The organism is Phyllobacterium lublinensis (assembly GCF_020164435.1).
In the GTDB taxonomy this organism is placed as follows: domain Bacteria; phylum Pseudomonadota; class Alphaproteobacteria; order Rhizobiales; family Rhizobiaceae; genus Phyllobacterium; species Phyllobacterium lublinensis.
The window spans coordinates 1-57,671 of record NZ_JAIUDQ010000010.1; the positions used below are offsets into that span (position 1 = coordinate 1).

General features: G+C 57.1%; 53 protein-coding genes and 1 pseudogene (1 of these 54 running past the window's edge). 38 read left to right on the forward strand and 16 right to left on the reverse strand.

The features are described from left to right. Positions 1 to 602: 602 nt before the first annotated feature. A complete protein-coding gene (locus tag K9U38_RS13450; RefSeq protein ID WP_224494850.1) occupies positions 603 to 1,781 on the forward strand; it encodes an alpha/beta hydrolase in 1,179 nt (392 codons plus the stop codon). A gap of 274 nt (positions 1,782 to 2,055) precedes the next feature. Here K9U38_RS13450 and K9U38_RS13455 read toward each other — a convergent pair whose 3' ends face one another. The 3 genes from K9U38_RS13455 to K9U38_RS13465 all read right to left on the reverse strand — a co-directional run bounded on the left by K9U38_RS13455 (position 2,056) and on the right by K9U38_RS13465 (position 5,007). Next, the gene (locus K9U38_RS13455; protein WP_224494851.1) at positions 2,056 to 2,538 is read right to left on the reverse strand and encodes a MaoC family dehydratase; all 483 of its coding nucleotides are present in this window, start codon (positions 2,536 to 2,538) and stop codon (positions 2,056 to 2,058) included. 142 nt (positions 2,539 to 2,680) lie between these two features. After that, positions 2,681 to 3,970 (reverse strand): Hsp70 family protein, encoded by a 1,290-nt coding sequence (locus K9U38_RS13460; protein ID WP_224494852.1) that lies wholly within the window; start codon positions 3,968 to 3,970, stop codon positions 2,681 to 2,683. A gap of 122 nt (positions 3,971 to 4,092) precedes the next feature. Next, the gene (locus K9U38_RS13465; RefSeq protein WP_224494853.1) at positions 4,093 to 5,007 is read right to left on the reverse strand and encodes a LysR family transcriptional regulator; all 915 of its coding nucleotides are present in this window, start codon (positions 5,005 to 5,007) and stop codon (positions 4,093 to 4,095) included. A 109-nt stretch (positions 5,008 to 5,116) separates the two neighbouring features. Here K9U38_RS13465 and K9U38_RS13470 point away from each other — a divergent pair, with 109 nt between their 5' ends. Next, the gene (locus tag K9U38_RS13470) at positions 5,117 to 6,121 is read left to right on the forward strand and encodes an aldo/keto reductase (protein WP_224494854.1); all 1,005 of its coding nucleotides are present in this window, start codon (positions 5,117 to 5,119) and stop codon (positions 6,119 to 6,121) included. A 44-nt stretch (positions 6,122 to 6,165) separates the two neighbouring features. On the opposite strand, the gene gnd is transcribed toward K9U38_RS13470, so the two are convergent. Then, the gene (gnd, locus tag K9U38_RS13475; protein WP_224494855.1) at positions 6,166 to 7,197 is read right to left on the reverse strand and encodes a phosphogluconate dehydrogenase (NAD(+)-dependent, decarboxylating); all 1,032 of its coding nucleotides are present in this window, start codon (positions 7,195 to 7,197) and stop codon (positions 6,166 to 6,168) included. Positions 7,198 to 7,585: 388 nt separating this feature from the next. Between gnd and K9U38_RS13480 the strand changes: the two genes are divergently transcribed. The 15 genes from K9U38_RS13480 to K9U38_RS13550 all read left to right on the forward strand — a co-directional run bounded on the left by K9U38_RS13480 (position 7,586) and on the right by K9U38_RS13550 (position 26,158). Beyond that, a complete protein-coding gene (locus K9U38_RS13480; RefSeq protein WP_224494856.1) occupies positions 7,586 to 8,296 on the forward strand; it encodes a GntR family transcriptional regulator in 711 nt (236 codons plus the stop codon). After that, on the forward strand, positions 8,293 to 9,204 hold the full coding sequence (locus tag K9U38_RS13485) for a dihydrodipicolinate synthase family protein (RefSeq protein WP_224494857.1): 912 nt from the start codon (positions 8,293 to 8,295) through the stop codon (positions 9,202 to 9,204). The genes K9U38_RS13480 and K9U38_RS13485 overlap by 4 nt, the downstream gene beginning before the upstream one ends. Next, positions 9,197 to 10,714, forward strand: a complete 1,518-nt coding sequence (locus K9U38_RS13490) for an aldehyde dehydrogenase (protein ID WP_224494858.1) — start codon at positions 9,197 to 9,199, stop codon at positions 10,712 to 10,714. The genes K9U38_RS13485 and K9U38_RS13490 overlap by 8 nt, the downstream gene beginning before the upstream one ends. After that, positions 10,711 to 12,057: an NAD(P)/FAD-dependent oxidoreductase gene (locus tag K9U38_RS13495; protein ID WP_224494859.1), complete on the forward strand. Its 1,347-nt coding sequence runs from the start codon at positions 10,711 to 10,713 to the stop codon at positions 12,055 to 12,057. Before K9U38_RS13490 ends, K9U38_RS13495 begins: the two co-directional genes overlap by 4 nt. Positions 12,058 to 12,132: 75 nt before the next feature. Next, positions 12,133 to 12,984 (forward strand): glycine betaine ABC transporter substrate-binding protein, encoded by an 852-nt coding sequence (locus K9U38_RS13500; RefSeq protein WP_224494860.1) that lies wholly within the window; start codon positions 12,133 to 12,135, stop codon positions 12,982 to 12,984. 84 nt (positions 12,985 to 13,068) lie between these two features. After that, positions 13,069 to 14,166, forward strand: coding sequence for a quaternary amine ABC transporter ATP-binding protein (locus K9U38_RS13505; RefSeq protein ID WP_370631929.1), 1,098 nt, complete (start codon positions 13,069 to 13,071; stop codon positions 14,164 to 14,166). A 12-nt stretch (positions 14,167 to 14,178) separates the two neighbouring features. Further along, positions 14,179 to 15,027, forward strand: a complete 849-nt coding sequence (locus K9U38_RS13510) for an ABC transporter permease (protein WP_224494861.1) — start codon at positions 14,179 to 14,181, stop codon at positions 15,025 to 15,027. Then, positions 15,024 to 15,881 (forward strand): ABC transporter permease, encoded by an 858-nt coding sequence (locus K9U38_RS13515; RefSeq protein ID WP_224494862.1) that lies wholly within the window; start codon positions 15,024 to 15,026, stop codon positions 15,879 to 15,881. The genes K9U38_RS13510 and K9U38_RS13515 overlap by 4 nt, the downstream gene beginning before the upstream one ends. A 13-nt stretch (positions 15,882 to 15,894) precedes the next feature. Next, positions 15,895 to 16,893: a 4-hydroxyproline epimerase gene (locus K9U38_RS13520; RefSeq protein ID WP_224494863.1), complete on the forward strand. Its 999-nt coding sequence runs from the start codon at positions 15,895 to 15,897 to the stop codon at positions 16,891 to 16,893. Between the two features lie 12 nt (positions 16,894 to 16,905). Further along, the gene (locus K9U38_RS13525) at positions 16,906 to 17,712 is read left to right on the forward strand and encodes a pyrroline-5-carboxylate reductase family protein (RefSeq protein WP_224494864.1); all 807 of its coding nucleotides are present in this window, start codon (positions 16,906 to 16,908) and stop codon (positions 17,710 to 17,712) included. Then, the gene (locus K9U38_RS13530; RefSeq protein ID WP_224494865.1) at positions 17,709 to 18,695 is read left to right on the forward strand and encodes a GlxA family transcriptional regulator; all 987 of its coding nucleotides are present in this window, start codon (positions 17,709 to 17,711) and stop codon (positions 18,693 to 18,695) included. Before K9U38_RS13525 ends, K9U38_RS13530 begins: the two co-directional genes overlap by 4 nt. Before the next feature lie 379 nt (positions 18,696 to 19,074). After that, a complete protein-coding gene (locus K9U38_RS13535; RefSeq protein ID WP_224494866.1) occupies positions 19,075 to 20,949 on the forward strand; it encodes an autotransporter outer membrane beta-barrel domain-containing protein in 1,875 nt (624 codons plus the stop codon). A gap of 468 nt (positions 20,950 to 21,417) precedes the next feature. Further along, the gene (locus K9U38_RS13540; RefSeq protein ID WP_224494867.1) at positions 21,418 to 22,959 is read left to right on the forward strand and encodes an HlyD family secretion protein; all 1,542 of its coding nucleotides are present in this window, start codon (positions 21,418 to 21,420) and stop codon (positions 22,957 to 22,959) included. Between the two features lies 1 nt (position 22,960). Beyond that, on the forward strand, positions 22,961 to 24,184 hold the full coding sequence (locus K9U38_RS13545; RefSeq protein ID WP_224494868.1) for a hypothetical protein: 1,224 nt from the start codon (positions 22,961 to 22,963) through the stop codon (positions 24,182 to 24,184). 6 nt (positions 24,185 to 24,190) lie between these two features. Then, the gene (locus K9U38_RS13550; protein WP_224494869.1) at positions 24,191 to 26,158 is read left to right on the forward strand and encodes a glycosyltransferase family 2 protein; all 1,968 of its coding nucleotides are present in this window, start codon (positions 24,191 to 24,193) and stop codon (positions 26,156 to 26,158) included. 187 nt (positions 26,159 to 26,345) lie between these two features. On the opposite strand, the gene K9U38_RS13555 is transcribed toward K9U38_RS13550, so the two are convergent. Beyond that, complete coding sequence (locus K9U38_RS13555; RefSeq protein WP_370631930.1) at positions 26,346 to 27,062, reverse strand: GntR family transcriptional regulator; 717 nt, start codon at positions 27,060 to 27,062, stop codon at positions 26,346 to 26,348. 110 nt (positions 27,063 to 27,172) lie between these two features. Between K9U38_RS13555 and K9U38_RS13560 the strand changes: the two genes are divergently transcribed. The 6 genes from K9U38_RS13560 to K9U38_RS13585 all read left to right on the forward strand — a co-directional run bounded on the left by K9U38_RS13560 (position 27,173) and on the right by K9U38_RS13585 (position 32,880). Next, positions 27,173 to 28,687, forward strand: coding sequence for an aldehyde dehydrogenase family protein (locus tag K9U38_RS13560; RefSeq protein WP_224494990.1), 1,515 nt, complete (start codon positions 27,173 to 27,175; stop codon positions 28,685 to 28,687). A gap of 122 nt (positions 28,688 to 28,809) precedes the next feature. After that, complete coding sequence (locus K9U38_RS13565) at positions 28,810 to 29,760, forward strand: sugar ABC transporter substrate-binding protein (protein ID WP_224494871.1); 951 nt, start codon at positions 28,810 to 28,812, stop codon at positions 29,758 to 29,760. 84 nt (positions 29,761 to 29,844) lie between these two features. Beyond that, positions 29,845 to 30,852: an ABC transporter permease gene (locus K9U38_RS13570; RefSeq protein WP_255607207.1), complete on the forward strand. Its 1,008-nt coding sequence runs from the start codon at positions 29,845 to 29,847 to the stop codon at positions 30,850 to 30,852. Beyond that, complete coding sequence (locus K9U38_RS13575; protein WP_224494991.1) at positions 30,852 to 31,589, forward strand: ATP-binding cassette domain-containing protein; 738 nt, start codon at positions 30,852 to 30,854, stop codon at positions 31,587 to 31,589. The genes K9U38_RS13570 and K9U38_RS13575 overlap by 1 nt, the downstream gene beginning before the upstream one ends. 30 nt (positions 31,590 to 31,619) lie before the next feature. After that, entirely contained in the window at positions 31,620 to 32,462 is an 843-nt protein-coding gene (gene kduI / locus K9U38_RS13580; protein ID WP_224494873.1) for a 5-dehydro-4-deoxy-D-glucuronate isomerase, read from the forward strand. A 208-nt stretch (positions 32,463 to 32,670) separates the two neighbouring features. Continuing rightward, the gene (locus tag K9U38_RS13585) at positions 32,671 to 32,880 is read left to right on the forward strand and encodes a cold-shock protein (protein WP_224494874.1); all 210 of its coding nucleotides are present in this window, start codon (positions 32,671 to 32,673) and stop codon (positions 32,878 to 32,880) included. A gap of 399 nt (positions 32,881 to 33,279) precedes the next feature. Here the strand turns inward: K9U38_RS13585 and K9U38_RS13590 are convergent, their stop codons facing one another. The 5 genes from K9U38_RS13590 to K9U38_RS13610 all read right to left on the reverse strand — a co-directional run bounded on the left by K9U38_RS13590 (position 33,280) and on the right by K9U38_RS13610 (position 40,726). Then, positions 33,280 to 35,133, reverse strand: a complete 1,854-nt coding sequence (locus tag K9U38_RS13590) for a TPR end-of-group domain-containing protein (RefSeq protein WP_224494875.1) — start codon at positions 35,131 to 35,133, stop codon at positions 33,280 to 33,282. Between the two features lie 312 nt (positions 35,134 to 35,445). Further along, the gene (locus tag K9U38_RS13595) at positions 35,446 to 36,981 is read right to left on the reverse strand and encodes a DUF6212 domain-containing protein (protein WP_224494876.1); all 1,536 of its coding nucleotides are present in this window, start codon (positions 36,979 to 36,981) and stop codon (positions 35,446 to 35,448) included. Continuing rightward, a complete protein-coding gene (locus tag K9U38_RS13600) occupies positions 36,981 to 38,984 on the reverse strand; it encodes a glycosyltransferase family 2 protein (RefSeq protein WP_224494877.1) in 2,004 nt (667 codons plus the stop codon). The genes K9U38_RS13595 and K9U38_RS13600 overlap by 1 nt, the downstream gene beginning before the upstream one ends. A gap of 52 nt (positions 38,985 to 39,036) precedes the next feature. Then, the gene (locus K9U38_RS13605; RefSeq protein WP_224494878.1) at positions 39,037 to 40,050 is read right to left on the reverse strand and encodes an NAD-dependent epimerase/dehydratase family protein; all 1,014 of its coding nucleotides are present in this window, start codon (positions 40,048 to 40,050) and stop codon (positions 39,037 to 39,039) included. A 298-nt stretch (positions 40,051 to 40,348) separates the two neighbouring features. Beyond that, positions 40,349 to 40,726, reverse strand: coding sequence for a hypothetical protein (locus tag K9U38_RS13610; RefSeq protein WP_224494879.1), 378 nt, complete (start codon positions 40,724 to 40,726; stop codon positions 40,349 to 40,351). Positions 40,727 to 41,637: 911 nt separating this feature from the next. Between K9U38_RS13610 and K9U38_RS13615 the strand changes: the two genes are divergently transcribed. Together K9U38_RS13615 and K9U38_RS13620 are read left to right on the forward strand one after the other, a co-directional pair. Continuing rightward, positions 41,638 to 42,648, forward strand: coding sequence for an AraC family transcriptional regulator (locus tag K9U38_RS13615; protein ID WP_224494880.1), 1,011 nt, complete (start codon positions 41,638 to 41,640; stop codon positions 42,646 to 42,648). A 356-nt stretch (positions 42,649 to 43,004) separates the two neighbouring features. Then, positions 43,005 to 43,298, forward strand: a complete 294-nt coding sequence (locus K9U38_RS13620; RefSeq protein WP_224494881.1) for a hypothetical protein — start codon at positions 43,005 to 43,007, stop codon at positions 43,296 to 43,298. A 513-nt stretch (positions 43,299 to 43,811) separates the two neighbouring features. On the opposite strand, the gene K9U38_RS13625 is transcribed toward K9U38_RS13620, so the two are convergent. After that, positions 43,812 to 44,084 (reverse strand): hypothetical protein, encoded by a 273-nt coding sequence (locus tag K9U38_RS13625; protein ID WP_224494882.1) that lies wholly within the window; start codon positions 44,082 to 44,084, stop codon positions 43,812 to 43,814. 42 nt (positions 44,085 to 44,126) lie between these two features. Further along, positions 44,127 to 44,384 (reverse strand): tetratricopeptide repeat protein, encoded by a 258-nt coding sequence (locus K9U38_RS13630; protein ID WP_224494883.1) that lies wholly within the window; start codon positions 44,382 to 44,384, stop codon positions 44,127 to 44,129. 116 nt (positions 44,385 to 44,500) lie between these two features. On the opposite strand from K9U38_RS13630, the gene K9U38_RS13635 reads away from it, so the two are divergent. Then, positions 44,501 to 44,914, forward strand: a complete 414-nt coding sequence (locus K9U38_RS13635) for a hypothetical protein (protein ID WP_224494884.1) — start codon at positions 44,501 to 44,503, stop codon at positions 44,912 to 44,914. Positions 44,915 to 44,946: 32 nt separating this feature from the next. Here the strand turns inward: K9U38_RS13635 and K9U38_RS13640 are convergent, their stop codons facing one another. Both K9U38_RS13640 and K9U38_RS13645 read right to left on the reverse strand, forming a co-directional pair. Then, positions 44,947 to 45,132 (reverse strand): DUF5131 family protein, encoded by a 186-nt coding sequence (locus K9U38_RS13640; RefSeq protein WP_224494885.1) that lies wholly within the window; start codon positions 45,130 to 45,132, stop codon positions 44,947 to 44,949. Between the two features lie 341 nt (positions 45,133 to 45,473). Beyond that, positions 45,474 to 46,964 carry an FG-GAP-like repeat-containing protein gene (locus K9U38_RS13645; RefSeq protein ID WP_224494886.1) on the reverse strand — a complete coding sequence of 497 codons (1,491 nt, stop codon included), beginning with the start codon at positions 46,962 to 46,964 and terminating at the stop codon, positions 45,474 to 45,476. Between the two features lie 406 nt (positions 46,965 to 47,370). Here K9U38_RS13645 and K9U38_RS13650 point away from each other — a divergent pair, with 406 nt between their 5' ends. From K9U38_RS13650 to K9U38_RS13670, 5 genes and pseudogenes are all read left to right on the forward strand, one after another. Continuing rightward, the gene (locus K9U38_RS13650) at positions 47,371 to 47,601 is read left to right on the forward strand and encodes a hypothetical protein (protein ID WP_224494887.1); all 231 of its coding nucleotides are present in this window, start codon (positions 47,371 to 47,373) and stop codon (positions 47,599 to 47,601) included. A gap of 639 nt (positions 47,602 to 48,240) precedes the next feature. Beyond that, complete coding sequence (locus K9U38_RS13655) at positions 48,241 to 50,013, forward strand: type I secretion system permease/ATPase (RefSeq protein ID WP_224494888.1); 1,773 nt, start codon at positions 48,241 to 48,243, stop codon at positions 50,011 to 50,013. An 8-nt stretch (positions 50,014 to 50,021) separates the two neighbouring features. Beyond that, the gene (locus K9U38_RS13660) at positions 50,022 to 51,335 is read left to right on the forward strand and encodes an HlyD family type I secretion periplasmic adaptor subunit (protein WP_224494889.1); all 1,314 of its coding nucleotides are present in this window, start codon (positions 50,022 to 50,024) and stop codon (positions 51,333 to 51,335) included. Positions 51,336 to 51,428: 93 nt separating this feature from the next. Next, on the forward strand, positions 51,429 to 51,875 hold the full coding sequence (locus tag K9U38_RS13665) for a hypothetical protein (protein WP_224494890.1): 447 nt from the start codon (positions 51,429 to 51,431) through the stop codon (positions 51,873 to 51,875). A 15-nt stretch (positions 51,876 to 51,890) separates the two neighbouring features. Then, a pseudogene (locus K9U38_RS13670) lies at positions 51,891 to 52,217 on the forward strand (Ig-like domain-containing protein); the annotation flags it as partial. 17 nt (positions 52,218 to 52,234) lie between these two features. On the opposite strand, the gene K9U38_RS13675 reads toward K9U38_RS13670, so the two are convergent. Both K9U38_RS13675 and K9U38_RS13680 read right to left on the reverse strand, forming a co-directional pair. Then, complete coding sequence (locus K9U38_RS13675) at positions 52,235 to 52,687, reverse strand: site-specific integrase (protein ID WP_224494892.1); 453 nt, start codon at positions 52,685 to 52,687, stop codon at positions 52,235 to 52,237. A 30-nt stretch (positions 52,688 to 52,717) separates the two neighbouring features. Then, positions 52,718 to 53,320, reverse strand: a complete 603-nt coding sequence (locus tag K9U38_RS13680; protein WP_224494893.1) for a site-specific integrase — start codon at positions 53,318 to 53,320, stop codon at positions 52,718 to 52,720. 81 nt (positions 53,321 to 53,401) lie between these two features. On the opposite strand from K9U38_RS13680, the gene K9U38_RS13685 reads away from it, so the two are divergent. From K9U38_RS13685 to K9U38_RS13715, 7 genes are all read left to right on the forward strand, one after another. Further along, positions 53,402 to 53,917: a hypothetical protein gene (locus tag K9U38_RS13685; protein WP_224494894.1), complete on the forward strand. Its 516-nt coding sequence runs from the start codon at positions 53,402 to 53,404 to the stop codon at positions 53,915 to 53,917. Further along, complete coding sequence (locus K9U38_RS13690; protein WP_224494895.1) at positions 53,910 to 54,098, forward strand: hypothetical protein; 189 nt, start codon at positions 53,910 to 53,912, stop codon at positions 54,096 to 54,098. Before K9U38_RS13685 ends, K9U38_RS13690 begins: the two co-directional genes overlap by 8 nt. 191 nt (positions 54,099 to 54,289) lie before the next feature. Further along, positions 54,290 to 54,574 (forward strand): hypothetical protein, encoded by a 285-nt coding sequence (locus K9U38_RS13695; protein ID WP_224494896.1) that lies wholly within the window; start codon positions 54,290 to 54,292, stop codon positions 54,572 to 54,574. A gap of 1,244 nt (positions 54,575 to 55,818) precedes the next feature. After that, a complete protein-coding gene (locus K9U38_RS13700) occupies positions 55,819 to 56,481 on the forward strand; it encodes a TetR family transcriptional regulator (protein ID WP_224494897.1) in 663 nt (220 codons plus the stop codon). Positions 56,482 to 56,795: 314 nt separating this feature from the next. Then, entirely contained in the window at positions 56,796 to 57,122 is a 327-nt protein-coding gene (locus K9U38_RS13705; protein WP_224494898.1) for a hypothetical protein, read from the forward strand. A 91-nt stretch (positions 57,123 to 57,213) separates the two neighbouring features. Beyond that, a complete protein-coding gene (locus tag K9U38_RS13710; protein WP_224494899.1) occupies positions 57,214 to 57,570 on the forward strand; it encodes an ArsR/SmtB family transcription factor in 357 nt (118 codons plus the stop codon). Then, a protein-coding gene (locus tag K9U38_RS13715; protein WP_224494900.1) for an SRPBCC family protein crosses the window boundary here: on the forward strand, positions 57,554 to 57,671 show its beginning. It continues 362 nt past the right edge of the window; 118 of the gene's 480 nt are visible here — the first part of the coding sequence; its start codon is at positions 57,554 to 57,556; its stop codon lies beyond the right edge, outside the window. The genes K9U38_RS13710 and K9U38_RS13715 overlap by 17 nt, the downstream gene beginning before the upstream one ends.

A 57,671-nucleotide genomic window follows, 5' to 3' on the forward strand; every position in this document is an offset into this window, starting at 1 on the left:
GGAGGCGCCGGTCCTTCTCCCACTTCGAACGGCTCCGGAAGCAGTTCCCACGGGAAGGACGGGAAGGAGCATAAGCGAGGTTCGGAGGGCGTGGATAAGTTTTTTGCAAAGGCGCTGTGCGGGATGACCAGCCGTTATCCTGACACCGCCCTCTCCGTCATCCTCGGTCCTCGGGTTTAACCCGAGGACCCATTTCAACTCCGGAAGGCCAAGGGCCTTCTTGCATAAGCGGCAAAGCATTTTGGATGCTCGGGTCAAGCCCGAGGATGACGGCGGTGGGGGATTCCGGGGAGCATTATCCTGCATCGCCGTTGCAACCGAACGATGCCAACGCAGCACAGCCCACTTCCCACATGGTGAGCTTGTCGAACCACGCACAGCGCCAAGGCAAGCCGTTATGTTGAGTTGGCAGGATGTCCGTAAACCCACGCACCGACAGGCCATCGCACCAATGGACGTTGCTATACCTTGGTCTGATATCGATTATTCTCTATTCCATGATAGATGCGCTCCGAGAGAGGGGTCGCAATTGCTTCGCCCTCTACCATATAGAGCGCCAGTGGCTGCCGATTCCGTGTGGTCTCTTCGCGCAGAGAAACGAAATGGCCGTCAAGAAGCGTCTGATCATCAATTTTACCGGCTATGAGGGGTTGCACCCCGATGCGGTGCGGGGACGCTACATGAACAGCGCTGCTGACTTCAATCGCCTCTGGCGCGCCAAGACGCAAGCGAGCCGCATGCTTGAGGAAGGGCAGAATATCGCCAGCATGCAGATCATGACCAGTGGCATCAACTGGAGCACGGAAACGGAATTCTGTCAGTACGGCACCGCCGATATCTTTGATGCCTATGCGGCCCGGAACGTTGCCACGCGGTTTGCAACTGGATTGATGGCATTTCTTGATATCCTGCTGACGGGGACCTTCTGGCGATACGTGCGCACCAGCTGGCGTTTCGGCATTTTCTTCATGTGGCCCTTTGCCCTTGCCTGCTTCATCACGCTCGTGACGGTTGGCGTGGCGCTGGCGCCGCTGTCGGCGGGCCATAGCGGGCTTCATCTCTTCTGGTCGATCCCGGTCGCCTTGGCTGTTGGCCGCGTGCTCATCCGCTGGCCCGGCGAGAAGTTCTTCTTTTCCTATCTGCTTGATGACTGGGCCGCCGCGTCGGACCGGATCTACGGACGAAACGCGCGCATTCTGCAGCGGCGCCAGGCATTCGCGGATCATCTGGTGGCAAAGCTGCGGGCGAGTGATGCGGATGAGGTGGTGATCATCGGGCATAGTCTCGGCACCGTTCCTGCCATTGAGGCAATCGCCGACGTTTGGCGCAGCAATCCGGAACTGCTCAAGCGGAAGCCGGTGTCGCTGCTTGCGGCGGGTTCATGCCTCTTGATGATTGCCTTTCATCCGCGTGCCACTGGCTTGCGGGAGGATATGCGTATCGTTCTCCAGGAGACGCCCGTATTGTGGGCGGAGTTCCAGACGATCTCCGACATTGTGCATTTCTACAAATCTGATCCGGCGGCGGCCATTGGCATAACACCGCGCAAAGCGCCGATTATCCGCCGCATCCGCTTCAAGCACATTCACAGCGCCAAACGCTATGCACGCGCAAAGCAGAATTTCTTCAAGATGCATCTGCTGTTTCTAAAGGGTGCACAGATCCGCAATCCCTATGACATCGGGATGTTCGTTCAGGGCCCGGTTGCATTCAGGGATTTGGTCACAACCTATCGTGAAAGTGCGCCCCCACTCGACGAGCTTGGCAAGCTCGCGGCTTAGGCCGTAAAATCATAAATGTAGCGGAAATGGCGCTTGGAACGGCAAGAAGATGCGAGGAGAGTTGCGAAGGGCGGGGTCTTTCCCCCGGCCGAGCAACTCGACACTGCAGCTTGAAGCCGTTTCAGCGTCCGAAGGATATGGTTCATCTGCCCGGCTACTGTGTCGCAAAGGGCTCGGCAATGGATAAACATTGCCATCGCCTTTGCTCCTCGTATCCGAACAGATGACCTCATACCATTTCTCACCAGATTTATGAGTTTACGGCCTAGGGGACTCAATCCATTTCCGGCGGATGTTCCAGCACGGCTATGGTGAGCCAATTGGCAACCAGCGCAGGTTTCAGTGATCCCTCGATCTCGAGTGTCACTTCATAATTGTTGAGAACGCGACCGGACGGACGAATATCCGCATCAACCAGCTTGAAGTGAGCCCGCACCCGTTTGCCGGATTTGACCGGCGCCATGAAGCGCACCTTGTCGAAACCGTAGTTGATGCCCATTGTCGCGCCTTCTATCATTGGCAGCGCTTCGTAAGCCAGTGTGGACAGCAGCGAAATCGTCAGGAAGCCGTGGGCGATTGTACCGCCGAAAGGCGTTTCCTTTTCGGCGCGCTCCGGATCCGTGTGGATGAACTGATGGTCATCGGTTGCATCAGCAAACTGGTCGATCATTTGCTGACTGACGACCCGCCACTCGGAACAGCCGACCTCCGTGCCAACCGCTTCCTTCAACTGCTTGAGCGTAATCGCTTCTTTCATGACTTCCAGCTTTCTGGCCGCTGCCTTGACCTCTTCGGCTGTTCGATAGCTGGTTATGCTTCTGTTGTCATCCCTAGAGCAAGTTTTGTCTATTTGAAGTCGACTTCAAATAGACAAAACTTGCCCTAGACGCACCAGCCAATCATGCGGTCCATTGCAGGATGTCTTCGCGCTCGCCGATAAGTGCCAGTCCATGGGCGATGGAGAGAAGTTCGCCACCACTTTCGATGCGGCCCCGATCAAACCGCTCGGTGAAGATCCGCCTCACGGCTGGAACAAAAGATGTCCCGCCGGTCAGGAATATCTTGTCGATCTGCCCCGGCAGGGTTTTGGTCTTCTCAAGGACATCGTCTAGCGAAGCTTCAATGCGTGCCAGATCGCCCTCGATCCAGCTTTCGAACTCGGAACGTCGTATCGTCTTGCGGCCTCCGCGGCCCAGGGGCGCAAAGTTGAACTCCGCCTCGTCCTGCGCCGACAAGGCGATCTTGGTGGCAGAAACCGCCTGATACAGCGGATAACCCTCATCATGATCAACAAGATCGACGAATATCTCGAGTTTTTCCGGTTCGAGGCTGTCGCGAACCAGTTTCTTCAGGGCAGTGAACTCTTTCGATGTCTTGAAGATCGAGAGCTGGTTCCAGCGGCCGAAATTGGCGTACCATGATGCGGGAACCTCGAGGGTCTTGTCGAAGCTTCTGAACAGACTGCCTTTGCCGATCTGAGGCGCCACGATCTGATCGATCATGCGATAGTCGAAATGATCGCCCGCGACACCAACGCCGGAGTGGCCAATCGGCGTGGCGCTGAGCTTGCCTCCGGACGTTTCAAAGCGAATGATGGAGTAATCGGTCGTGCCGCCGCCAAAGTCGGCAACCAGCACCGTGGCATCGGCCTTGAGGTTCTGCGCAAAATAGAATGCGGCAGCGACCGGCTCGTAGACGAAATGGATTTCCGGAAAGCCGAAGCGGCGCAGTGCTGCATTGTAGCGCTCGGTTGCCAGCTGCGGATCCGGATTGGCGCCCGCGAAATGGACCGGCCGACCCGTGACGATGCGGCTGACATCGGATGGCCAGCAGTCGCCCGCATAGGTTCGCAGGCGGCGCAGGAATATTTCCATAAGATCCTCGAAGGTCTGCCGCTTGGCGAAGATCAGGGTGCCCTGGAAGAGTGCACTGGCCGCAAAGGTCTTGATGGATTGGAGAAAACGGCATTCGCCCGGGTGGTCGATGAACTGGCGAATGGCGGCGTGACCCGCTTCCACTTTCAACGCAGAGGCGCCGGCGACGGGGTCCTTCATGAAGGATAGGGCGGTGCGCATGCTGTCCGCTGTTCCGGCGGCGCTGGTGAACGGCATGGAACGCGTCGTAGCCCCGTCGGCCAATGCCATGACGGTGTTGGTGGTGCCAAAGTCGAAACCCAGCGCCTGAGCCATTGCCGCACTCCTGTTTTCCATTGATATCGCGAATTTCGATGCTGCCTGCACGGGCAAGCGATCAGTGCCTTCGGTGAGGGACGCGCGTCATGCCACAGCAAAGTCGTGGATGCAAGGGTCTGCTAGGGACTGGCCAGCGCGCGTTCGTTGCTGCCCTTGATGAAATCCACGAAGGCCCGCAGGGGAACAGGCATGTGCGTGCGGCTCGGATAATAAAGGCGCGGACCGGTAAATTCCTGCCACCAATGCTCCAGCACGGGGACCAGCTCGCCGCCTTGCAAGGCGTCGCGCAGACATTCCTCGAAAGTACAGACCAGCCCCAGCCCGGCGACTGCGGCTCCTACTTCCATTTCGATGGTTGAAGCAATCAATGGCCCGTTCGGCGTTATTCTGACGACCTTCCCGTTACGCTCGAATTCCCAATTCGGGATCACGCCACTGGCAAAGCGATGGCGGATGCAGGCGTGATTGAGCAGATCGCGGGGATGCTGCGGCATTCCATTCACCGCAATATAGGAGGGAGCTGCAGCGACAACGAAGCGCTGGGTCCGCGGCCCGATCGGCACCGCGATCATGTCGCGCTCGATACTTTCATCATAGCGAATGCCAGCATCGAAGCCGGCCGCCAGGACGTCAATGAAGGTATCGCTGGCCGAAATCTCAAGGGTAATACCGGGATGTGCCAGGAGGAAGCGATTGGCGATGGAGGGAAGGATATGCCGTGCCACAATGGTCGGCACATTGAGCTTCAGCGTGCCCGTCGGACTGTCGCGAAAGCTGTTCAGCGCATCCAGCGCCCCGGCAATTTCGCCGAGCGCCGGTCTCAGGCGTTCGAGCAGCTGGTTACCCGCTTCCGTCGGCGTGACGCTGCGCGTGGTGCGGTTGAGCAAGCGAACGCCAACCCGCGCTTCCAGCCTGCGAATGGCGTCACTCAGGGATGAGGCGGAGACGCCGCGAAGGGTCGCCGCAGCGCGAAAGCTACGTGCCCGAGCGACGGCAACAAGTGCTCCGAGGTCCGATAGGTCCGGGTCTGTCATTGTGCATTTATCCGTACAGCCCGTGCACAGTAAGCAGGATTATCGCACAAACCAAGATCTTTTATGGTGAGCCAAACATTTCATCCAAGACAGGGTCAGGAGTTTGAAAATGCAATATCGTCAACTTGGCGCGACAGGACCGCGTGTTTCTCAAATTGGACTGGGCTGCATGGGCATGTCGGGCATGTACGGTCCCTCGGACAGGTCAGAAAGCATTGCCACGGTCCATGCGGCACTCGATGCGGGCATAAACCTGCTGGACACTGGTGACTTTTACGGATCGGGCCACAATGAGCTGCTGATTGCCGAGGCGCTGGGCGGCAGGAAGCGCGACGACACGATCATCAGCGTCAAATTTGGCGGCCTTCGTGATCCGGCGGGTGGCTGGACAGGCATTGATGCCAGGCCACAGGCGGTCAAGAACTTCCTCGCCTATTCGCTGCAGCGGCTGGGCGTCGATCATGTCGATATCTACCGCCCGGCGCGCCTCGACCCCAACGTGCCGATCGAAGACACCGTTGGTGCTGTGGCTGACCTGGTAAAGGCAGGCTTTGTCAGGCATATCGGATTGTCCGAGGTGGGTCCGGAGACGATCAGAAGGGCCGCCGCTGTCCATCCGATCGTCGATCTCCAGATCGAATACTCGCTGGTTTCCCGCGGGATTGAAGATGGCATTCTTGATACATGCCGCGAGCTAGGCATTGGCATCACCGCCTATGGTGTGCTGTCACGGGGTCTGATCAGCGGCCATTGGAGCAAGGACAAGGCTGCTCCCGGAGACTTCCGGGCGTATAGTCCGCGGTTCCAGGGTGAAAATGTCGACAAGAACCTCGCCCTCGTGGACGCTTTGCAGAACGTCGCGGCGGGCAAGGGTGCGACGGTTGCACAAGTCGCCATCGCCTGGGTTGCTGCACAGGGGCAGGATATCATCCCCCTGATCGGCGCCCGTCGCCGTGACAGGCTGGCGGAGGCGCTTGGTGCGTATGAACTGACGCTGACGCCTGACGACATGGCCGCTATCGAAATGGCTGTCCCGAAGGGGGCTGCCGCCGGTACACGCTACGCCGAAGCGCAAATGGCGCATCTCGACAGCGAGGTTGGTCACCGTCATTGAAGCTCAGGTGGCCCATTCCGAAGAACTCCAGGAAGGGCCGGCTTTCACGCCTTCGGTGGCGATTTCTCCACGTGGCCGCCGAATTCGCGGCGCATGGCGGAGAGGATCTTGTTGGCAAAATCGGCATTGCCGCGGGAACTGAAGCGCTCCTGCAGCGCTGCACTCAGCACTGGCGTCGGCACCGCCTCATCGATTGCCGCAATGACGGTCCAGCGCCCTTCACCTGAATCCGAGACATGCCCCTCGTAGCTTGCAAGGCCCGGATCTTCGTAAAGTGCGTCGGCGGTCAGGTCGAGGAGCCATGAACTGATGACGCTGCCGCGTCGCCAGACTTCGGCAATGTCCGGCAGGTTGAAATTGTACTGGTAATGCTCGGGATGCTGCAACGGCGTCGTTTCCGCGTCGGCTTCGTGGGAACGCAGGCCAATATCTGCATTGCGCAAGACGTTGAGGCCTTCGGAGTAGGCTGCCATCAGCCCATACTCGATGCCATTGTGCACCATCTTGACGAAGTGGCCGGCGCCATGCGGTCCGCAGTGCAGAAAGCCTTGATCGGCCGTACTGTCATCATTGGCCTTGTCCGCCCGGCTCTGCGTCACCGGTACGTCGCCTCTGCCGGGCGCCAGGGCGGCGAAGATCGGCGACAGATGTTTGACGATGTCCTTTTCACCGCCGATCATCAGGCAATAGCCGCGCTCCAGACCAAAGATGCCGCCACTCGTGCCGACATCGACGTAATGTATGCCCTTCGCCTTCAATGCGCCGCTGCGCCTGATATCGTCGTGATAATAGGAGTTGCCGCCGTCGATGACGATGTCATCGGCATCGAGAAGCGGGACGAGCTTGGCAAGCACGGTGTCGACAACGGCCGCGGGCAGCATCAGCCAGATGGCGCGGGGCCGTGACAGCAGGCTCACAAACTCCTCGAGGGACGTTGTTCCCCTTGCGCCCTGCCGCTGCAGATCGGTCATGCTTTCGGCGCGGGTGTCGTGCACGATGCACTCGTGCCCATGTTGCATCAGGCGCTGTGTCATATTGCTGCCCATGCGCCCCAGTCCAATCATACCAAGTTGCATTGCCAATCTCCTGTGAAGGTCCATGCCGATAGCCGCACGTTATCGAGGCAGGGGTCAATATCCAAGGTAGATTGGCGCGGTCGAGAGCACAAGCGGGGCCAACCAGACAGGTCAGCACCGAGGTTTGCTGATGTCGAGCATGCTCGCTCGATCGCTGAGTTTCCCATGCCGCTAGAGCCTACCCGTGCCGAATCTGCGGTGGGGATAAGGTTTCATGTCGTCCACATTCCATCGATTTGAAGCGGCTATCCTCTTTGTATTCTTAGATTATTTTAATTGTGTACTTAAAAAATACAATTTTGTTGACTTTGGCCCGTTGGCGTGAGAGTTTTGGGCATGGAAACGGATCGAACGGCCTGTTCCATGGAAATCCAGCGGGAGGTGTCAGGTGAAACGCGGCAAGAACAGCCTTTATGACGATCTCAAACGGCAGATCCTGACAATGGAGCTGGACCCTGATGAGGATCTGGACGAGGTGAGCCTGAGTGAGCGCTACGGCCTTTCCCGCACGCCGGTCCGCGAGATTTTCCGCCGCCTCCAGGGTGAGGGCTACATCGATATCCGCGAGAACCGCGGTGCGCGTGTCATTCCGATGAACCATCAGACGCTACGCCACTTTTTCCTTGTTGCTCCAATGGTTTATGCTGCCATCGGCCGACTGGCCGTCCAGAATTTCAAGCCGCGCCAGTTGTCGGATCTCAAGGACACGCAGGAGCGCTTCCGTGACGCCAGTGATAGTGGCGACACATTGGCCATGGTTCTCGAAAACAACCGTTTTCACGAAATCATCGGGGAAATGTCCTGGAATGCCTACCTGCAGCCGAGCCTCGGCCGGCTGCTCATCGATCACGCCCGGATCGGTCACACATTCTTCCGTCCCCGCAATGACGATATGCGCATGCGTTTGCAGCTCGCGATTGATCACCATGATGGTTTCATTGCCGCGATCGCGTCGCATGACGAGGACACGGTCGTCGATCTGGTTTTCGAACACTGGGAACTGTCGCGCGAGAACATGGAAATGTTCATCGCACCTGAAGGAATGAAGGCGGATGCCCTTGTCGAGCCTCCCATTGCAGCCCTGGAGAAATCGTCGTGAAATTTGAAGGCATCTATACACCAGCGATAACTCCGTTGAGTTCCGACGGCCTGATCGACAAGGCAGCCTTTGCGGCAGTGCTCGAATCGCTCATCGAGGCCCGAGTGCACGGCATTATCGTCGGCGGGTCGACGGGCGAATACTACGCCCAGAGCGCCCAGGAGCGCTTCGACCTTGCAGCCCATGCCAGGGATGTGATTGGCACACGGCTGCCGCTTATTGTCGGAACCGGCGCGATCAGAACCGAAGAGTCGGTCGAATATGCCAAGGCGGCAAAGGAGATCGGCGCAGATGCAATTCTCGTTTCGTCTCCGCCATATGCCTTGCCGACGGAGCGTGAGAATGCGGTCCATGCGCTCACGGTAGACCGTGCGGCCAACCTGCCAATCATGCTCTACAACTATCCTGCCCGCATGGGGGTCATGATGGGAGATGAATATTTCTCACGTGTGGGCAAATCCCGAAACGTCGTCGCGATCAAGGAAAGCTCCGGCGACATGGCCAATCTCCATCTGCTCGCCCGGAAGTTCCCCCATATCGCGCTTTCCTGCGGTTGGGATGACCAGGCACTGGAGTTTTTCGCATGGGGTGCCAGGAGTTGGGTCTGTGCCGGTTCCAATTTTCTCCCGCGCGAACATGTTGCTCTCTACGAAGCTTGCGTGATCGAAAAAAACTTCGCCAAGGGCCGGGCGATCATGACTGCCATGCTGCCCCTGATGGATTTCCTCGAGTGCGGCAAGTTCGTCCAGTCGATCAAACACGGATGCGAAATGATCGGTCTCGAAGCCGGCTCCGTTCGCGCACCGTTGCGTCCACTCGATTCACAGCAAAAGCAAACCCTCCAGACTGTCGTTGCCACGCTGAAGCGCACGGTCGCCCACATCACGTCGGGAGCCAATCATGCATGAACCCCTGAGCGCCGCTGAATACAGGGCGATAGCTGCGAACCTCGAATTTCCGACCAATGCATTCATTAATGGTGCATTCCGTCCGGCGATCGCAGGCAACCGGTTCGATACGACGAATCCCGCGACCGGTGAGACACTTGCCGAAATCGCTGCATGCGACGCCGGCGACGTCGATGTCGCCGTGGCCAAGGCGAGGGAGGCCTTCGACGATGGCCGCTGGCGGCTCCAATCCCCTGCTGAGCGCAAGGCCGTCCTCTTGAAGCTGGCCAAGCTGATCGAGCGCAATCGTCACGAACTCGCGGTCATGGAAAGTCTCGACAGCGGAAAACCTGTGCGCGAATGCCAGACAGTCGACATTCCGGATACGATTCACACCCTGCGTTGGCACGCCGAACTCATCGACAAGCTTTATGATCATACGGCGCCCGTGGGCTCCAATGCGCTCAGCATGGTCGTTCGTGAACCCGTGGGCGTTGTCGGATGCGTCCTGCCATGGAATTTTCCGCTTCTGATGCTGGCCTGGAAAATCGGGCCCGCTCTTGCCGCGGGATGCTCGGTGGTCGTCAAGCCCGCGGAGGATACGACGCTGACCACGCTTCGGGTCGCCGAACTCGCCCACGAGGCAGGTATACCGGCTGGCGTCTTCAACGTCGTTCCAGGAGGTGGCAAGGAAGTCGGAGAACCGCTGGGCCTGCACATGGATGTTGACATGGTCGCGTTCACCGGATCGACACCGACAGGCCGGCGTTTTCTGCGCTATGCGGCAGACTCGAACCTCAAGCGCGTCGTCCTCGAATGCGGCGGCAAGAACCCCGCTGTCGTTCTTGAGGATGCCGAGGACCTCGATCTTGTTGCCGAACAGGTCGTCAACGGCGCTTTCTGGAACATGGGGGAGAACTGCTCAGCGACATCGCGGTTGATTGTTCACGCCAAGGTCAAGGACGAACTGCTTGAGCGGATCGGTGCCTACATGCGCGAATGGAAGACGGGCGATCCGCTCGATCCGGAAAACCGAATCGGCGCGCTCGTGAGCAAAGAACACTTCGACAAGGTGAGCTCCTTTCTCGACAGCGTGAAGAGCGAAAAGCTATCAGTCGCCCATGGCGGCGAAACGCAAAGCGGCATCTACATCGAGCCGACCGTCGTAGACGGGGTTACGCCGGCAAGCCGCCTGTTTCAGGAGGAGATTTTCGGCCCGATCCTTTCGGTCACGACGTTCAATACCCTGGCCGAAGCCGTCGCTCTGGCCAACGACACGAATTATGGTCTGACGGCATCGGTCTTCACCGGAAGTTTGCGCAGGGCGATCAAGCTGTCCCGCGAGATTCGTGCGGGCCTCGTCACGGTAAACTGCTTTGGGGAGGGCGACGCGACAACGCCATTCGGCGGCTACAAGGAATCCGGTTTTGGCGGGCGCGACAAGTCGGTTTTTGCCCACGACAACTACTGCGAACTCAAGACGATCTGGATCGATGTCTCGGACCGTTCGGTGGACGAAACGGTCCGATGATCACGAAGTCCGTCAAGCGTTTGCCGGCAGAAAACGGCATCTCGGGCTGGGAGGCGATCAGTACGCGTTCGTTTCCTGTCCGGAGCCTCGAAGGCAACGTGACCGCGGATTGGCTCATCATTGGCGCCGGCTTTGCCGGGCTTTCCGCCGCTCGCCGTCTGCGTCAGCTGCGCCCGGACGACAAGATCGTCATTCTCGAAGCAAGCGAAGTCGGTAAAGGGACCTCGGGCCGAAACTCGGGATACATGATCGACGTTCCGCACAATCTGTCCTCGGGCGAATACTCGAGCGGCAGCGCCGACGCGACGCTGCTCGAAATGGCTCAAAACCGGCTGGCAATAGCCTTTGCGGCCGAGGCGGCCGCCGAATACGGCATGTCGCGCGAAACATTCGACCGTTCAGGAAAAATCAATGCCGCGGCGACAGTACGTGGCATGAAACTGAACCTGGCTTTTGGCAAATCCCTCAGGAACGCGGGTGAAGAACATTCCTTCCTCGACGCCGCCCAGATGCGCGAACTTACGGGATCGGATTATTATCTGGGCGGGCTCTACACACCCGGCGCGGTCTTGATTCAACCTGCCGACTACATTCGCAGCTTCGCGGCGGGGCTGGCAAAGAATGTTGACCTCTTCGAACGTTCGCCCGTTACATCGTTGAAACGGGACAAGGGCATATGGACCGCGGCCTCGCCAAGGGGCCAAGTCAGCGCGCCCAGCGTGATCGCGGGTGTCAACGGCCACATTGATGATTTCGGATATTTTCGCGGTCGACTGATGCACATCTTCGCTTATGCGTCGATGACTGGCGCTTTCCGTGCCGCTGATCTCGGTCGCCGCGTCTCGGGGCACGACCGATGGGCACTGCTTCCAGCTGATGCCATGGGCGCGACGGTCCGAAAGATCACCCATGCCGGGCAGTCGCGCATCGTGATCCGCACGAAATATACCTACGAGACGAAGATTTCTTTGACGGAACGCAGGCTGGCCAGGATGGCCGAGGAGCATCGCCACTCTCTCGACGCCAGGTTTCCCGGCCTTGCAGGCGTGCCGTTCGAATTCAGTTGGGCGGGACGCCTTTGTCTCAGCCTGAACCATGTACCCGCCTTCGGCGAGGTAGAAGAGGGCCTCTATTCCGCGTGCTGCGAAAATGGCCTCGGTACCGTGAAAAGTACGCTTGCGGGTCTTATGGCCGCCGATCTGGCGACCGCCACCCGCTCAAAAATGCTCGATGAATATTCGGATCAACCGAAGCCTTCGAAGCTTCCGCCCGAGCCATTCGCCTGGCTCGGCGTCAACGCTGTGATCCGCTTGCAGGAATTGCGTGCAGGCCGCGAGGGATAATCCCTTACCGCGCAATGTGGAGGCCGCGTCTCAGGCAGGTCTTCAACGAGAATGGGAACAAGTAGGAGACTGATAATGAAAACTTTGTGGAAAGCGCTCTGCGCCGCGGCGATGGTTGGCATGACCATGCTGTCCGCCCATGCTGAGGAGAAGACAATTACCGTGGGAACGATGTCCTGGGAGGACCTCACGCCTATCACCGGGATCACCAAGAAAGTACTGGAAGACTCCGGCTATACCGTGAAGGTCGTACCGTTCTCCGAGTGGGGCATCGCCTATGCTGCGCTCACCAAGGGCGACATCCAGATCCTCGCCTCACAGACTGACTACGTCGCTCAAGATTACTGGGACAAAAACAAGAAGCGTCTGGAGAAAATCGCTCCGGTCTCTCACGGCCTGTTCCAGGGCGTCGCTGTGCCGAAATACGTGACGATCGACTCCATGGAGCAGCTGAATGAAAATGCCGACAAGTTTGGAGGCAAGATCGTAGGCATCGAACCTGGCTCTGGCCTGATGCGCGACACCAGCAACTCCGTCAAGGATTATGACCTCAAGCTCCAGCTTGTCGAAGGCAGCACGGCCGCCATGACAGCGGCTCTGAAGTCGGCCACCGATCGCAAGGAATGGATTGCCGTAACCATCTGGGAGCCGTCCTGGATGATGCAGAAATATGATGTGAAGTTCCTCAAGGATCCCAAGGGCGTGTTCCCTCCACCCCAGAGTTACTACTGGATCGGCAAGAAGGGCTTCTCAGCTGAAAATCCGCATGCCCGCGAACTTCTCGCCAGTGTGTACGTCCCGCTCGCCGACATAACCGCGATCAATAGCGCAGTGAACGAAGGCAAGACGATGGATGAGGCCGTGAAGGATTGGACAGATAAGCATGCCGACCTTTTGAAGCGCTGGGAGAACATCAAGAGCGAATAGCATCCAAGCTCGGGTCGTCGCTACCGCGGCGGCCCGCAACCGACCACAGTTAGATCGGCTGATAGCCGGCTTGCGGGGAACGCGATGAACACGATGAACACCATCAACAATGCCAATGAAGTGCTCGTGGAGTGCCAGTCCGTCTGGAAGATATTCGGTGCTCGCTCGTCCGCCGCCGCCAAAGCGGTTTCCGAGCGGGGGCTGTCCAAGTCACAGGTCCTCAATGAGTTTAACTGCGTGGTCGGGGTCTCCGGTGCGAGCCTTCAGGTCCGCCGTGGTGAGATTTTCTGCATCATGGGGCTTTCGGGCAGCGGCAAGTCGACACTTATCCGTCTGCTCAACCGGCTGGTCGAGCCGAGCTTCGGCAAGATCACGGTCAAGGGCAAGGACATCGCATCCCTCAATGCCGGCGAACTTCGTGACATGCGGGCGCGCAATATCGGCATGGTGTTCCAGAGTGTCGCACTGCTTCCACACCGGACCGTCCTCGAAAACGCCGCCTTTGGCCTCGAAGTGCGAGGCATCGCAAAGGACAAGCGCAATGAGATCGCCCGTGCCGCGCTGGAAAAGGTCGGGCTTGGGGACTGGACAACGCGTTACCCGGACGAATTGTCCGGTGGCATGCAGCAGCGGGTGGGCCTTGCCCGAGCCCTTGCAGCAGATCCTGAAATCATCCTCATGGATGAACCATTCAGCGCGCTTGACCCGCTGATCCGCCGGCAGCTTCAGGATGAGTTCCGGCAATTGACGAAGTCGCTCGGAAAATCAGCCGTGTTCATCACGCATGACCTTGAAGAGGCCATCCGCATCGGTGACCGGATTGCAATCATGAAGGACGGCATGATCGTCCAGGTGGGCACAGCAGAACAGATCGTTACCAAGCCCGCAGACGGTTACGTCGCCGATTTTGTGGCGGGTATTTCAAAAATCCACTTGGTCAGAGCGCATTCGGTTATGCAGCCCGTCGACGAGTACAAGCGATTGCACCCTGGGGCCAACCTCGGCGTCCTGTTGCACGCATCACCGGAGGCCGACATTGCCGAACTGATCGATCTTACGATGCAGTCGGATCGCGACGCGGTCGCAGTGGTTGAAAACGGCGCCATCATCGGTGTGGTGACTACCCGTTGCCTGCTTCGCGGCGTTGCCGGAACGTCAACTGCCGCAGTGGATGTCGGGTAGAGGAGAAATGACATGGATATCTCAGTCATTACCGATACCTTCGACGAATGGACCGATGTCATACTCAGCTGGATCAGCGACAATGGTGAGGGCCTGTTCGACTTCATCCGCGCGGTTCTGGAGGGCACGTATGACGGCATTCTGTGGCTGCTTCAGCTCGCTCCATTCTACGTAATCGCGATCCTCGCCGCAGCGCTCGGATCGCGGCTGGTCAACATCTGGTTCGGTGCGCTGGCCGGTCTTGCCCTTATCCTATGTGCCTTCATGGGATTGTGGGCGGAGACAATGAGTACGCTCGCCCTCGTGATGACCGCGACGGTGCTGGCCCTTTTTATAGGGATTCCGATTGGTGTCGTTGCAGGATTTTCAAAAGCACTTGACCGTGTCCTCGAGCCTGTCCTGGACCTCATTCAGACGCTTCCACCTTACATCTATCTCCTTCCGGCGATTGCACTCCTTGGTTATGGACCGGCGACGGCACTCATCGCCACTGTTATCGTCGCAATGCCGCCGGCAATCAGACTGACTTCGCTTGGCATTCGCATGACACCGCGTGAGTTCATCGAACTCGGTCAAGCAACCGGTCTGACGCCCTGGCAGATGTTTGCCAAGATCAGGCTTCCATTCGCGATCCCCAGCATAATGGCGGGAATCAATCAAAGCCTCATGATGGCATTTGGCATGGTCGTCATAGCAGGCATCGTTGGCTCGGGTGGGCTCGGCGAGACGATCTATGGCTCCATCAGAACACTGGATATCGCCACTTCGATCAATGCCGCGATTGCCATCGTCATACTCACGATGGTCCTCGATCGGCTCACGCAAAGCGCCGTCGACCGTGCGAAGGAGACAGACCGATGAACCCCGAGTCATTCCAGCTATCGCCCGGCAAGTACCTGGCTCCAACCGTCGATTGGCTCAACACCAATTTCCATCCGTTCTTTGATGGTCTGGCAAGACTGATAGAATCCGTGTTGGGCGGCATCGAATCAGTCCTGTTATTTTTGCCACCCTATGCCGTCATTCTTGTAGCCGTCTTCCTCGCTGCGGCCCTTATCAACGCGCGCGTCGCGGCGATCACGTTGATTTCCTTGTTCTTCTGTTGGCTGGCAGGTTTTTGGGTGGCGTCAATGCAGACCCTGGCCCTCGTGACAGTCGCGGTCAGCATCTCAGTCCTCATCGCGTTCCCCTTGGGCATACTTGCATCGAGGCATAAGAAATTTGAAGCGGCCGTCCGTCCGGTGCTCGATATCATGCAGACCGTTCCACCTTGGGTTTATCTCATTCCCGCCGTCATGATCTTCAGTCTCGGCCGCGTGCCTGCCATCATTGCGACAATCGTTTACGGCATCCCACCGATGCTGCGGTTGACGACGCTGGCATTCAACCAGGTTCCGAAAGACCTGCTCGAGCTTGGACAGGCGACCGGCGCTTCTCCAAAATCCATTCTTCTGAAAATCGAAATCCCATCGGCTATGCCTACGCTTCGCGTGGGGTTGAACCAGTGCATACTCCTGTCGCTGGCAATGGTCGTTCTGGCCGGCCTCGTCGGGGCAGGTGGTCTCGGTGCGGAGGTCACACGCGGCCTGACGCGCATGGAAATGGGGCTGGGCCTGCGGGCAGGTTTGGCTATAGTCGCGATCGCCATTCTTCTCGACAGGCTATCAAAGGGCGCGCTCCAACGCGGTCGAACCACACCTAGCACCGCTGTTTGAGAAGGGGATGAGCATGCGCCGCAGTTTCTTCTGCATTGATTCTCACACGTGTGGAAACCCCGTGAGGTTGGTCGCCGGCGGCGGCCCCCTGCTGCCGCACCTTCCGATCGCTGAACGCCGGGAGCTTTTCATCCGCGATCATGATTGGATCCGTCAATCATTGATGTTCGAACCCCGCGGCCATGACATCATGTCCGGGGCGATCATCTATCCAGCGTACCGCGAGGATTGCGATTTCGCGGTCATCTTCATCGAAGTGAGTGGCTGTCTTCCGATGTGCGGCGCAGGAACCATAGGGCTCGTTACGGCTGCCATCGAGGAAGGGCTTGTGACACCCAGGGTTCCGGGCCGGCTTTCCATCGAGACACCTGCCGGTAAGGTCGACATCGTCTACGACAAGCCCGGCGAATTTGTAGAATCCGTACGCATGTTCAATGTTGCGAGCTATTTGCACGCCGCAGACGTCGAAGTTGACGTTCCTGGTGCGGGACGTCTCGTTGTCGACATCGCTTATGGCGGAAACTACTATGCGGTTGTCGAGCCACAGGATGCATGGTCCGGTCTCGACGGCATGTCGGGTGGCGACATCATCGAGATGAGCCGCAGTTTGCGTGACGCACTCGCCTCGATCTGCGATCCTGTCCATCCCGAGGACGAAAGGATACGGGGCGTGCATCACGCGCTCTGGTGCGACGCGCCGACACGTCCGGATGCCGATGGTCGCGGTGCGGTCTTCTACGGGGACAAGGCGATCGATCGCTCGCCCGGCGGCACGGGGACATCGGCGCGCATGGCACAGCTTCATGGCAAGGGCCGGCTGGGAGTAGGCGAAATGTATCGGCAGGAAAGCCTGATTGGTACGGTGTTCGGAGGCAAGGTTGAAGGTGAGATTGCGGTTGGCCACTTCAAAGGCATCAGGCCAAGCGTCTCTGGTTGGGCGAGAATCATCGGCCACAACACCATCTTCGTCGACGATCGTGATCCGTTGATGCACGGATTCCAGATAAGGTGAGGAGAAGACGCAATGACTGACGTGGGGCGCGTGGGCATCATAGGCGGTGCGGGCTGGCTGGGTTACGCCATTGCCAGGGCGCTGGTTCACTCCGCGGCCGTCGCTCCCCACGACCTCATATGCTCCTATCGGAGCCGGAAGCCGCAGGACGCGATCGGATGCACATGGACCTCCGACAATGGCGAACTCGTTGATCGCTCGGATGTGATCATCCTGTCGGTCAGGCCCGATGACTGGATGTCGGTCGAGGCGGACGCCGCAGGCAAACTCGTCATTTCGGTCATGGCGGGCGTTCCGGTCGCAGACATCGGAAAGCGCCTTGGGACGGCGCGCGTAGCGCGAGCCTTGCCAAATGCTGCCGCAGCAATCGGCTTCTCCTATACGCCTTACTTCATGCATGATGCGCAGCCAGATGACCTCGCCATCGTTGGTGCGATCTTCCGCTCGTGTGGAGCGGTCGACGCAGTCGCCGAAGAGAGCCATATTGACTACTTCACGGCGATGTCCGGGTCGGGCGCGGCGTTTCCGGCCTTGCTCGCAGAAGCCATGATGAATGATGCGATGGGCCGCGGCATTCCCGCCGAGATCGCCCAGCGCGCAGCCGAGCAGGTCATCATTGGAGCTGGCAGGCTTCAGGAGGCGGATAACACGTCTCCGGCGGACACCGTAAAGGCGTTCGTGGACTACAACGGAACGACGGCAGCTGGCATCATTGCCATGAGGAAGATGGGATTTGACAATGCGGTTCGCGCCGGTCTCGATGCCGCATTCCGGAAAGCCCAGTCGTTGTCGATGACGCCCGAGGAGGATGATGCATGAGATACACATCTGCGGATTCCGGAGCGCCGAGATTAAAGATCGGCTTCGTCCTGGCGAGGTCGTTTACGCTTTCGGCTTTCGCCATGTTCGTCGACACGCTGCGACTTGCCAGTGATGAGCTCGATCGTTCTGGCCGCGTGCTTGCCGACTGGCAGGTTCTCGGCAGTACCCGGCATCTGATCAGATCGAGTTGCGGAGTCGAGGTGGCACCGACGTCCGATTTCGTTGACCCCGCTCAGTTCAACTACATTGTCGTCGTCGGAGGTCTCCTCAACGTCGAGCGCCCGGTCGACTACGATACCATCGCGTTCCTGAAGCGCGCGGACGTACAAAAGGTGCCGTTGATCGGGGTGTGTACCGGGTCATTCATTCTGGCTGAGTTGGGCCTGATGAAAAACCATGAGACGTGTGTGAGTTGGCTTCACTATGAGGCCTTCAGGGGGCGCTTTCCCAATCTGATCGTACGGTCGGATCGGCTTTATCAGCTCGACAGAATGCGGGGGTCGTGCGCCGGCGGCAGCAGCGCGGCCGACCTGGCGGCCCTCATTGTGCGCCAGTCGATCAGCAAGGACGCCGAACGCAATGCGCTTGAGGTGCTGCAGATAGAACGAGCCCGGACTACGCTTGACGTTCAGCCACGCAGACCCCTCGATATCGACTGTAATGACGATCGTCTGAAGTCCATCCTCATTGCAATGGAGCAGCATGTCGAACACGTCATCAGTCTCCAGCAACTTGCTGACTCCGCTCGCGTCTCGCGCCGCCAGTTGGAGCGCCTGTTCCAGCAGAAAATAGGAAAGTCGCCCGCCCAGGTCTATATGGAACTGAGAATGCAGCGGGCGCGGGCGTTGCTGTTACAAAGCAAGGCCCCGTTGATCGACATCGCCATTGAGGTCGGCTTCGAAAGCGCCGGGCGCTTCGGGAAAGTCTTCAAAAAAACGTACGGCCAAACGCCCCGCCGGATGCGAGAGGCGATGACATGATTCCGCCGCCGTACGCACCGGGATCGCCAAATCCCATGTCATCGACGAGAATGATCAGAATGCTGGGCTCGCGCCCCGTTTTTGCCTTGAACTGGCGAAGCTTGTCCACCGCGGCCTGCTGCTGCGTGGCGGCATCGCGGGTTCCAGATAATCGGCCGTTCTGACGGTGCGGTCACCAAAAACGACTATTCATAAGAAGTGACGTCTGAGCTATTTGTGCAGGAAGTCGTCGATTATTGAGACATTTCGGCAACGCTTTAACCAGATTAAGCCTTTAGTAGTAAGAAATTGGAGTAAATTTATATCATTCGAGCTAGAATGACTGTTGTCGCTCCATCTGTCGATTTGCATCAACTTCTAACCGAAGGGGACGGTTGGAATGGACCTTCAGCAAAGACTTTGTTCTAAAAGCATCATATTTCTCGCCGCACTTTTCCCGATCGCCGGAAGCCCAGCACTTGCCGCCAATTGCAAATCAAGTGGTGGTTTGGTCTATCTGGGCAATACGTCCGACGGGACCAAGTCGGTTTGGCTTTCGGGCACCGCGCCCGGATCGTTTAGCCTCGAGGCCGCCCAGGGCAATACAACAGTTGACACCTGGGATCGCTCGAAGCGCGGATTACACGTCTCGGCTTCACCGTTTGTATCGAGTGGCAATGGCGGAACTCATAAGCTCTACGACGTCGGCGACAGCAAGCCCTGCCTCATCGACACGCAAAATCAAAAAGGTGGATTTACGATACCGCCAAACATCACGCTGCCCATGGTGACGTTACCCGGCCGCGTCTTGCCTCCTATCGGCACATTCTTTCCGGATTTCAAGCCGCCGACACCGCCGAGCGGCGTCACACCTGGCCGGCCGTCGATGCCCAACTTGCCTCAGGGTGTTCGGCCTCCCATCGCCACACTACCGCCGAGCGGCCTGACGCCGGGCGTTTCAGGCGGGGTCAGGCCTCCAGTGGGCAGGGTTCCGGCTCCGGGAGGGATAACTCCTGGTCGACCAACCATGCCAAATTTACCTCAGGGTGCCAGGCCGCCAGTGGCCGCACTTCCTCCAAGTGGACTGACGCCGAGGGTCCCCGGAGCGGTACGCCCTCCTGTCGGCACCCTGCCGCCCGGCGGCGTAACGCCCGGAGTTCCTGGAACGGGCGGAAGCGCGACATTGACGCCCGGCCGTCCGACCATGCCGAATGCGCCGCAGGGTGTCGTCAACCCTCCCGCCGGTACCTTGCCGCCAGACAGCACGCTCCCAAGCAATCCTGGTGGTGTTCAGACACAAGGACAAAAAGGTGGGAGGGTGGTCGCGTCCCCACCGCAAAAATGCATTGATCCGCGCAGCGCGACACCAGCTCAAGCGCAGAATTTGCCGATTTGCCCACAAGAAACACTTGCGGCGATTGCCGCCCGCTATGGAACGGTGCCACTGACCGAGGGGCGTGACCTTGTTCAATCCACATTGTGGAACGCCTGGGCCGAGGGCAGCCTCATCGGGACTTCCGACGGCCGTTATGGCCTCGATGTGGATACACGCTACGGAAGCGTGACGTTCGGGCTGGACCGTCGGTTGACCGACGATGTCGTTGCCGGGTTGTCTTTTGCCATCGAGGACAGCCGTACCACCGGCTATGGCGATCTGCTCAAAGCAGACACCAATGGTATCAGCGTCGGCCCATACGTGGCGGTGCGTCTTTCACCGCACTGGGCAGTGGATGCATCGCTGACCTATGGTCAATATGACAATCAGATTGAACTTAGTATCCTGGATGGAAGCTACGATTCACAGCGCTACTCGGGCTCAGTCACGTTCCACGGACAATATACCATGGGCGAATACTTTGTTCGTCCGAAAGCGTCCGTTTCTTATGCGCATATCGCCAGCGATCAATACAAGATGAGCGGCGACATCTTTGGACTTCCCATTAACGTCCGGTTTCCCGAAGACGATTTCAATTATGGGGTACTGGAAGCATCCACGGAATTCAGCCGCATATTTAACCTTGATAACGGAAAATACGTCATGCCGTTCGCCGAAATCGGCGCAAATTACGAATTCGAACGGCCCAACGGCGGCCAGATTCTGACAGGGGACTTGAAAGAGGCTACCCCGTCTCCCTGGAGCTTTTTGCTCAGAGCGGGTGCGAGGATGTTACTGACTGATTCCTTTCAGCTGGAGGCCAGCGCCGGATATCTGAGTTTCGGGCAAGGTGGACTGGATGTTTGGGAGGGTAAGCTGCATTTGTCGTATGCTTTCTAAACGACACTGCCACCGACTCGGACGTCTGTCTCTTGCCCACATTCACTCATGTCCGCTTGGGGCCAATCGCAGACCTTGGGGCCACGAACTCTGATGTCCGCTTCTCGTGTTGGGTGTCCTGGCAGCGGACAGTCGGTCATCCGCGCTGTTCTCGTGAGTTCTTCTCGGGGCCAATGTCAAAGGAGAACGAAATGGGTGCAGCACAGTGTGATCCTAACGCAAGGGATGACCGGCTCGGAACGCCGGTCGAAAGGTCAACGTCAAGGAGCCGGTGATCGCGATGGCGAATAATTCAGCTAAACGGTGAATTAAGCGGCAGACTTGCTAAGCACAATGATGTATTTCGTTAGGTATTGCGAAGAATCATCTTATCTGTGATCGTTTAGGCAATAGAGGGGGAAATAAAAAGGATGTAAGGGGGAGAGGGCAGGAAACATAGTTGAAGCATCTCTGTTGCGGAGCGAAACTATGATTTCACAAGACCAAAAAATACCGCTAGCGGGGCGACCAAGCTCCGTTCGAATTGCCTCCTACAGTGTGCTTGGCATCTTGGCGACCGTATTCACGTCGTCAGTCATGCCGCCGGTATTCACCTCCACGTCGGTAAGAGCCGTTGTCAACGCTCCCATAAAATCCATAACATCGCCAATCAGTGGCATCGTCACAGATGTGCAGGCGATGCGGGATCAGTTTCCGGAAGGTCCAGTTGCGGTCGTCGAGAATGAGCGCATCGATCGCTCTACTTTCATCGGCCTTCAGGTGGAATCAACTTCGCTGCGCAACGAGTTGACGCTGAAGCGGGGCAACCTCGAGGATTACCGCAGACGCATCAAGGATCTTGAAACGGAACTGGCAATTCAGCGATTGGCCTTGATTGCCCGCACCAGTAACGCCCTCCGCGATGCAGAAGTGGCGCTCAACCTCGCTACATACTCTGCCGAGAATGAAAAACTCGATTCGAGGCGCAAGCTCCTGCTGGTCTCCAAAGGCGTGTTTCCAGGAACCAAGGATGAACTGGTCAACAAGATCAAATGGGAAGATTCCAAAATTGAGGCGGCCAGGATCAAAGTAGCGATGTCAGCCGACGATCTCGACTTCGCGCAGCGAGGCATCTATGTGGGCGACAACAACCAGTATCTGCAAAATCTTCAAAACGAGATACGTGCGCGAACAGCCGACGTTTCGCAAATCGACATGCAGATCGCGTCGATAGGTACGCGCCTTGCCGAACTGCAAAATCTTACCGATTCCGAAAACAGGCGCATCGGCAAATTGGCTAATGCGGAAATCGGTGTTGCCCCGTCCGAGAAAATCTACAAGGCGGTCGCGCAAGCCGGAAAGCAGGTGAATGCGGGCGATACGCTGGTGCAAACCGTTGATTGCAAGGAAGCCTTCGTCGTAGCCATCTTTTCGGAACGTCAAGCGCAGGCGCTATCGATCGGCTCGAAGGTTCTCGTTGAATCGGATGCCTGGGCCCAGCCAGTCCACGGAATGGTCACCCGACTGCTACCGCGCACCACGGACCGCGTGGATCTCGATTACGCGGTGCCATTTCCGCCGACAGAGCGACGCGAACTTTATGCATTCGTCGTGCCGGAAAATGCAGATGCGGACACCGCGAAGAGCTTTTGCTCCGTCGGCACATGGGTAGAGGTGGAACGACCCTGGGATTGGCCGCGGAAGGCCGGCAGCTATCTCGTCACAGCAACTGCGTCGTTTAAGAAGGGCTACATTGATTTCGAGACAGTACTGGCTGGGAGCGTTTCCTGGCTGGCCTCGACCGTGCCATCGTTCTCAAATCGGGCCGATGCCGCCGAGGCAAACGTACCTGAAACAAGGGCGGCAAAGACGGCGCCGCGCGATCCAGTGGTGTCAGCGCGGTGCCCGGGGATTGATTGCCGGGCTGATGGCCATCTCTTGAAGGCCCAGTTGGAAATACCCACGGCTACGTTCACGCGCCAGCGTACCGTCGCGGATACCCAGAAGATATTCCAGACACGATGGAATTGAGATGCGTTGGCAAAAGATCGCCGGCGCGCTGATCGCTGGTGCCCTGACAACATCAGCGCACGCATCGGACCGTGATTTGGGGCTGGCTCTTTGTGCTTCGATGGCAAAACAGATGGCGCCCCACCACGACGAACATGGTGTGTTCCTGCCGAGCTACCTTGCTTCGGAAAGCGGCGGCGAACTGCCGCGGCCCATGCAGGATACGGCTTTCGTCTACGACAATGCCCTGGCCCTGATGGCTTTTGTTGCCTGCGGGCAGGTGGACGATGCACGCGCAATTGGCGATGCGTTCCTTGCCGTTGGCTCGAACGATCGCTTCTATAAGGATGGGCGCGTTCGGAACGCCTATCATTCGGGTCCGGTCGCAAAAAAAATTGCATTGCCTGGTTGGTGGGATGACGCTGCCGGCCGGTGGGTCGAAGATGAGTACCAGATCAGCACCGCTTCAGGGAATGTCGCCTGGGCCGCGTTGGCGCTCCTCCAACTGCACGAAAAGACATCCGATACCAAATATAAGGCGGGCGCGGAACGCCTCGCAAGCTGGCTCGCGGATTTGAACCGCGAAGATGGAAAGCTGGGAATCGCCGGCGGTTATTATGGTTTCGAACCAGAACCTGTCCGGATCCAATGGATGTCTACGGAGCACAACATTGACACGTTTGCGGCAGCCCATTGGCTTTGGTCAAAAACCGGCGAAACACAATGGCAGCAACTGGCCGAGAAAAGCCAGCGTTTCGTCACCGCCATGTATCGCGAGGACCGCCATTTTCTGATTGGGACAGACAATTCCGGCAAGCCAGTCGACGGGATCGATGCCTGGCTCGATGTACAGGTCTGGCCGGTATTGGCAGGATGCTCACTCGGTCTTGTTGGATCGGAAGCGATTATGCGTCTAATCGACGAACGCTTCGCAGTTCCGGCGGGATACGACTTCAACAGTGACCGCGACGGGCTATGGGTCGAGGGAACGGCGCAGGTCGCCCTCATGCTCAACCTCGCCGGCGAGCACGCGCGGGCATCGAGCCTCATTGATGGCCTCGTTCAGTACGCCGATCCCGGCAGCGGCTGGCTTTTTGCCACCCCGGTGTCGGAGCTTTCCACGGGCCTCACAATTGATGCGATGGGGCAGGGAAGTGCCTTTACCTATCACCATTGGCCACATCTTGGGGCTACCGCATGGACGATTCTTGCGGCGACACAGTTCAACCCATTCAAGCCCAACTGAGGCAACATGTTTTTCAATGTGGATAGTGATGTTGCCGGTGTCCTGCTTTTCGATCTTGGCATTGCATTGATGTTCATTGCCTTCGCGAAGCTTGCCGATCGCGATCGTCTTGCGGATCGGATACTCTTCGGCGGCATCACCATGCTCTCGCTCGTACTCTACCTTTCCTGGCGGTGGCTCGATACGTTGCCGGATCTGGAACTGACGGGAGCCAGCCTGTGGCAGCATGTTTATTTCGCATTTGAGGCGATCTCGATCATTTACGCTCTAGGTTCAATCGTCATCCTCCTTCACAGTTCCGACTGGACGAAGGAGGCTGATCGGCGGCAAGAGGAAATGGAAAAGACGGGGAATTATCCGTCCGTCGATGTGTTCATCTGTACCTATAATGAGCCGATCAATATTCTCGAAAAATCGGTGATCTGTGCCAGCGCAATGGATTATCCGAGGCTGCGCATATTCGTGTGCGACGACACCCGGCGCCCCGAGATAAGAGAATATTGTGCGCGGGTCGGCCTAAACTATTTGACCCGTCCCGACAATCACCATGCCAAGGCGGGTAATCTCGACAACGCCTTGCAAACCACGAACCTTTCCGATGATCGTTCAGACCTGATCATGGTTCTGGATGCGGACTTTGCCCCGCAGCGGAACTTTCTCAAACGTGTGGTCGGTCTCTTTGAAGTTCAAAATGTCGGGCTCGTCCAAACACCCCAGTTTTATTTCAACTCGGACCCGATCCAGCACAATCTTGGCATTCGTTCGTCCTTCGTCGATGATCAGCGGGTGTTCTTCGATACATTTCAACCGGCGAAGGACGCAGTAGGCTGTGCCTTTTGCGTCGGAACCAGTTTCGTTGTTCGACGGTCTGCACTCAATGAAATGGGAGGATTTCCCCATGAGGCGCTTTCGGAAGACATGCTGCTCAGCTACCGCCTGATGGAGCGAGGTTACGTCACGCGGTGGCTGAATGAGAAACTGAGCGTCGGACTTTCCGCCGAGGGTATTCCCGAATACATTACGCAGCGGACGCGCTGGTGTTTGGGTACGATCCAGATCGGACTTCTCAAAGATGGGCCGCTGGGGTATGGCCGCTTCACGCTGACGCAGCGTTTGCATTATGTGCACGGTCTGCTTTGCTGGCTGTCGAAACCGTTTATTCTCTGCATGCTATTCGCCCCATCGGTCTATTGGCTGTTCGACGTCACGGCGATTCAGGCAGATGAGATCGTGTTCATGAAATACGGGATTTCGGCGCTGCTGGTCTTTTGGAGCTACTCATCATGGATTTCGGCGGGGCGAACACTGCCGCTTTTCACTGAAGTTACGCACGCTATCACGGCGCTGCCGATCACAATCGCGCTCTGCCAGGCCGTTCGCAAGCCTTTCGGGCGCCCGTTCAAGGTGACTGAGAAAGGCGGCGACCGATCAACAGTCCGGATACATGCCCCTACAGCAACCTTCTTTGCCTTCGCTACCTTGTTGTCGGCGACTTCAGTTGCCGCCACGGTATTTATCTGGAGTTCACCAACCGAATTCTCGCAGCGCGATTGCCTTAACCTCGTGTGGTCTGGGTTCTCAATGCTGATTTCCTTTATCAGCCTTCTGGTATGCATAGAGCTCCCCCGGTTCGGACAAGAAGAATTGATCAAGATGAGGATCCCAGCCACATTGCAGGCCGGTAACGCTAAGCACCAGGTGACAATCGAGGCCATGTCGACGCAGCACGTGGTTATTAACAATCTGGAGGCAAACGATTGGGGAGAAGGGACACTTAAATTTGGTCACGTTGGCTGGATAAAAATTGATCTGAGCGGCGGAAACCTCAGTCACTGCTTCAGAATCTCGCCCGGTTTCGAGCAGCACAACGAGATCCTTCGCATGCTCTTTCGCCAGCCGCCCGACAATGTGGCAAGAACGGGGACGCTCGGCAAATCCATGGTTACTCTCTGCAGACGCGCATTTGTTGGCTAATCGGACCGCCTTACACTGGTCCACGCAAACCGATGAGTTTTGGCTGCGCCGCTTACGCAATATTGTAAGTGAGACTTTCCGTGCTTTGAAATTCGCACTCAGCATGCTGAAGAGACGACTGGACCAAAAAGCGTACCTATCAGAACACTAGTCCTGTCCAGGCTCGGTGCGGATAGGATGAGCATTCCTATTCGAACAGTTCACGATTTTCGGATTCGATCTGCGGCAGATCATTGAGAATGCCGTTTAGATGCGAACGCATGGCATCGGCCGCGGCGTCTGCATTCTTCGCGTCGATAGCCGCTAGAATACATTCGTGCTGGGTAATCAGATTTGCAATTGAGGCAGGGTTGCGTAGTTGAAGATTGCAGACCCTATCCATATGCGCCTTGATGTCTGAAATCGCATTCCAAGCGAGACCGCAGCCAGCCCCTTGTGCGATGGCGATGTGAAACTGCTCATCCTCTCGTCGGAATGCATTGTGATCGTGTATTGCCATCGCTTGCTTCTGACGCGCCAAAATACCGTCCAGCTTGCTCCGGGTCCAACTGTCGAAACTGTCGCTGGCGCGGCGTACTACGGCAACCTCTATTGCTTCTCGAACGAAGCGGGCCTCCATCATCTGCCGTGCCGAAATCTTGACCACGACTGTTCCACGATTTGGACGGATTTCTACGAGTTTGGATTTTGCGAGAGCGATGAGGGCTTCGCGAACCGGCTGGCGCGACACCCCCATCCGAGTGGCGATTTCCTGTTCGGAGAGGCGCGAACCGGGCGCAAGGTCGAGTCGGATGATTGCCTCGCGAAGGTCTCGCTCGACCTGAGCGGCCGTCGTCTCCCCGGTCTCGATTTTCAGAGTTTCAATGTTCAAGCTTTTCGTCGCCACTGTCTCGTTGACATCCATTTATAACCACCATACAGTACCATACAATTTGGCGACAAGACAAGCGCGGCGCTCGATTTGCCGGGCCGGGACGGGGGGCCGGGGCAGAAATCCCGGTAGGTCGATTGACGATACAGAGCAATTTCATAACTCCGGATTCTACTGATCCACGTCTGCAGAGTAAAATCCGCTACCAGATGCTTGTCGATGGGAAATCCGTCGATGCCGGCTCGGGCCGAACTATAGATCGCACAAGCCCGGGGCATTCAGGCATTGTTGTCGGAGTGTGGCCCGAAGCGTCTGCGGATGATGTCCGCACAGCTATTGCAGCCGCTCGCCGTGCCTTCGATAGCGGCCCATGGCCGCGCATGTCGGGTGCCGAACGGTCGCGGCTGATGTTCAAGACGGCGGAGCTCATTCTTGCCCATGTGGAGGAGATCGCTCTGATCGAAAGCCTGGAGGTTGGCAAGCCGATCGCCCAGGCGCGGGGAGAAATCACTTTCTGCGCCGATCTCTGGTCTTATGCGGCAGGTCAGGCGCGAGCTCTGGAAGGCCAGACTCACAACAATATCGGGGACAACCGGCTCGGTCTCGTGCTTAGGGAGCCCGTTGGCGTGGTGGGCATCATCACGCCTTGGAACTTCCCCTTCATCATTGCCTCCGAGCGGGTGCCGTGGGCGATCGGCGGCGGCTGCACGGTCGTGCTGAAGCCATCCGAGTTCACCTCCGGCACGTCGATCCGCATGGCGGAGCTGGCGCGCGAGGCCGGCATTCCTGACGGCGTCTTCAATGTTGTCACCGGCTATGGTGATCCGGCGGGGCAAGTTCTGGCCGAGGATCCCGGAATCGACATGATCGCCTTCACCGGTTCGGTGCGGGTTGGGACGAAGCTCGGAGAGATAGCGGCGCGTAGCATCAAGCGAGTTGGTCTCGAGCTGGGTGGCAAGGGACCGCAGATCGTCTTCGCAGATGCGGATTTGCAAGCGGCAGCAGATGGTATCGCCTATGGTGTCTACCACAATGCTGGCCAATGTTGCATTTCGGGAAGCCGGCTCCTCGTGCAGGAGGGTATCCGCGATGCGCTGCTTGATCGTATTCTCGACATTTCCCGCAAGGTTACCTTCGGCGATCCGTTGAACGAACGGACGAAGATTGGCGCCATGATCTCTGAGGCGCACGCCGCCAAGGTGCATTCCTATGTTGAGGCGGGTCAGAACGCCGGTGCCGAATTGCTACTCGGCGGAACAAGGGTCGGCGAGGGTGCCGGGCTTTATTATGCGCCCACCGTGTTTTCCGGGGTAACGTCGGACATGTCGATCGCTCAGGAAGAAATCTTTGGACCGGTTCTGTCGACACTGACATTCAAGACCGCCGATGAGGCTGTCGCCTTGGCAAATGCCTCGGAATTCGGTTTGTCTGCCAGCGTTTGGTCTACAAATCTCGAAAATGCTCTTCAAAGCATCCGGCGCATTCGTGCCGGGCGCTGCTGGATCAATAGCGTCATCGACGGTGCGCCAGAACTACCAATCGGTGGCTACAAGAAAAGCGGTCTGGGGCGTGAGCTCGGCCGCTACGGTTTTGACGAGTATTCGCAGTTCAAAGGCATTCACGTGACTTTGGGCCGGCCGGATCCTTGGTTCGGGTAACGCTGGTTATCGGCAACTGAGGGGGAGGGGAAAATCTTGACTGGCGCGATCTTTGGTCGGAGCTCGCCAGCCAAGACATGGGTCTTATGACCCCAATTGCACATCCAAGGGAGGATACGCAAATGACATTGACCAAACTGAAAACCGCAATGTTTGCGGCGTGCGCAGCTATGGCTTTTACATCTACCGCCGTCGCGGCCGATGTCAAGGCAACAATGATCATCTACCTCGATCCGAGTGTCCAGTTCTTCAATCCCGTGGTCAAAGGCGCACAGGATGCCGCCGCGCAGTTCGGCGTAGATCTCGACGTGCAATATGCAAACAACGATCCGGTCCGACAGAATGACCTTATCGAGAGCGCTACCGTCAGCGGCGTCGATGGTATCGCGGTTGCAATTTCCAGTTCCGATGCATTCGATGCCAGCATCTGCTCGGCAGTCAAAGCGGGGATCATCGTTATCGGGTTCAACAATGACGATCTCGAAGGAGCCAAGGGCAATTGCCGCCAAGCTTATGTCGGAATGAACGAGTTTGCGTCAGGTTATGAACTTGGCAATCGCATGATCGAGCAGTTCGGCCTCAAACAAGGTGATGTCGTATTCAACCCGCGCGAAATTCCCGAGGCGAGCTTCGCAGTTGCGCGCGGTGGCGGCATCGAGAAGGCAATGACGGAAAAGGGCATTAAGGTCGAGACCGTTCGCTCTGGCCTCGATCCAGCCGAGGCGCAGAACATCATCGCCCAATTTCTGATTGCAAATCCTGGCGTTAAGGCGCTGTTCGGCACCGGATCTGTTACCTCGACGGTAGGGGCAGGCGCCATCAAGGACGCCGGCGTCAACATTCCGTTCGGCGGGTTCGATCTTGCGGTAGAAATTGTCAATGCAGTGGAATCGGGTGCCATGTTTGCGACGATGGACCAGCAGCCCTACCTGCAAGGCTACTATCCCATTGCCCAAATCGCGCTTGCGAAAAAATACGGTCTGACGCCGACGGATGTTGATACGGGTCAGGGCGCATTTCTTGACAAATCGCGCATCAGCTCTGTCAAGCCGCTGATCGGCAGTTATCGATAGGGCACCAAGCCTGGAAGACCTTTCGGCCAAAACCGAAGGGTCTTCGCCATCCCTGCAGAAAGAGTAACGACAGTGACTTACACCATGACCGACAGTGTTGTGCCGAAATCGCGCACCCGAAAACAATCGCTGCTGAAGCAGATCATGGCCATGCCTGCGGGCGCCATTTTGCTGGTTTTCGTGGCTCTGCAGATTGTCTGTATCGTTGGCGCGCTCGTCTATCCCGACGACTTCCGTTATTTGTCGCCACAAAACCTCACGATCCTCATGAAGGCAATACCCGTGCTCGGATGCCTGGCACTCGGCGCCGGTATCCTGATGATTGCGGGCGAGTTCGATCTGTCCATTGGTTCCGTCTACACCTTTACGGCAGTCTTGATAGCGACTTTGGTGGATACTGGCGTGAGCGCCTTCATTGCCGCGCCGCTCGGTATCCTCACAGGTGTGTTGATCGGTCTTCTCAACGGGACGATCACGCTGCGCTTCGGCCTGCCGTCCTTCATCGTCACGCTGGGCGGCCTCCTGTTCTGGCGCGGCGCGGTGCTGCTCTACAATGGCGCCGTCCAGGTACGTTTCGATCCGGAACCAATCTTCTCCAGCCTGTTTGCCGGTACGATCTTCGGTGTGAACGCCGCATTTATTTGGATCATTTTGTTCGTCGTGGGCTTCTATCTGCTGCTGCACCGCCATAAGTTCGGCAACCATGTGTTTGCTACCGGCGGCAATCGTGCTGCCGCAACGGCCATCGGCATCAACACCGATCGCGTCAAGCTCATTGCCTTTGCCATAGCTGGCGGCATGGCTGCCGTTGCGGGCATCATCGCGACCGCGCGCGTCGGCAGCGTTCAGCCTGGGCAGGGGGCAGGGCTCGAGCTGCAGGCGATAGCCGCGTGCGTCATAGGCGGGCTTTCGCTGAGCGGCGGACGCGGATCGATCATCGGCATCTTCCTCGGTGTCATGCTGATCCACACCATCACCGATGTGCTTTTATTGTTAAGAGCGCCAGGCTTCTACCTCGACATGTTCATCGCAACCCTGATCGTTGTCGCCGCCGCGTTCAACCATCTCATCGAACGCCGGGGCGCTGCATGATTTCCTCATCCAATCTTCTGGAATTGCACAATATCTCCAAGAGTTATGGTGCGCTGACCGCGCTACGGGACCTGAGCTTCCATGTCGGCCACAGCGAGGTCGTCGGTCTTTTGGGCGACAACGGGGCCGGCAAATCAACCACCGTCAATCTGATTTCAGGGATTCAGAAGCCGACCTCCGGCTATCTGAGCATCGACGGTCAAAAGACGATGTTCACCTGCCGGTCCGATTCCGCCGATGCCGGCATTGAAACCATTTATCAGAACACTGCGCTCGTGGATTCTCTGTCGATCACGCGCAACATCTTCATGGGGCGTGAGCGTACCAATGCATTCGGATTCTTGAAACAGACCGAAATGCGTGAAATTGCCATGGAGGTCCTGGAGAAAGCCGTCCACATTTCCGGCATTGATTCACCCGACAAGCTGGTGGGTGATCTGTCGGGCGGCCAGAAGCAAGCGGTCGCCATCGCCCGCGCTGTCTTCTTCAAGCGGCGGGTGCTCCTGCTCGATGAACCGACTTCTGCTTTGTCCGTACGCGAAACGGAAGCGCTGCTCGCGCAGGTTCTGAAACTGAAGGCAGAGAACGTGTCGAGCGTGCTGGTGACACATAATTTGTATCACGCTTACCAGGTTTGCGACCGTTTCGTAATCATGAGCCATGGAACCAAGGTGTTCGATGTGAAGAAGGCAGATACCACCATAAGTCAGCTCACCGAATATGTGGTCCTCACCTGAAATGTCTGTCAAACGCAAGAGGCAAATGCCGTGACAATATCCGTAAACGTACGCCAGGTCGTTGGTCCAGAAGATGCCGCAAAGCGGGATACGCAAGGCTTGCGGGAAGGATTTCTGATCGAGGAACTATTCTCGAAGGGACGCATAAAACTCACCTATAGCCATCTCGATCGGATGATCGTCGCAGGGATCGTTCCGACAAGCGAAACTCTTGTCATTGATAGGGTCAAGGAAACTGGTACGGAGCAGTTTCTCGAACGGCGCGAAGCTGCCGTTCTCAATATCGGCGGCAGTGGCACGGTCATCGTCGGCGATGTCGAGCATTCACTCGCATTTCAGGATGCGCTCTATGTCGGCATGGGGCAGGGACCACTGTCTTTCCGCAGCGACGACCGGGACAATCCTGCTGAGTTCTATCTTTTAAGTACGCCCGCACATCGTGCCTGTCCGACCGTGCACATCACGCTCGACATGGCGAAGAAAGTGCGCATGGGCTCTGCCGAAGATGCCAATGCCCGCACAATCAACCAATATGTGCACCCGGATGTCTGCGAAAGCTGCCAGCTCCTGGTGGGACTCACCACGTTCGAGGCCGGATCGGTCTGGAACACGATGCCAGCACATCTGCACGACAGGCGGATGGAGGTTTATCTCTATTTCGGCATGGACGAGGCGACACGCATCTTCCATTTCATGGGGGAGCCGCACGAAACGAGGCATCTGGTCTTGAAAAGCCACGAGGCGGTGCTGTCGCCTGGGTGGTCCATCCACTCCGGTGCTGGCACCGGACGATACTCTTTCATTTGGGCGATGGCGGGGGACAATATGAGTTTCACCGATATGGACAAAGTGCCGATGGAAAATCTGAGATGAACCCGTTCCAACTTTCCGGCTGTTGCGCCATATTTTTGAGCCTCGTGGCAGGCCGCAGATCGCGGTTGGCATCCTCGACGACAGCGCATTATGATCGCGCCGGAAAATTCTACTGATTGACATTTCCTGCCGAGCCCATAAGTCTCCGGTGGCACTACACTCGGATTACCCAATCTTTTGGAAACTCTTACGCGCGAAGAAGATGAAAATGGCTACTGGCACTGTGAAATGGTTTAACGCCACAAAAGGTTTTGGCTTCATCCAGCCGGACGATGGCGGTACTGATGTTTTCGTCCATATCTCTGCAGTCGAGCGGGCTGGATTGCGTGCCCTCAATGATGGCCAGAAAATCAAGTACGAGATCGTCCAAGACCGCCGTTCCGGCAAATCGTCTGCTGACAACCTCAGCGTTGACTGAATAACTGAATTCTCGGTCTCGGCTTGTGAGAGCCAAACCAGCGGTTGCTGCTACCCAGCCCTCTATCGATGCAGTCTCGACGGCCGAACCCGAACGCCGGAGATGTAAACGTCTCTGGCAGGTTCTGCCGTCGGACGCATTGAGGACGTAGCGTTTGTTATCGTGTTCGCCGGACGCGGCCGTAGATGAAAACGGATACACGGAGCTGCTGACTGAGCGTTCGCGCTCGACCTTGCGGCGTGTGACTTCGACGTTGAGCAGCGTCGAGGTAAGGATTTCGCAACATCAATGTGAAGAGGTTTTGCGTCACGAAGCTGATTGTGCTGACATTGGTGAGCGCATGCCGGCATACGACTCGATGAAGTTCAACACTGTGGAAGCATAGGTAAGACTGACGGATCAGAGAGGGGCGCTCCTCTCAAACAATTTTTGGAAGCGCGTGTGGCTTCGAAGAGGGTTCAAGTCTGAGTCCTTGCTGAACCACAAAATCTGCTCGGCACTGGCGTGCGGCAGAACTTTTTCCAGAACATCGATTGCCATATCGGTTTCGCCAAGCTGCGAATAGGTGCATGCGATGTTGTAAAGGGCCAAAAGATCATCGGGATCTATGGCTATTGCGCGGGCGGCCCACTCTTTGGCCCGGTCTCGCTCGCCGAGATGCGCGAGCGCTAGAGCGCCAAGTTGGGCGGGACCCGAATTCTCGGGATGCCGATTGAGTTCGTGCTCGGCCCGCTCCAAACCCAGTCGTGCTGCTCTGATCCTGTCCTCCTCACGTCCGAGAGAGCGGTAAACTGCAGTCAGTAGAACGGGGGAGCGGTAATCGTCGGAGCGTATCTCCGCGGCACGTTCGAAATACTTGGCAGCTTGCTCGAAATCGCCCTGAGCATTGAAAAACCGGGCATAGAAGTAATTGGCTTCGTACAAATTTGGATCGAGCGAAAGTGCTTGGTCGAATTCGGCAGCCGCCTCCTGGTGGCGGCCGCCGAATTGCAGGGCGAGCCCGCGAGACGCATGGGCCTCAGCCAATTTGGGGTCTAGTGACAGAGCCTTAGCACTCATTGCCAGGATGCCGTCTATCGAGACCTCGACGTGGTGCCAGGAATGGAGAATTGAATCGCAGTCAGCGATACCGGAGTAGGCGCGTGCGTAGCCAGGGTCGAGTTCTGCTGCCCTAGTGAACATGCGACGCGCCATTTGTACGTAGGATTTCGAGCACATGTGGGAAAACTGTCTTCCTCTGAGGTAGAAAGCGTACGCCTCAACATTTTCTGTAGGCGGTGCCGCCTGGATCGCCTTCTGCTCTTCCGGAAGTAGTTTCACTTTCAGCTGATTCACGATGGCCTGTGTGATCTCGTCCTGGATCGCGAATATATCGGTCAACTCCCGATCGTAGCGGTCTGCCCATACATGGCTCCCATTCTTGCCGTCGATGAGCTGGCCGGTGACGCGAATGCGGGACCCGGCCTTGCGGACGCTGCCCTCCAGAAGAAACTTCACCCCGAGTTCCGCCGCGGCTTGCAGGGCCAGAATAGGCTTGTCCTTGTAGGTGAAAACGGTGTTGCGGGCGACCACCTGGAGGCCGGAAATTTTCGACAGGTCCGTAATAATGTCCTCAGTGATGCCGTCGGAGAAGTATTCCTGTTCCGGATCGCCGCTCATATTGTCGAACGGTAAAACGGCGATTGACGTTCGTTCGGACCGAGTATCTGAATTTGGCAAGGGCCGATCAATCTGCGTCGGAAATGCTTCCAGATTTACGCGATAACAGGCGACCGGTTCAGTGATGTTTTTCACTCGCTTTTCCCCCATTGGTTCGAGACGGATGGGGAGTTTCTTCTCAATCTCCTTCGACACCTTGCCTGATACGCAGATACCGCCCGGGTCAGCGAGCTCTTGCAGGCGGGCCGCTATGTTAACGCCATCGCCGTAACGGTCGCTTCCTTCGACGATCACCTCGCCGAGATTGATTCCGATACGTACTTCGATCCCTTCACCAACCCTCGCATTCCGCTCAGCCATGCCGCGTTGGAGGGTCACGGCGCATTCGACCGCGTCGACGACGCTGCCGAACTCGGCCAGCAGACCGTCGCCCATGACCTTGAATATGCGCCCGTGATGTTTCTTGATTTCTGGCTCGAATAGCTCTTTACGGTCCGACCTCAGCCGTTCAAACGTCGCTGCTTCGTCTGCCTCCATTAAGGCAGAGTACCGTGCCACATCGGCGGCTAAAATCGCCGTTAACTTGCGTTCCACTAGCAGAGTTCCCCGTGGTATCCCAACTGCAAGCCTACACCCCGCCGATACATGAGAAATTCTACCAAAATTTCGCGAGACGGCACCGAATGGTCTGCTCCGAAATTTGTTGACAGATGACTAGCCATCCAGCGTCGAATGCGTTCAGCGGGCTCTTTGGCGACCCGTAAACGGTTCTGAACGGGTATCCGGCGTCCTCGACCCGGCTGGGTTACCGGATAAGATAGCACAACCGCTCCACCGATGCCGAGCGTTTCCTTGGGTAACGGCAAACCAAGAAATGTGCCGGGCGCCTGCGATCCCGGTGACTGCTTACGGCTCGCCCATCACGATCGGGTACGCGTTCCAGGCCGATGCCGCGTGAACTTCGGCCACAAATCGGCTGAATACAACGCGTCCATGTGGCGGCACGGGTCCTGGTTCTGGCAAGCGCGTAAAAAGATGCAAATCAACAGGTTCATTCCGCGCATCCGGAAGGCGAGCAATGAGTCTGGATGGAATCGTCGGCTCGTTTAATTCGACCCAATCTGTGGCCGCAAGGACTCCTTCCCCTCTCTCGGCAGCATCCGCGTCCACGCCTGCCGAGGTCACGACAACCCGAGCACCAAGATGGCGCGTTTCACAGCGCCGATCGTCGATGAATGCTTCACAGGAAATCTCGACGAGGCCCCGTGTTGCAGGCAATCGTATGACCGCAGCGGAGGGGATCGCCTTCAGAGGGCGAAGAAGCACTTTTCCACGCTCCATATAGCCAAAAACCGGGTAGGAAGCCGGCATTTCGCGCGTCAATCGCACCATCTCAACAAGCGAATCCGGAAGCGGAACTTCAAGACCCGCCAGCGGTTTGTATACAGATTCTCGTTCGAGTCCGGGCATCTCCACGCCCGGTAGACCGCCCCATAGTTTTAATGCCAGCATTTGGGTTTGCATTTCGGACCTTCGCCCGGCGCTCGCTTGAGAATTGAAACCGAATTTGGAAAGCAAGCCTGCTGGCGTAACCGCAATTTTTGGGGCTATGGCCCCGCTTTCGCTTTCGGCCCAAACTTGAAGTTCCAGTGAATGCGACGATGCCGCTGATGCACTTGGCAAGCGAAATGGAAGCCAACCGGGACAAAGTGCGTTAAACGCGGTGTGCCCTTTTGCCAACACGGCGTCAGTGTCACGTGCCAGTACTTGTGCGAACAGAGTTCCGCTCCCGGCTCCGGTATCGATGATATCCAAGTCAAATCCGAGCAACCCGCGCGCACCGATTGGCAGTGGCTGGCTTATGCGCGATTCGTAGGATGTTCCGATTGGAATCGAACCGCGGTCCGGAGTGTCAGAGTTGCTGAAGATCAGTCGCGGCGAAGCGAGACGTAGGTTTGTAAGGAGTTCCTCGATCTCCGCCGGGATCTTGACATGATTGAGCCAGCTCTCACGCAGGGCCGCCAGATCCCGCATCAAATCAAGGTTCATGGTGCCCAGCCTTCGTCCTTCCCGCAATGACCGGGCGAGCAGCAATTCCATAAGTGCCTGCCGGCCTCCCGTCACGATTGGAGCGTCAAACTCTTTGCCGCTGGTGTTGACGCACCAAGTCTTCAGCGCGTCCAGAGATGTGTCCTTGATCGAAACTGGGGCCCAAAATGCCCACACGTTTGATGGCGGCAAATCGAACGAATGAATGTCCTGCGTGGGATGGGCATCTTCCTCGTTCGGCACTAAAATGAAATGATTATCATCAACCAGCTGAAAGACGTATTGATCCAACGGAAGTTCATAATCCGGTTGCGCAGAGTCCGGTGTGAGGATGATGATTTTCGGATTTCCATCATGGAGTCTTGACAACATATAGGAAGGGGCGCGCAGCATCAGGATATGTCCGCCGTGATGAACTCTTCGGCTGAGTTAATGACGTTTGACCAGATGCGCAATCGCGCATCCGGAATCCCGAATGCCCTACAAAGGTGTGCCGTTTCGATATCGGGAAGTATAATGGCACTATAGGCCTGTTCGAAGGCCGAGCACGCATTGATCTCCGCGCTCGTCACTTTGCCCGTATCACATCCCAGCAACGCCCACGTCTCCACTTTCAATCGTCTAAGTGAACCCATCAACGAATGCGATAGGCCACCATCCACACTTACCACTCGATCATAAGTTGCAAGGGCACCAATGGCTTCGTTCATATGTCCTGGCTCCAGTCTCGATATCAAGCCAGCCTGATAGGTATCAGATCTCACACCGGACAAGAGGTGCGGTAGAGGCATCGTGATAATCTGCGAAAACGAAGATCGAGCTGCAATCTCGGGACAAGCTGGTGCGAAAAGGAAAAGGTGCACAATATGCCCCTCGAAATCGAGAGCTTTTGCGAGGTCTTCGGCAGCGTTTAACTTCCCTGTCTCTGTCGAGTTCAAGATCAAGGCAGCATATCGTCTCCCCGGCTCTGCACCTGACGGAAGCACTGAAGGCAGATTGAAGAGTTCTGGATATACATGGCGAGGCAATGCCGTTTGAGCGCGGTAGCGGTCCAGGGCAACCCCGTCCCACAGCTCGCGTCGCGCCGACCCTGCCACCTCGCTAATCCCGTGGCATAATATTTGGAGACTGTCGCGGCTTTGATCAACTTGATCTGGAGCCGCGCCAGAACATTCAATATGGAACCGCAGATATTGATGCTGTTTTCCGCCCTGCGTCACCCCGCCACGAATATCTGTCGCGCCCGAGAGCGCATGACGAACAAGTTCGGTACACTCGATGGCCAAGATCGTCTCATCGGGCGACCCATCTTTTTGGGCGTCAATTCCCTTGGTCCAAAAAATGGAAGGCCTCGTTGCGACGCGGTGTCGGACCGAGCATTCGACAAACGTGGATCGAGAAAGCGCGCATTCCAGCGTCCAAAGGACACCCTGGAGCTGCCCATTCGCTTGAAACGCATTGAAAAGAGACCGGCTCATGGCAATCAATTGGCCGGGGCATGAGCCGTAGGCGGGCCGCTGGCCTGCCTGAAGGAGGCGCATGATAAATTCCTGAAGTGTCAGCTCCTCGATATCATTGGCTACAGTGAAGCAGCTCACACAGTCGGTGTCGGGATGGTACACCGCATAGCGAGATCGGGCATCCGCCTCCAACCTGAGAACATTGCGCGGATTGTAGAGTTGCGGATGACGGTGGCGGATGTAACGTTTGATGGAAGCGAAGTCCCGCTCGGCAGCAACCAGCATGCTTTCGCCGCGCCTGCGATAGGAGAAACCTGTATCTGCGACATGTACGCCGCGAAACCCTTTTTCCATGCCTTGCAGCCAAAATTCCCAATCCTCGACGCCTTGACGCATTTCGGTATCAAAGCGGATTCCAGCGTCCAGCATTCGGCGCGAAGCCATGCTACCGGCCTCGCAAAAATTGCGAAACAAATGTTCCAATGGCGAATAGGGACCAGATGTATCTGCAGCTTCGGCGAAACCGAACTTAGTCACGTCCGGGTATGCCCATCCGATTTCCGGACCAGATGTGCGCAGTGCATCAACCAGACGCTGAAGCAGATGAGGTCCGATCCGGTTATCGCAGTCGAGAAAATACACTGCCTCCAGCTGTGAAAACGCAGCAAGCGCAAACTCTATTCCGCAATTGCGGGCCGAGCTAAGGCCGCCATTGCTCCTCGATAGGTAAAAGACCTGCTCGGGAAAACCGGAAGCGAAGGTCTGGCACACATCATGTGTCTCTGTCGTTGGACACCCGTCGTTGACGATGACAATGGAATAGTTGAAATCAGCGATCTGATTCAGTGCGGTATGCAGAGTTTCACAGGTAAGCCAGGGTTGACCGTAAGCTGGAATGATGACAGCAACCCGGGTATCGGCAGCGATGCGCTTCAAGTCTTAGCTTCCCCGCCAATGCGGATAGACCGGTCAACCATATTTAAAGCCTCTAACTCTTTAGTTGCGGAACACCGCGGGACTGCTCATGGCGATCGCCTGCGGTGTAGGGATTTGCGACGATGTTGGCTGCTTTCATCCATTCGATACTTCGACGCAGACCCTCATGCCAAGCAACAATTGGTTGCCATGACGTCTCGCTCTGGATCAAGGATATGTCGAGTGTATTCCTCGGAACGTCCACCGTGCGACCCGGCCGGTGAGATCTGTCGATCGCTCCTTCGTTCAACACCAACTCTATATCATCAATTACTTGGTTGATAGTCAGACCTGTGCCGGATCCGACATTCATCACCTTATAAGGCCCGTGATAGAAACAACAACACAGCATTGCTGCCACAACGTCGTCGACGTAGACAAAGTCACGAATAACCTGTCCGTCGCCCCATATCTCCACATGTTCCTTCAGGAGGGCTCGGCGGATCGTAGTCGCAACGAGACCTTGCCTTCGATTGCCTTGTTGAAAAGGTCCGTAAATATTTGAGATACGGCAGACATGATATTCGAGACCATGGAGCCGATGAAACAGCGCCAGATATTTCTCGATCGCAAGCTTGCTGATACCGTAACCGGAAATTGGCTCCGTTGAAGATGACTCCGGAATTGGGACCCTCGAGGGAATGCCGTACACAGTGCCGCCCGAGGACGAGAAAACAACTTTCTTAACGCCTTCCTTACAACAAACTTCAAGCAAGCGCACTGTGGGGAGAACGTTTGCTGCTAGATCGGCGGCGGGGTCCCGGTTGGAATCGTCCGGGATCGTCGTACTGATCAAGTGAAAGACAAATTCTTGCCCCCGGACGGCGTGTTCAAATGTCCGAACGTCGTCGAAATGCCCCGAAATCCATTTTACATCCTGATGAAGCGACGTCGGACGTGACAGCCTGCGTCCAAAGGCCGTCACTTCTGCTCCGCCCGCATTCAATGTATTGCAGAGATTAATTCCAAGCACGCCGCTTGCTCCGAGAACAAGACACCGCCGCTCTCCAAGTTCGATTTGTTTCATCGGTCCCCGACTAGCGTGTTCCAGACTGATCACGGGTGAATCAGGCTTTTTTGGGTACGTGCTAACGACGCCTCTGGTTCTCTGGGGGAGGTCGAAATCTTCTCTGCAATTCTTCTTGGTCCGCTTGGGCCAATCCCAGACCTATCGGCCCCAATTCAATCGCTGCTGAAGGTGCTTGCGGACAAGGGGCGATCGAAAAGTGCTACCCACGGCCGGAATACCCGCGGAATATTAGAATCTCGAGTCGAGACCGGGGTCGAAGCTTCTGCTTCTGGGATGTTCCTCGCCTGCAAATATCTTATGCTTTCTTCGGGCGGGCATTGAAAACGATACCACAGCCCTTGCGGCGAGACATCGATTCGATAGCCTGCATCTCGCCCTTAAGCCGGGAGACTTCGGCGGCCTGTGCTCCGTCACCCTTGATAAAGAACAAAGCTGGCCAGAACACAACCAATGCGACACCTGTAGCGACGGCATCGCCGGTTGCTTTTTGGTTCTGCATACCGGCAGCTGCTGCGGCCCGAGACGAGATTTCAGTCGCCTCCGAGGCCAGTTGGTTGCACGATAGTGATTGATAGCTGAGCGCGGAAGTGTACGCCGGCGCTATGCTGTCAGCGCGTGAGGCACAGCCCGCGAGGACGGCACACGCCGACAACGCGACAATGAATTTTTCCATTTTGGTATTTGCTGCTGCCCAAACGGGCCTTTGTTCTGCATTTTAAGCAAGCGTCGGTTCGACGGGCCTACTTCATGCCGGCACGACTACCATTCAACCTAAGCCGCTGCTTGCTCATGACCGCCAATTTCTTGCGATGAGACGCGTCTCTGTCCCATGGGAGGATACTGACCTGCGATTCGGCGAGTGCTCCCGGGCGGTTCTTGCCACCTGTGTGTTGATCGCGATTGGGCTTAGCTGGCTTAGCTCCCTAGATCTCGGGTAGGTCTGTCCTGATCATCAAGCACCGCACCGCCGATCATGGTCTCGGTGAAGCTTTGACATGCCCTTCCTCAGATCGGACTGCGCCTGTTCGCAGGTTGACCTGACAGGAGGAATGCGAATGCGATGGAAGCAATGAGAGCTTTCACTATTTCCTTTTGTTTGTCCGTCAAAGTTGCGAGGTTGGCGCAGCGACAAGACCGATCGGCTGAATGCGCGACAAGGCTAGATTTTTGTGTTGCTTGGATGACTAGCCAAAAAGGGATGGCAATCATCCGGTGCCAGATTGAGAACGATATTGATGTCTTCCTTCCAAAGCGCCGCCCTTTAGCATTCGGGTCCAGCACTTTTGGTCTTGGATTCACTTATTTCATTGGTTCGTGGGCGGATCGCACTCCAAAAACAAGCATCGGTGAGGCCCAAGGCCTTCTTTCCCAAACCGTGCGGGATCTTCCAAGCAGTTCGAGAACAATCCTGCTTGCGTTTGAATGCCAATGTCTTGGGCTAAGACGCCAATCAAGTCTCCGCTCACTGGCGTCGCAATACTCTTTGGAAGTTGCGATAAGCTGCCAAAGCGCTCATAGTGAGTTCTGCTCGAGTGCGATGATTTTTCGGCTAGCTAGCTTCGGACAACACTGGAGAACTACGGGATGCCAACGTCAATAGGCCTGGCTGTTCACTTGGCGCTTGGGGTACTTGAACGTCGTGGAATCGACCCGGCTACCCTCACCGTGCAGTCCGGCTTGTCTCAGGCTGCGCTTGCCAGCCGCAAGAGGATCAAGGTCACAGCGGGGATCGATTTTTTGGAGCGCGCGTCGCGCGTCGTCGGAGATGACTGGCTCGGGGTAACTCTGGCTATCGATTTCGATCTGCGCGAACTCGGCATGCTTTATTATGTGGCTGCGTCATCGGAGCGATTGAGTGATGCACTCAAACGCCTGGATCGGTATGAACGCATCGCGAACGAAGCGCTGGACTTGCGCATAGTCAAAGGTCCGGGTGGCCGTGTCGATTTTTTTTATCATGGGGTGCCCCGCCACTCGGACCGGCACCTGATGGAGTCCTTCGCGGTCACACTTGTGCGGCTCTGCCGCCAGCTTGTCGGAAGGAAGATCGTGCCGCTTTCGGCAAGGTTCGCGCATCATCGTGCGGACGGGCGCAAAATCCAGGAATTCCTGGGCTGCGAGGTCAGCTTCGACGCTGATGTCGACGAGATCAGTTTCGAAGCGAGCGTGATGGACTTGCCTTTGCGTGGCTATGACCCGTACCTCAACGATCTGATGGTAAAGAGTTGCGACGAGGCGCTTGCGGCACGTCCAACCAGCTGCAATGCGTTCCGGACAGAGGTTGAGAACGCCATCATACCGCTTCTGCCGCACCACGAAGCGCAAGCAAAGACCGTGGCCCAGAAGCTCAGCCTTAGCGAGAGGACGTTCGCTCGGCGATTGGCAGCCGAGGGATTGAGCTTTGGAGAAATCCTCGACCAGATGCGGCGCGATCTCGCCCTACGCTATCTCGAGCAAAACCTTCGGGCTTCGGAGATCACGTGGCGGCTTGGTTTCCAGCAACCCAGCGCCTTCAGCCATGCATGCCGACGCTGGACCGGAAAAAGTCCGTCGGAATTTCGGCGATCTTGCCGGGCAAGCGCTGGTCCGGCCTAGTTGTGCCTGTGAGCCGGCCATCGCCCGTCCTTTCCTCCAACAATCACGTATCACTACGCCTGTTTTGCATTGAATGATGCCGCTGCGAGTTGAATATCCACTCGAGCGAGGATTTCGGTCACTAATTTTACTACGGTACCTAATTTGCCCAACCGGGCAATTGACGATTTGCCGTTGGCCGTTCAGCGCAAAATATTGGCAGCCATACGCAAGTTTTCCCCCGAGCGTGGATGTATCCGAATTGCTAATGGACGTTACACGTAAGCAAGAACTACGGCGTTCTGGTCGTCTTGAAGGACACTGATGTGTTTTTGGGATGGGCCGCAGAACAATAGAAATGGGGAAAAGTGGGACAAATGAACAAAACGGTTGACCCGCGCTTTTTGGAGGCGCTGGCCATTCTCGATGGCTATGAGACAGATGTGCGCGACGAGTTGCTCATTAAGATGGTCTTTGAGGCGTTTTACTGGATGGCCCTCGACGGCAGGAAAATTTCGCGCATTGCCTGCACTGCGGTTGGTTTTAGCTACGACATCGATTTGCGCACCGCGCTCAGGACGTTGGTGCGTAGGAACGTGCTGCGCTCTTCGCTTCGCAAGGGCATTCGGGTTTACGAACTCAACTTCAAGGACCAGCGTAATGAGCAATGATGGTTATGCGCAAATCACGGTCATCTTCAATGCCGGCATTCTTATTCCCTTGTTGCATTGGATGTAGCTTGAACAATTGCTCTACGGCGTCCGAGCCAATCACAGTTGCCTCGAAATCACTTCGTCAAAACGGCTGGAGCAAAGCAGAGGCTCAAAGCAGTCCTCGCTATACTGGACACGAAGGTCCGCTTTCCAGCCTCACCATCCCATAAGCTGCCTGACCGCAGTCGGTCCTAAAACTGCCGTTTGCCGATCGTGGCGCGACTGACCGCTTTGCGCCCACATCGCGGTCGCTGCGCAGACCATGTCCAAATCCCGAAGGCAGCACTCCGGTCTAACCGTCATGCCTCACTCAGTGCTCCCTCCACCCTGGCCGATGAATTGCTTCGAAGGCGCGAGCACACCGATCCCGTTGATCATCGGCGTATGGCTATCGGCCCCCGATCATTGTGTCTGGGATCGCCCAATTCACGCCACCCTTCTGGCTGCTCGTAACGACTGTCGCTAAACCCGTCAATTCAGACCGGCACGGGCAAGGCCCTCGATCAGGCGCGCCCGATCCTCGGCGCGGACGAAAGAAGATGTTGCTCCGACCGCGTCCCGTGAGATGTCAGGGACTAGCGACTTGAGCCGCCCGAGCAATTCCCTGGCAACCTCCTGGTTGTCCAGAAGTCCGGCACAGGCCGTTCCGATGATCAGCGGAACCGCGTGGCCGGACCGCAAGCGATGTGCCTCCCGTGCATAAATCAATCCGAGCTCGTAATTCGCGCCCTGGAAGTAAGCCATGGCGTAGTAAAACTGAAAGTCGCCAAGAAAAGCTTCGCGCGCTCAGTCTGAGGGCGTAGTCGATGCAAGGAATGGCGTCCGCCGCGCGCCCCCGTTGGCATGAGCAAGCCCCAACTGGCCGTGTGCAAACGCGGAGTTGGGGTTGATGGCGACAGCCTGGCTGATCGCTGCAGTCGCCAGGACATTGTCACGCGTCGCAAAGGCTATCATCGCCTGCGCAAGGTAAGCCCACGGTTCCGTATCGTCCGCGGCAATGGCTTGTTGGACGATATCCCTAGCGAGGGCGAGGGCGTATACCATGTCCTCCCACCCCTGGAACGCGCGCCATATCGATTTTCGCGCAGCGCGAGCACGCTGAAAACGCCATGCGGTTGGACAGCTGTGAATACAAGGCGCTGGGGGCGAAGCGTCGCGCTATGAGCCGCTTGGTCAAGGCCGACATCGTGCCAGAAGACGATTGCATGGTTACGATCGACGACGATAAATACTACACCGACGTTGCCGAAATGCTCGAAAGCCTTGGCGATGATGTGATTGTCGACGGTGAGCCCAATCTGCCGGCGTGGTGTTATGCCACCAGGCGCAAGACCTTCGACCTTAATTTGTTCAACTGCATCGAATCCTACATGGAAAACAATCACCATGAGGAGGCTTACTCCGAGCTCAAGCAGGTAGATAAGCTTGAAACACTATTGAACCAATGGTGCGCACTGCAAACCGTTTCCACGTTCTTCATCGACTACCAGCGCATCATTGTCATTGATCCTGGCCGCTACGCTCGCGAGCTGGTCGAGGCCACGGCGTGGTTGGAGGCAAATCCCAATGGCTGAGAACACCGCAATTGAATGGTGAGATCACACCTTTAACCCGTGGATGGGACCTTGCCATATCGCGTGTCCATCAAGGTTTCGGCGTAGCAGTGGTCACAACCTGGAGAAACCTTGGTGCAGCCTCCGATGGGGCCGCATGGCGAGCGTGTCCGTACTTCCCTCGCCAACTGGTACAAACCGCGCCGCTGGCAGCGGGGAGCTTCGGCGTTCCTTGCCACACACGGCCGTCGCCACGCTATACCATTGATATCGAACGATAAAGACGGCTTTAAGGGCGATGCATCGATTGCGGGATGTGCGTTGTGTGACGCACATCATTCGGGCCGTGTCACCTTTCAAACCAGTAGGGGCAAGGCTTTGGTAGATCGGGTGACGCGACAGTGCCCATTTGAGTGTCTTAGCGCGCACGTGCACGCAGGTGAATATCTCTAAAGCGAAAACAAACGCGTCACGCGCGTCACCCGCGAGTTGGAACTCTTGCCGAGCAGGGGTTCGAAAGGTGACGCGGCAGTGCCGTCTGTGTCACCGCCGCAGCCCTGAGCAAGCTCCTTTGGAAAGATTACACCAAAAGCCAGTCGGACTGGGTGATGTCGGGATGCTGCCCGTTCAACCACATGTTGTCCTGGCCGGTGGATTCGCTGCGCCAAACAATGTCGTCGGTGCCGTCGCCGTTGAAGTCGCCGCTGGTGACCGGTTTCCAGTCAAGGTTGCCGCCGATCGACTGGACGCTGGACGGTTGGCCGTTGGCCATGGTCCAAAGAATGTCCTGGCCGGTGGATTCGCTCCGCCAAACAATGTCGTCGGTGCCGTCGCCGTTGAAGTCGCCGCTGGTGACCGGCTTCCAGTCAAGGTTGCCGCCGATCGACTGGACGCTGGACGGCTGGCCGTTGGCCATGGTCCAAAGAATGTCTTGGCCGGTGGATTCGCTCCGCCAAACAATGTCGTCGGTGCCGTCGCCGTTGAAGTCGCCGCTGGTGACCGGCTTCCAGTCAAGGTTGCCGCCAATATTGGACGTGGAATACGTCGAACGAACATTGGCGAGCAAAGCCTCTGTCTGCTGGCCAGTGCCGTCAGCGTCCCAGTATATGTTGCCTGAGGCGCGATCGTAGACCAGCCCGGGCCCGGGCGCGGTGGCCGAGGTGCCCAACTCGAAGTTGATCCCGGCGCTCGCCAGCGTGCCGGCCAAATTATGAGAGAAATCCGCGGCAGACAACTGAAAATGATCCTCACCGGACGTGAAGTCGATGCTGTCCGCCCCGTCCGTTGGCGCCATGAAGACGAATGTGTCGTTGCCGGCGCCACCGAAGAGCGTATCCAGGCCAGCTCCGCCGGCCAGCAAGTCATTGCCGCTGTCGCCAAAGAGATAGTCATCTCCACTGTCGCCAAAGAGATAGTCATCTCCACCCTCGCCGAACAGGTGATCCGAACCGCTTCTGCCGTCGATAAAGTTACCAATAGAGTCGCCGACTAATGTATCGGCATGCGCCGACCCGATCAGGGCCTCAATGCTCGTCAGGAGATCGCCGGTTGCTTCTCCCGTATAACCTCGACCGGTGTCGAGTCGAACGTAGACTCCGCTTGTGGCGAAGTCATAGCGTGCAAAATCGGCGCCCGATCCGCCGTCGATGGTGTCGGCGCCCTCGCCGCCCCAGACGTCATCATCGCCGCCTCGAGCATAAATGGTATCGTTTCCACCATAGGAGACTGCAAGGTCGTCGTAGTCTGACAGGTCCAAATAGTCGTTTCCTCCCAGAGCAATGCTGAAGAGCCCTGGAAGGTTGTTCGATTGAATATACGAGGCGGCGAGTGGAGCGCTCACCGACAAGCCGGTAATCGAGCCTTGCAGCGAGCCCATATAATACTGGGAGTACCCTGTCAGCATTCCGCCAACCAAACTCGACCCGTAATAAGTGAAGCCGTAGCCGCTGTAGTAAGCGGTGGTGTAGTAGTCGGCAATGGTGATGTTGGTGCTAGTAGCGTTCGTGACGTACCCATCCCACGTCTGCGCGTTCAGCATGTTGATGGGAGAGTAGGCGTTGACGTAGGCCATACAAGGCGTTCCTGCTTAGTGAGTGTTGTGTTGGATTTGCAGCTTTCTCATTAATCTATATAGGCAATGCTGCCACCAACGTCTTGCGATTTCCCGCCATATGTTTGCGATTACTTGCCAATTGGATGTCTGAGCTGTTCTGGGCGGACGCATCGCGCCCTGGTCGGCAGCGAGGCGCCTTCGCGTAATCGCCAGTCTCATAGGCGGCGTTGCCGTCGTCTAGTGGCCCCAGTAACCACAGCACCCGGGAGCGCGACAGCAACAGCAACGCTGGTGAGAATGCGCTTGATCGCCGCAATAAGAGGTGATTTCAATTGAGATCCTTCCTCACTCTGCGGGACGATGTAGCGATCCTTCCCCGGCTCCGTTTGCTTTCAAGTGCCAATCGCTTGCTCTCAGCCGTCAGATGTACTCAATCTCCGCGACAGGACAAAGGGCGCCCGCCTTCATCGAGCGCTCCGGCGGCGAGCATTTCGATCCGGCGAAGGACCGCGGCAAGGACAAGCGCCGCGATTACTCGCTGCGGGACACCATGGTGCAGCCGGCATCGACGTTCATTCAGTGGAATTGTGATCCGGTGGCGACCCAAGTTCACGAAGCGCACGGCGACCAGCTAGAGGTGAACCTAACCCATTGACTTCAATGCTGATCCCAACTGGATTCGAACCAGTGGCCTACAGATTGGGAATCTGGCGTCGGCAATAACAAATCAAGGCCATCTTTACAGGACAAGCTGAAGGGTACGTCGATGGATGGTTTTCGTGCAGGCTGCGTTTGCCCAATCCTACTGAATTTGAGTGATGCCTCCCCTTGAACCCTCCCTCATGCAACTGCCTTCATTTTTTGGTGGTGCTTAAGCGCGGCGATGACCGCCCCGATCTTGTTTTCAGACAACGAGGAAATGTCGATGCCCTCTGTGGCTGGGGGAGGATTGTTGCACGCGGCCCACGGAGTGGACCCGCGCACGCGGCGCAAATGGCGCGACTGCTATCACTCGGAAAATGAGGCGCAATTGATGGACCGTCGCGTTCGAGGTCCGTCGTCCGAGAGTCTCAGCGCAACTCTTTGCTCTTGGCCGCCAATGTTTTGCGCTTGGCTGCCAACGGACCCACCTGCACGCCAAACCGATTGTTACAGCCTTGTAATATAACGCCGGTCTCCGATATGTGCGCTAACCCGGCAACTTGAGGGAAGCCGATTTTCTAAAAAATCAAAGCCTCGCACCCCGACGACAGCGTCGGTTCGTGCCGACGCTGGCTATTGCACAGGAGATATCATGGCAGGACCGGCAACCGCAACGACACCGGGCAATGAGTTGAGGACAGCGTTCCGGCATTGCGCAGGCGCACTGACGGGCGTCGGCATTTTCTCCGCGGTGGTCAACCTCCTTGGCCTGACCGGTTCGCTCTACATGCTGCAGGTCTATGACCGGGTGTTGCCCTCGCAGAGCGTGCCAACGCTGGTCGGCATCACCATCGTCATGGTCTTTCTCTATGCGGTTTATGGCCTCCTTGACTTCACCCGGCTGCGCCTTCTCGTTCGCATCGGCAACACCCTCGACCGCAAGCTGCATGCGAAGGCTTTTGCGGCCTCGCTGCTCTTGCCCTTAAGGGCAGGCCATGAGGGAACCCGCGTGCAGCCGATCCGCGACCTTGACCAGATCCGAAGCTTTGTCTCTGGAACAGGCCCGACCGCTTTCTTCGACCTGCCATGGATGCCGTTCTACTTGCTTATCATTTACATGATGCATCCCTGGCTCGGACTGCTGGCAACCGCGGGCGCGGCACTCAGCGTGGTTTTGACCCTGGTGGCGGAAACACTTGGCCGCGCATCGGCGCGGCGGGCGACGGAATCCGTGATAACCCGCACCGCCTATGCCGAGGCCGGCCGCCGCAATGCTGAGGTGATCCGGGCGATGGGGCTTTCCAACCGGTTCGGCCGGCTGTGGAGCGAGCAGAGCCTGCGCTTTCTCAGGGACCAGCGCTGCGTCTCCGACGTCGTTGGCGCAGCAGGAACGCTGTCACGCACCCTCAGAATGATGCTGCAATCGCTGATGCTCGGGCTTGGCGCCTATCTGGTGATGTCGGGCGAGGCTTCGTCAGGTGTCATCATCGCTTCTTCGATCATGCTGGCACGTTCGCTCGCGCCGATCGATATCGCCATTGCCAACTGGCGTGGCTTCACGTCGGCCCGCCAAAGCTATACACAGCTATCAAAGACCCTGACGGCGTTCGCCGACCTCGAGCAGCCGATGGCGCTGCCGCGGCCGAAGCACACGCTATCCGTCGAGGCGCTGACCGTCGCCGCACCCGGACAGCAGAAACCGCTGATCCAGAACGTCACCTTCAAGCTAGAGGCAGGTTCCGGGCTTGGCGTGATCGGGCCGAGCGCATCCGGCAAGTCAACGCTGGTGCGTGCCCTCGTCGGCGCCTGGACCGCGTTGCGCGGCACGGTCCGTCTTGACCAGGCCGCACTCGAGCAGTGGGACGTCGAGGCGCTCGGATCTGACATCGGCTACCTGCCGCAGGCCATCGAACTGTTCGAGGGGACTGTCGCCGAAAACATCTGCCGCTTCGACGAGAACGCCGATCCCAAAGCCATTCTTTCGGCAGCAAAAGCGGCTGGCGTCGAACACATGATCCTGCGCCTGCCCGACGGCTTCCAGACCCGGGTCGGCGACAGCGGCGCCGCACTTTCCGCTGGACAGCGGCAGCTGGTCGGGCTGGCCCGGGCGCTTTACGGCGATCCCTTCCTGGTGGTTCTCGACGAGCCCAACTCCAATCTCGACGCCGACGGCGATGTGTCTCTGGCAACCGCCATCGAAGGGGTTCGTCAACGTGGTGGCATCGTCATCGTTGTCGCCCACCGCCCGTCGGCGTTGGCCAACCTTGACCAGGTCCTGGTCATGGGCGGCGGTATGGTGCAGGCGTTCGGCCCCAAGGAAGAGGTGCTGGCCAGCGTGACCCGGTCCGCGGCTCATGCCCAGCCGGCGGCTCATGCAGCTGCGCGGCAAACCTCGACTGTTGTTTCTCTGTCCAATCGAAAGTGAAGCCAAAAATGTCATCCGTTTCAGAAAAGCACCCTCACTCTAGCGAGGGCATCCGGGCCAACATCCTGTTCGGGTTGGCAGTGTCCGCCCTGCTCGTTGGCGGCGTCGGCGCCTGGGCATCGATCACCTCGCTGGCCGGCGCGGTTATCGCTTCCGGCGATGTGGTCGTCGAGAGCAACTCCAAGAAAGTGCAGCACCAGACAGGCGGCATCGTCGGCGAGATCCTGGTCAAGGAAGGCGACCGCGTCTCGGCAGGTGACGTGATCGTTCGGCTCGATGAGACGATGACTCGCGCTAACCTTCAGATCGTCGCCCAGCAATATGACCGCACCGTCGCACGGCAGGCGCGGCTGCAGGCCGAGCGGCTCGGACTTGCCGAAATCAGGTTCCCAAAGGACCTGGCGCAGCGTGCGGCCGATCCGGACGTGGAAACCGTGCTTGCTGGCGAGAAGGCGCTGTTTGAAAGCCGCACCAAGGCTTCTACCGGGCTGAAGTCGCAGCTCGAGGCCCGTTCGGGCCAGCTCAAAAAACAGATCGATGGCCTCACCGCCCAGCGCAAGGCGACAGACGAGGCGGCGGCACTGGTCGAACGGGACTTCAACAGCCTGCAAGAGCTTTACGAAAAGAAATTAGTCTCGCTCGAGCGAGTGAGTGATTTGCACCTTGAACTATCCCGACTGCAGGGTGAGACCGGGCGTCTTGCCGCGGCGATCGCCGAGACAGAAGGCAAGATCAGCGAAACCAACCTGCAGTCCATCCAGGTCGACGAGGACATGCGCAAGGACGTCAACGAAGAACTGCGCGAACTCGACGGCAAGGAGGTCGAACTGATCGAGCGCAAGACTGTCGCCAGGGATCAGCTGGCCCGCACCGAAATCCGTGCGCCGCAATCAGGCTTCGTCCAGGAGCTTGCGATCCACACCGTCGGCGGGGTCATCACGCCGGGCGAGACCCTGATGCTGATCGTGCCCGAACAGGACCGGCTGGTCATCGACGCCATGGTGGTGCCTGCCAGCATCGACGACGTCAAGCCCGGACAGCCCGTCTCGATCCGCTTCCCGGCGTTTGACGCCGCCACAACGCCGGAATGCAAGGGCACCGTGCAGCGCGTGTCCGCCGACCTTATCAAGGATCCGCAACGGGAGGCCTCTTACTTCGTCGCCAGGACCACGCTCGACGACCGGGAGGCCTGCCTCAAGGACGCCAAGCGACTGCAGCCCGGCATGCCCGCCGAAGTTCACATCCAGACCGGCGAGCGCAACGTCTTGTCTTACGTGATGAAGCCGCTGTCCGACCAGATGAACCGGGCGTTCAAAGAGTAGTCGAGGCAGACGGGCTCGGTCCAACTGGTAGGACGACGCGCTGTTTTTACGACGCCCGCCACAGCCACTACCCGACAAGAGATACTACCTGCCGTGAAGGGGCGGCGGCAGGTCAGTTTTTTACCAACAACAGCCTCAACGGAAGAAAGACAGTACTATGTCTCTAATATCAAACATCTCAAATATCATCAGTGCCTTGGTGGCACCGGCAGCAGTGCCAGTGAAGATTGGTGGATGACGCCAACAATGATTTTTACCGGCATCGGCATCAAGAACGACGTGGTCGTTTTCGATGCCATACAGAACCTCGATGAGAAGTTCGGCGCGGGCGGTGATAAGGTTCAGAACTACTCCATCATGGACGGTGGTGCCGGTATCGACACCCTCACGCTTAAGCTGACTGAATCGCAGTACGCCGCGTTCGAGGCCGAAGTGGCAGAAAAGCTCGGCGCGATCAAGGCCGGGGGTATCGACTTCAGTGATATCGCATCTATCTGCAAGGGCTGGGAGTGCTTCAAGTTCGACGTCTGCAAATCCTAGGTCGGCACTACGCAGGACGTGACGGTCAGCTACACCGTTGCCGACGGCAAGGGTGGTACTTCGGTGGCGACACTCACCATCAAGGTCTGCGGCACCAACGACGCGCCGACGGCCGTCGCTGACACCAACTCCGTCAAGGAAGACGCCACCGTTTCCGGCACAGTCGCCAACGACGACGGCCATGTGTTGACCTTCGCGCTGACTGACCCGGATCATGCACCGGCCGGCTTGACGCTCAAGGCCGACGGTTCGTACACATTCAACGCCGCCGATGTCGCTTACCCACCACCGATTTCAGAACGAAACGGAAACCTTCGGGACTGCTGCTGTCATCACGATTAGTTTCGTCCTGCGATCGATCATTCGCCCAATAACACTTTTGCTGCATCTCTCTTGTTTGGCGGTGCATTGCGGATAAGCTCATAGAGTTCCTGGTCTTCGGGATCGACCAACTTATCCCGGATGCCTGCAACCAGAGCGAGCTTCCGTGGATCATCAAGCTTACCGTAGTAAGTCGCGGTTGTGCGATAGTGCTCGTGGCCGAGGTTCTGACTGAGCGCTTTCTTTTGCTCTGCCCCAATTGGAAGCTGTTCTATCCATTGTTCAATCGTGCTGCGGACAGAGTGCGGCTTGAAGTACTGCTCTCCGGTCATCTCGGTGGCTTCCCTAATTATTTCGCGTATCGGGTTCGTAGATGACCAGGCTTCAAATGCGGTGTCCTGCTTTGCAGAAAACCGGTTAGGGCCCTTTGGAAAAAGCGGATCATCATCATTGGCCCCGTGTGCCTTGAGATCTGCGATCCAATCGATCACGACTTGCTCTAAATCTGCATCGATTGGGAATCATGCTGTTACCATCGATTTGGCGCGCTTTGTCTTCACCTCGCTTGTGCGCTGATAGACCAGCTTCTTCGCAACATCGACATGCTTGGCATGGAAAGAGACAACTGCGCCGTCCCGGGCTCCCGATACAAGCAGGAAAGCAACTACCGCCCGGTTCCTCCGCTGCCAGAACGTCGTAGTTTGCGTCGAGAATACCAGCTTCTTTATCGCCCCAATGGTTGGCACGTATTTTTCCGAACTGGCATGAGCAATCGCGGACAGCTCTCGCGGGGGTGTGAAATACATGGGGATGTCGGCCGGTATCTGCCGATAGCCATTTTCATTGCGCAACCAGTTGAAGAAGGCGATCAGGTTCTGAAGCGTATGAACAATCGTGGAGGCTGAGAGTTCGGACTTCTCTCCATTGCCTCCAGCATTGATCAGGTTCCGTTTGAACGAAGCGATTTGATCTTTGGTGACGTTCCTGAAGTCAGTCGATGGAGAATGTTTCTCAAATTTCCATAGGGGGCGCATGGCGGCATCGATCGTCTTGTCGCTCAGCCCGCGAGCTTCCTTCATGTGGTTTTGAAAACAAAACATGGCGAATGCGTTGTCATCGAGCATGTCGACTCCCGGTATCGTTGATTGCCCAAATTCAGTTCGGACAGGTGAGGCCCTTTAACCAACGATTACAGCATCAATCCCGTGCAGGCGAACCATGAAGGATTGGGGAAGTCGCGCGAGCGGGGCTGTACCAGATACACGGCCGCATTCGAGCTGCTGTGCACCAAATCTGACCTTGAGCTGTTCGCGGTGGCAGCGAGCATAGCTGCGGCGGCGCTTGATCTGTTGACGCAGAACCCCAGCGCCAAGCCGTTCAGAGAGGGACGCGGAAAGCTTGTCGACGATCTCGACGCCGGCAACACCTACGTCGCTCTGGGTGGTCAGATGGATTACGAGGACTATTTCAAATCGGCGCCCAAATCGTTCGTCCTGAAAGCCATCGGAGAGGCGATCAACGAGGACGAGGCACGCCGGGTCAGCTCATTCAAGAAACCAGAGCTTGCAGCGTTCGCCCTGGCGAATGTTCCCGCGAAGGGTTGGCTTCTGGTCGAGCTGCGCACGTCTCACTATCTGGTCCTGGCGCTTAACCCGCCTTGTCTACCACTGCTTGATTATGGAACTGATGATGACGCCAACAACGATGATGACAATGGATAACGCCGACGAGGCCGTGTTCACCCTACAGGAAGCTTGCGAAAGGTTCTTTCGTAACCGGATAGGGCCAAGCACGCTCCGCAGCCTGCATCGTGATGGCCGCTTAAGGATCATGCGCATCGGGCGCACTGATTTCGTCACTGCACAGGCAATGAAGGAAATGCTGAAATGCCAAGAAAGCTAGCAGGACCGAGACTCTAGTTCGCATCCAACCGCGAACAATGGGTTATCCGCGACGGATCACATTTCAAGCGGACAGGCTGCGGCGAAGGCGATCGCGAAGGAGCTGAAAAAGTCCTCCTCGAATACCTCGGTGAAAAATTCAAACCAGCGGTCCGCGAGCATAATCCCGCTAAACTCTCTGTCGCCGAAGTCTTGACCGCCTACGGCCGCGAACACGCTCCGACAACGAAGGGCAACAGCCCGGCGACGATCGGCTATAACATCGCGGCGCTGATGACGTGGTGGGGTGCGCGCACCCTTGCCAATGTGAAAGGTGAAACCTGTCGCGCTTACACGAAATTCCGATCGGCCAATGTGAAGCCGAACACAGTGCGCAAGGAGTTGAGCGTCCTTTCGTCGGCGATCAATCATTGGCACCGTGAGCATGGTCCGCTCGAATCGGTTCCGGTTGTCTCGATGCCCGAAAAAGCCGGCTAAAGATCGTTGGTTGACGCGGAGCGAAGCTGCATTGCTGCTCGCTGGCGCGCTGGGCTTCTATCGTACGTTCTCATCCAACATTTGGACGCGCAAGATCACTGTGAAGTGGTGCCGCAACAAGTCGGAAATCAGAGGTGTGATCGTGAGTTTTTCAACTATACAGAATGTTTACGGCCACCGGAACCGAGTGGATGTCGGAACCGTGGCCGTGAACGTTCCAGCAACATATCAGGCTGGTATCTGTGCCGTATCTGTGCCAACCCCGAGCCGAAAGGAGCTAAGTCCTTGAGAAGATGGTGGGCGTGGCAGGGATTGAACCTGTGACCCCTACGATGTCAACGTTTGGGGTAACTCCCGAAAAGCCCATAAAAGCTGGGTGATCTGGTGCTTATCCTATGTTGATCTGTGGAGAACTAAAGGGAAACGTTGCGGGAACGAAGCGGCACCTGCGCGCGAGTTGCGCGCAAGGTGCCATAAAGAGACTGTTTATGGCCTGTCGGCTGGGGGTGCATTGTGAACGCACTCAGCACCCCGAAAATCGCCACCGGATACGTCGTCGAGCCGACCGAAAATGGCGGCTGGATCCTGTACAACAATCCAACACGGGATAGCTTTGGACACATGCTCGGTGCGTTCAGCTCATTCTGTCTCCTTGAGCACCTTCGAAAGAGCACCAGCGCATTGATGCCGTGACGAAGGCACGCACCGCGAAAGAGCGTGCCGACAGCATGAAATTGGAAGAGCAGGCTGCTCCCGTAATCGTCGTGATTGAGAACCACGGACGCGGTGCATCCCATGTTTTCACCCGCGATCATTATGCGGGACTCAGAGTCGTCGACTATGGCCGAACGGCACCTACTCATTTGTAGCTCCGGGGCCGCTATCGACAACAATACACTCATCGTTGTGCAGTTGTTTGACAAGACAAATGACATCCTCGCAAGCAGATCAGGTGCTGAGGTTCGTGCCATTCGTCCACCAACTGCGGAGTTGTGATCTCGTGCGCAAGTTGGGGGGCTCTAGCAGATTTCGCATCGGCCGCTTTAACCAGAAGTTGCCGTTTGGCGATCGTGGCGCGACTGACTGCTTTGCGCCTAATATCTGCCCTAGACACAGGGGTGGCGTCTTCGTGAAAGCAGACGTCGACCAAGATTTTCAATAACGGCATCAATGCGCCAAAAGCAGTCAAATCTTACTGCCGAATATTTATTGACTGATTGATCCATAATTGTTAGACCCTCTGCATGGCACGACCGAGAGAGTTCGACCGCGACGCGGTGTTGGATAAGGCATTGAGGGTGTTCTGGGCGAAAGGCTTTGCCGGGACATCAACTGACGATCTGCGCGAGGCAATGGGCATCGGCAGGCAAAGCCTGTACGGCGCTTTTGGCAACAAGCGTGCACTCTATCTTGAGGCTCTCGCCACCTATCAGCAGCGAACTAACGCGGGCCACCTGAAGAGGCTACGAGACCCGGTTTCGCCGCTAAAGGGCATAGAAGACCTTCTGACGGGCCTGGTGTCTAATGACGACTGCGAGCGGGCCCTGGGCTGTATGGGCGTCGGCTCAGTTGGCGAATTCGGCATCACCGATGAAGAACTGAACATTCAGCGAGGCAAGGTGAGCACATCACTCGGCCGGCGTATCGCCGAACGGATCGAGCAAGGTCAACGCACCAAGGCCGCAATGATCTACAAGGCGACAGGCAATCTTCGCGCGATTCAAATCCTGTTGGGGCACACCAAGATCGAAAATACGGTCAAGTACATTGGAGTTGATATTGAGGATGCGCTGGAACTAGCGGAGCACACTGAGATCCGAGCGCGTGCAGCGCTGCCCATGGTATGCGCCTCGCCGCGGCCGCATCTTTTTACTTGTGCTGCGAAATTTCAGATCGGATGTACATGACTTGGCTTCGTAATTTTTGCGTTCAGCTCGCGCGCTCTTGACGCCGCAACACGCACGCTTCTCCGGAACTATGGCGACCCCAATGGTGTGGCGGGCGAGTCCGCGCACTCGACGTCGTCTTCAGGCACATAGCCACCAGCGCTTCAGTGATACGCTGGCGGTCGGCATTGGCAGTAAACACCGAACTGCCATGTCGAGCTCACTTGGATTGCTGAATAATCCCGCATCAAAACGCGAAATTCTGTACTAAATTTAATTTGACCAAACCTTTCTCAGACCGCATCTCTGGCGCGGGGGAGGTTTGGGAGATTTCTATGACTTGCACCCCCCCACGCAGCCCCACACTGGGTCTGATCACGTTATTGCTGGCCGCTGAGCGCACACAGCCGACAGTGAGTTGGCTCGAACTTGCTGTCAGACACAATCCGGACTTGACGTTGGGGGAATACGTCGGGGCGCTCAAGTACATTATTGGCAGCACGGATTTATTGCACCTGCATCCTTACCGCGAAAAATCAATCGTCTACGAACTGCAGTTTTGGAAATGCTATGATCCACTGATTTCGATCGAGGTTCCCATAAGCGAAGTCGCCAAAATCTTTCCACGCCGCGGTGATCATGTACCTTCGAAGCTGAGCTAACTCCAAGTGCTCGCGATGGGAAGCGATCTGAATACTAAGGCAAGTACCTTTTTAATTTGACAGCCCCACCTTGCTCACGTTACTAAGGCATATGCCTTACCATTCGACCCCCCTCGACCTCGCCTTTTACGCCCTCAGCGACCCTACCCGCCGTGCGGTGTTGTCGCGGCTGGCCGAGGGCGAGGTATCGGTCAGCACCCTCGCCGATCCTTTCGACATGGCGCTCCCCTCCTTCGCCCAGCATCTCAAGGTGCTGGAGGATTGCGGGCTGATCGTCAGCGAGAAACGCGGGCGCAGCCGCTGGTGCAAGTTGGTGCAGGCGCGATTTGACGAGGCGGCGGACTGGATGGATGCGGAGCGTCGGCGTTGGGCGGAGCGTTTTGATCAGTTGGAAGTCTACTTGGATAAAATGAAAGAGGATGACGAAGGCAATGGCAAACCTGTTTGAGACATGGTCGCTCGACCGCGAAATCGTGTTGGTGAAGCTGCTCAACCACCCACGCGACAAGGTCTTCGCCGCCTGGATGGACCCTAGCGCGCTTGGCCAAT

Excerpts from the sequence above, each read along its gene's own strand:
- K9U38_RS13680 (WP_224494893.1), bottom strand. The coding sequence starts at position 53,320 with ATGCTCGATGACAACGCATTCGCCATGTTTTGTTTTCAAAACCACATG.
- K9U38_RS13530 (WP_224494865.1), top strand. The coding sequence starts at position 17,709 with ATGAGATACACATCTGCGGATTCCGGAGCGCCGAGATTAAAGATCGGC.
- K9U38_RS13705 (WP_224494898.1), top strand. The coding sequence starts at position 56,796 with ATGACTTGCACCCCCCCACGCAGCCCCACACTGGGTCTGATCACGTTA.
- K9U38_RS13585 (WP_224494874.1), top strand. The coding sequence starts at position 32,671 with ATGGCTACTGGCACTGTGAAATGGTTTAACGCCACAAAAGGTTTTGGC.
- K9U38_RS13630 (WP_224494883.1), bottom strand. The coding sequence starts at position 44,384 with ATGGTATACGCCCTCGCCCTCGCTAGGGATATCGTCCAACAAGCCATT.
- K9U38_RS13490 (WP_224494858.1), top strand. The coding sequence starts at position 9,197 with ATGCATGAACCCCTGAGCGCCGCTGAATACAGGGCGATAGCTGCGAAC.
- K9U38_RS13625 (WP_224494882.1), bottom strand. The coding sequence starts at position 44,084 with ATGGCTTACTTCCAGGGCGCGAATTACGAGCTCGGATTGATTTATGCA.
- K9U38_RS13710 (WP_224494899.1), top strand. The coding sequence starts at position 57,214 with ATGCCTTACCATTCGACCCCCCTCGACCTCGCCTTTTACGCCCTCAGC.
- K9U38_RS13655 (WP_224494888.1), top strand. The coding sequence starts at position 48,241 with ATGGCAGGACCGGCAACCGCAACGACACCGGGCAATGAGTTGAGGACA.
- K9U38_RS13450 (WP_224494850.1), top strand. The coding sequence starts at position 603 with ATGGCCGTCAAGAAGCGTCTGATCATCAATTTTACCGGCTATGAGGGG.
- K9U38_RS13690 (WP_224494895.1), top strand. The coding sequence starts at position 53,910 with ATGGATAACGCCGACGAGGCCGTGTTCACCCTACAGGAAGCTTGCGAA.
- K9U38_RS13465 (WP_224494853.1), bottom strand. The coding sequence starts at position 5,007 with ATGACAGACCCGGACCTATCGGACCTCGGAGCACTTGTTGCCGTCGCT.
- K9U38_RS13555 (WP_370631930.1), bottom strand. The coding sequence starts at position 27,062 with ATGGATGTCAACGAGACAGTGGCGACGAAAAGCTTGAACATTGAAACT.
- K9U38_RS13635 (WP_224494884.1), top strand. The coding sequence starts at position 44,501 with ATGAGCCGCTTGGTCAAGGCCGACATCGTGCCAGAAGACGATTGCATG.
- K9U38_RS13650 (WP_224494887.1), top strand. The coding sequence starts at position 47,371 with ATGTACTCAATCTCCGCGACAGGACAAAGGGCGCCCGCCTTCATCGAG.
- K9U38_RS13535 (WP_224494866.1), top strand. The coding sequence starts at position 19,075 with ATGGACCTTCAGCAAAGACTTTGTTCTAAAAGCATCATATTTCTCGCC.
- K9U38_RS13645 (WP_224494886.1), bottom strand. The coding sequence starts at position 46,964 with ATGGCCTACGTCAACGCCTACTCTCCCATCAACATGCTGAACGCGCAG.
- K9U38_RS13520 (WP_224494863.1), top strand. The coding sequence starts at position 15,895 with ATGCGCCGCAGTTTCTTCTGCATTGATTCTCACACGTGTGGAAACCCC.
- K9U38_RS13540 (WP_224494867.1), top strand. The coding sequence starts at position 21,418 with ATGATTTCACAAGACCAAAAAATACCGCTAGCGGGGCGACCAAGCTCC.
- K9U38_RS13570 (WP_255607207.1), top strand. The coding sequence starts at position 29,845 with ATGACCGACAGTGTTGTGCCGAAATCGCGCACCCGAAAACAATCGCTG.
- K9U38_RS13565 (WP_224494871.1), top strand. The coding sequence starts at position 28,810 with ATGACATTGACCAAACTGAAAACCGCAATGTTTGCGGCGTGCGCAGCT.
- K9U38_RS13660 (WP_224494889.1), top strand. The coding sequence starts at position 50,022 with ATGTCATCCGTTTCAGAAAAGCACCCTCACTCTAGCGAGGGCATCCGG.
- K9U38_RS13595 (WP_224494876.1), bottom strand. The coding sequence starts at position 36,981 with ATGCTGCGCGCCCCTTCCTATATGTTGTCAAGACTCCATGATGGAAAT.
- K9U38_RS13470 (WP_224494854.1), top strand. The coding sequence starts at position 5,117 with ATGCAATATCGTCAACTTGGCGCGACAGGACCGCGTGTTTCTCAAATT.
- gnd (WP_224494855.1), bottom strand. The coding sequence starts at position 7,197 with ATGCAACTTGGTATGATTGGACTGGGGCGCATGGGCAGCAATATGACA.
- K9U38_RS13505 (WP_370631929.1), top strand. The coding sequence starts at position 13,069 with ATGAACACGATGAACACCATCAACAATGCCAATGAAGTGCTCGTGGAG.
- K9U38_RS13525 (WP_224494864.1), top strand. The coding sequence starts at position 16,906 with ATGACTGACGTGGGGCGCGTGGGCATCATAGGCGGTGCGGGCTGGCTG.
- K9U38_RS13620 (WP_224494881.1), top strand. The coding sequence starts at position 43,005 with ATGAACAAAACGGTTGACCCGCGCTTTTTGGAGGCGCTGGCCATTCTC.
- K9U38_RS13545 (WP_224494868.1), top strand. The coding sequence starts at position 22,961 with ATGCGTTGGCAAAAGATCGCCGGCGCGCTGATCGCTGGTGCCCTGACA.
- K9U38_RS13610 (WP_224494879.1), bottom strand. The coding sequence starts at position 40,726 with ATGGAAAAATTCATTGTCGCGTTGTCGGCGTGTGCCGTCCTCGCGGGC.
- K9U38_RS13510 (WP_224494861.1), top strand. The coding sequence starts at position 14,179 with ATGGATATCTCAGTCATTACCGATACCTTCGACGAATGGACCGATGTC.
- K9U38_RS13550 (WP_224494869.1), top strand. The coding sequence starts at position 24,191 with ATGTTTTTCAATGTGGATAGTGATGTTGCCGGTGTCCTGCTTTTCGAT.
- K9U38_RS13460 (WP_224494852.1), bottom strand. The coding sequence starts at position 3,970 with ATGGCTCAGGCGCTGGGTTTCGACTTTGGCACCACCAACACCGTCATG.
- K9U38_RS13495 (WP_224494859.1), top strand. The coding sequence starts at position 10,711 with ATGATCACGAAGTCCGTCAAGCGTTTGCCGGCAGAAAACGGCATCTCG.
- K9U38_RS13500 (WP_224494860.1), top strand. The coding sequence starts at position 12,133 with ATGAAAACTTTGTGGAAAGCGCTCTGCGCCGCGGCGATGGTTGGCATG.
- K9U38_RS13700 (WP_224494897.1), top strand. The coding sequence starts at position 55,819 with ATGGCACGACCGAGAGAGTTCGACCGCGACGCGGTGTTGGATAAGGCA.
- K9U38_RS13615 (WP_224494880.1), top strand. The coding sequence starts at position 41,638 with ATGCCAACGTCAATAGGCCTGGCTGTTCACTTGGCGCTTGGGGTACTT.
- K9U38_RS13455 (WP_224494851.1), bottom strand. The coding sequence starts at position 2,538 with ATGAAAGAAGCGATTACGCTCAAGCAGTTGAAGGAAGCGGTTGGCACG.
- K9U38_RS13515 (WP_224494862.1), top strand. The coding sequence starts at position 15,024 with ATGAACCCCGAGTCATTCCAGCTATCGCCCGGCAAGTACCTGGCTCCA.
- K9U38_RS13605 (WP_224494878.1), bottom strand. The coding sequence starts at position 40,050 with ATGAAACAAATCGAACTTGGAGAGCGGCGGTGTCTTGTTCTCGGAGCA.